We start from the raw sequence: 57,671 nt of genomic DNA, 5'->3' as shown, positions 1-57,671 counted from the left end.
GGCAAACGTTCCCATGAGCACCACTAACTTGAAGATGTGCACACGCAGCAGATGAAGGATTTCCATCAGAATGGTCGAGATGATGAAGGTATAGACAAGCAGCATGCCCGTGTTAGCCTGAATGTAGTCTCTTGTTGCCTCTGAAATATAGGGACTCTTGCCCAACCCCTTGAGGAAAATGAAATAAGCCAATGCCGTGAAGGCAATTCCGCCAAACACAGCAATGGTAAACTTAGCGTGCAACTTGTAGTTAAAGGTGAATATCACACGCGATATCCACATCACAATCACTCCAAAGAAGAAAGCTATACCGACGCTGACAAAAATGGCAATGATCGTTTTCAGCGCATGACTGCTGTTGAGCAGGTTGCCGTAGTCGAGGCTGTCGTCGCCAACCATCTTGATGGTCGCAAGAATAAACGTACCTCCCAGCAATTCAAAAACCAACGATACCGTGGTCGATGTGGGCATGCCAAGCGTGTTGAATACATCGAGTATCAGCACGTCGGTCACCATAACGGCCAGGAAAATGGTGATAACCTCCTCGAACGAATAGTTCACGGGCATCATAATACCATGCCGGGCCACATCCATCATACCCGAGGACAGCACAGCGCCGCAGGCAACCCCACACGATGCAATGATGAGTATGGTGCGGAACGTGGCCACGTTGGCTCCTACGGCCGACTGGAGAAAATTCACGGCGTCATTGCTCACGCCCACAAAGAGATCGAACACTGCCAAACACAGCAGGAATACGACAATACATAAATAAATGGTGCTCATAAATCAGAGATATCCGTAAAATTATGCGGCAAAGGTAAGTAGAACTTGTTACATAATTTTTACGCGCATGTTACAATGGTGTTACACGGGCGTAGGATTGGGCAGGTGCACAAAATGACTCAAGGCTCTCTTGCTCACTTGCTATAACTTTGATTGCTAAAAACTTTGTTTTATGAGATTTATCCGTAACTTTGCAACCGTATAACAAACCTACTGAAGCTTCACAAGTTCGGCTCTTCGCAGTCCAGCTTGAGACAGCAAGGTAAAGGTAAAAAGAAAAAGCCATGACGTCAGAGAACAAAAAAATCATCAACGAGATACGCGATTATGTCATGATTGGCATTGCCATGATTTCCTACAGCATTGGTTGGAACATCTTTCTGCTGCCCAACAGCATTGGAACGGGCGGGGTGGCCGGTATCGCATCTATTGTCTTTTGGGCTGCAGATGTTCCCGTGCAGTTCACCTATTTCCTTGTCAATGCCGTACTCCTGCTTATCGCACTCCGTATTTTGGGGTTCAAGTTTTGCATCAAGACCATGTTTGGTGTTGCCGTGCTCACCACGGTGACCGCACTGATGCAGGAATACTCAGCCAACACCCATTTGTTGAGCAACGAACCTTTCATGGCCAGCATCATCGGAGGTATATTCTGCGGCTCCGGAGTCGGCATCGGACTTGCCTTTCGCGGCTCCACGGGCGGCACCGATATTATTGCGGCCATTATCAACAAATACCGCGACATCAGCCTTGGGCGCATCATCATGCTTATCGACATTGTCATCATTACGTCTACTTATTTCGTATTCCACGACTGGGAGAAGGTGATCTATGGTTATGTGGTGCTGCTGGTCATCGGTTTCTGTATCGACCAAGTGATACAGTCGATGCAGCGTAGCGTGCAATTTTTCATTATCTCGGACAAATACAAGGAGATTGCTTCGCGCATAGCCAAATATCCACACCGTGGTGCAACCGTCATCGAGGCTCAGGGATTCTACACCGGGCACAACGTGAAGATGCTGTTTGTCATGGCCAAGCGACGCGAGAGCAGCATCATATTCTCTATCATCAACGAGATAGACCCCAAGGCTTTCGTCACCCAGACCAACGTAATCGGTGTGTATGGTGAGGGATTCGACAAGTTTAAGGTGAGACAGCCACGCCAGAGTCGCATCAGAAAACTCACTCCCAAACAACAGGTTGAACTTAACAGCTAACGCTATGAAAACTCAGAAACGAAAAGAAAAGTTGATTCATGCCATCGCAGCACTCGTCATGGCCATAACACTGTCTTCTTGTGTCACCATGGGAATGAGTAGCAGCCGTGTCCAAATGACCGGAAGAATCCATCAGGGACAAACCTACCAGGAAGTTACATCCATCATGAAAAAAGAGCCCAACTACCGCCGATTTACCGAAGACGGATTGGAACAGTGGGAATATCATAAAAACTTCGACCTTGCGGGCAACTACGATGTCATTCTCATCGGATTCAGGGACGGGCGGGTTGTCAGTATGGATTCTTTCCGATACACACCGCCAACAATCGAAGTGAATAAACAGTAAGTATTACATCACAACAGCCGGAGACATCGCCCCGGTCAAACTGCACTTGTCTTTGCAAGGGCGACTCAAGGCGATGAAAAATTCCAACAAAGCGATGCTGCTGAGCGGCGTATTTCAAAATTCCAAATCTCTTTTCCGAAATACGCCCAAAGTTTGGGTTTTCTGCAAAGACTTAATAATCAAAATCTTGCTAAAAAAGCAAAGTTTCGCCGAAAAAACAGTTTTCCAAACACCCTGCCATTAGATACTAACGGCAGTGCGATCGAAGCTTGATCGCCACGCGTCCAAAGTCAAAACGGGTTGCGATTCCAGCCTTGTCGCACCACCATAAGACCTTTATCGCGTCAGCCCGTGGTTTTTTCGAACATTTCTCTACGTACCCACGGCTATTTCTGCCCACTTTTTTCTCCAGAACAGCGAGTGGACATGTCCCTGTTTTTATGATAAAATATTGACGCCTCCCCTGCGCAACCCGTTCAAGGATGCACAAGGGAGGCGACAAAAATCGGGACGAATCCCTGCTCTATTTATTCTCTTCGGGAGCCTCGTCGATGAGGTCCATAAACTGGTCGAGCTTCGGTGTGATGATAATCTGGGTACGGCGGTTGCGCTGCTTGCCTAATGCCGTATCATTGGAAGCAATGGGATTGAACTCGCCACGACCTCCGGCGGTCAGTCTGCCCGGCGCAACACCAAAGTGGTCGATGAGATACTGCACCACAGAAGAAGCGCGCAGAGCCGAGAGATCCCAGTTGTTGCGGATATTCTTCATCAGCTCCGACGAGGTGTTGATAGGCACATTGTCGGTATTTCCTTCGATGAGCACATCATAATCCTTGTAGTCCATGATGATCTTTGCAATCTTACCCAGTGTCTCTTCCGCACGGTCGTTAATCTCATAGCTACCGCTCTTATAGAGCATGTTGTCGGCCAAAGAGATATAGACCACGCCTTTGAGCACCTGAACATCCACTTCCTTCATTTCCTCCCTGCTCAGCGAGCGGGTCAGATTGTTGGTCAGCACCATGTTCAGCGAGTCGCTCTTGCTCTTCACATCCACCAAATGACGGATGTATTGGTTCGATTCGTTAATCTGGTCAACCAGTTTGGATATATTGATGTTGTTGTCCGATGTGTTCGCCAAACTCTTGTCAAGGCTATTTTGCAGCGAAGCATAGTCTCGCTTCTGCTGGCTCAACTGGTCCTCGAGTGAGGAAACGCGTGCTTGCGAGGCAGCCAGCTGTTCCTTGGCAGACTGATAGTTTGATGTCAACTCACGATTTTCGTTCTGGCAGTTCACCAATTCCTTCTTGCTTGCGCAGCTCGAAACGAGCAACACGCCAGCCGTTACCGCCATGATAAAAACGTTCTTCTTCATATTTGTTCGTATTTTTAGTTAATATCTTCCACGTATATACTATATGGTAAAGACGCAACACGACGTGTAATGTTGCGTTTGATTAGAATATTTTAACCACATTTCCCTCGGTTTTAACTATTCTGATGTCTTTGCAAAACCCTTTTTACATCCAAGATAAGCTTTTGCAAAAGTCCTTTTCCTCTACTTAGTTTGTAGAATTGCAGCATAAGGTCAGGACGATTCAGGCTGGGAAATAGGGCTGTAACGCCTGAATAGAGAGCAACATGACAGTCCGCTAAACTTTTGTTACGAATACCAAAAGTTTAGCGGACTGTAAAAATAATTATAACAATCTGTTTTCCTCACATCTGCCTGGGGGTGTCACTGTGTTGTGAACGCCCCGTTTTGCAGTTGTGATCGTTGTTGTGTGGCGTGGCTTACCGTGCAATCAACTCAGCATAGGGGGCACGATCGGTGTTCTCCATGTGGAGAATAATGTCGAAGGTTCCCGACTGGACAACGGGAATGTTGTCGTTGCTTCCCTGAATGAGCTTGTCGAGCGAGCCGCCGAGGTTCACACCTTTCCAGCTGCCGTCTTCATCCTTGAACTTGATGGTCTTGCCGGCCTCGAGCTTCACGCCCTTGGCTTCCCAAGTCTTGTTGGTGGCATTCCATGTCATGGTGACGCCTGCACCCCATTGGTCAGCGTTGCCAACGAGGGCATCGCCCACCACGTGCATCTCCTCAAAGGGTTTCAGCTCGTAGGACATGGATGTGAGGTCTACGGTTACGAAGTAGAAGCCCGTCTCGGGGGCAGGGATGTTCTTGCTGCCGTCTGCCGTGAGCTTACCCTCGCCGTTGTATTCCCAGTCGCCGCTCCAGTCGTCGCCACCGTTGGGCTTGAACTTGAATTCGCCGTCGAGATAGAACGCACCGTAATACTTGCCGTCAAAATTGGGACCGTACATAGCGTAGGGATGCTCACCCCATTTGCTGTTGTTGCCCACTTCGTAGATAAATTCAGAGAAGTTGATGCCCTTCACAGTGTAGGTGTATTCCATCATGTTGATAGTCACAGACACATAGCGGGAACCTGCGGGAACCATGAATGAACCGTCGTCGGAGAGTTTGGCTCGACGCTCCATAGCTCCGGTTTCGCCGTTCTTGCCATTGCCGCTGGTGGTACCCAGGAGCATTGACCAGTCGTTCTGGTTGGTGATACCGTCGCAGGCCTTGTCGTCGGCAATAGCAAACCAAGTGTCCTTGGTTGCATCTACAGGGAAAGAGATGGTAAAGACGGGATCGTCATACACGTTGGTTTCGCTGTGGCTGAACTTCAAAGGCTTCGTTGCTGCCGATTCTGCCCAGTCGTTGGGGCCGCCAATGATATAATAAGCCTCTGCGATGTCGGGCTTGACCGTGGTCACGGTGTAAACAATCTTACCGGCGTCGATGAGTGCAGCCTGCCCGTTTTTCACTGCATTGAGATACACCTGCGCATCAAACTTGCGAGCGACAGGGTTTTTGCCGAAGGCCTGCTCGATGAGCGCTTGGAGATCGGCCTTGGAGGCATGTCCGTCGAGGGTTGTGTTCACAACGGTAGCCTTGGTGTTGCCTGCGTCCTGAGGGGTAAGTTCCACGCGAGCCTTGCCCAGCGCATATCCCTCGGGCAGGGTGGCCGTGGTCAGGGTAAACACCGGAACGGCGTCTACTCCTTCGGCAAGTGTCTGCGGCTCTACGGCCGATGCCTTGACCCCAGGAAGGGTGATGGCGGCTTCCTGCGGATTGGTCTGCGGTGCAGCCCAGTCGGTGTAGTCGTCACTGCAGGAACTCGTGAAGAGTCCTGCAAGAGCGAGTATCAGATATAATGATATTTTTTTCATATCTCTTGTTTTCTTTAGTCAACTTGGATTATTGTTACTTGATCTCACCGGTTTCCGATGTAAAGTTCATATAGATCTTCTGGCCTTGTGAGCCCTGGACGCGATCTTGGTCGCCGCCCTTGCCACGATACTTGATGACCTTGTCGAATACCATAAACTCAGACTTCCACCAGTCACAGTCAGGAATCTTTACATACACACGCAGACCGCCATCACCTGTGGTGTTGTTGGCAAATGCGGGTGACACAAAGTTTCCATCAGCCGTTGTAGGTACTGTGAACATCGTACCTTCTTCCAGCTCTTTCCAATCGGCTCCGGCCGTTGCAGTTCCCATGAGCCATACCTCGGGTTTGTTGAATCTCACATCGTAGACAATGTCTCGACCGGATACAGAGGTGGTGACGATCATTAAATACCAGCCCGGCTTGGACGAGGCGATGTTGCCATCAGCTTCGATAATCTCGCTGCCGAGTTCGCTCGAGGCATTCACAACGATCTTGGAGAAGCCTACTTCGTTGCCGTCCCATGCTTTGGAGGTGTTGAACTTGATACCTTTTCCATCGATATAGACCAGATGCCAGAACATGTTGTCGGTGTCATAAACAGGAGTCATGACCAAGGAAGTCTCCCAGCTCCAGTTGTTGAAGTTACCCGTGATATAGATGTTCTCAGGCAGAGATACAGGGGGCAAGGAGTAACGTAGGTTGACTTTGTTCAGCGTTACAACGTTGGATGTGATGGACGTACCCGACACGCTACCACCTGTCTTGCTGGCCATGACAGCCTTGGCGCGGACATAAACGGGGATGGTCATCGGGAAGTCGGAATCCTTTTTCCCGGCGTTCAATTCCAAGGTGGTCAGCGTACTGGCCAGTTCGGCAGCGTCAAGGTTCATTCTGGCAGAGGTGAACGTCTGGGCGAGAGGCGTTGCATCGCTCATGTCGCTCTTGGTAGCCACCTCTACAGTGTAGGACGTTACGGCCGGAAAACCATAGTCTGGCTGTGAGCAGGTGAGCTCCAAGGTGTTGGAGTTGGCCAGGTCAATAACATTGTTTGCCGCAATACTTGGGGTATTCAGCACGAATGTCGTGGGTGTTGTCAGCACAGGATTGCTGCCATTGTCGTCCTCACAGGAAGCGAGGAGAACAAAACCGAAAAGCAGCAGTAATAACTTAAATATATTTTTCATTTTCGAACTTTTTTAGATAATTAGTAATCCTTGTTCTGCACCAAGTTATCGTTGACAGTCATATCCTGTGTAGGAATGGCAAAGACGTTCTTGCTGGATGAGAACTGGGTTCCCTCAAAAGCTCCGCCCTTCCACTGCCAAGTATAATTGTTGTTGCCGCCAAAGTAGCCGAAGCGAATCAAGGTGGGACGACGGATTCCCTCGAAGTAGAACTCGCGGCTCCACTCGTCGCAGAGATCCTTCATGGTCCAGGTGGTCTTTTTCTCTGCATTGGCACGTATACGCAGTGCGTTGAGTGCGTTCATGCCTTCGGTTGTCACCTTATTGCCGTTGAGGCGAGCATCTGCCTCAGCAAAGATGAGATAAGCCTCGGCTGTTCGGAAGAAGAAAAAGTCAGCATCGGGGAACTGACTGCTGTGACCGGAAGAGCCGTCAGTCTTGAAGTTATTGAACTTCAGGGTAGCAAAGCCATTCTTGAACGTGCCTACCTCGGTGTTGTCGAGGGTACGACCCTCGCCGTCGAAGATGGCACGGTCGTCGCCTGCAGCCTCGGGCATCATGTATGCATTGACATTGGGTGCGTCGTTGCGCGGGAAGAACTTGCGGATGAGGTCGGGACGACAACGGTTACCGCTCCAGGACTCTTTGGTGTTGTTTCCCTTAGTCCCATCAATCCTTACGCAAGCCTCTTTGTCTATAGGACCGGCCATAAGGAATAGGGATGTACCCCAAGAAGTGGTGGTGATACCATCCTGCACGATTGGGAAGATACCTTCTACAGATGCTCCATTGGTGCCATTGTCACCCATAAACAACTGCTGATAGGCAGACCACGTCTGGCCGGAAGGATCCTTCTTGGCTGTGGTGTACAGCTTATAGGGAGAGTTCATCACCTTCTGGGCATACTCCTTGGCCTTAGACCAGTTGGGCGTTCCGGTGTAAACCTCTGCATTCAGATACAGACGGGCCAGCAATATCCAGCAGGCAGCCTGATCCACGCGGCCGTAGCCGGCCTCTCCTTCCTTCTTGGGCTGAGCCTTAGACAGCTTGCCTTCAATGTCGAGCAGTTCGCTCTCGATCCATTTGTAAAGGTCGGCGCGCTGAATTTGCTTGGGTTTTTCTGATGAAATGGCTGTTGTAAAAGGCACATTACCAAAGCAGTCCATCAACATAAAGTAGTTGAGTGCACGCAGGAAACGAACTTCTGCGGTCATCGTCGCGTCCTCTTCGGCGAACTGAATGAGATACTGGTTGCAAACGGTTACACCAAAATACAGGCGATAATAGAGACCGCGAAGCATTGGGTGAGAGGCATCGTAGCTGTTGAAATTGAATGCCGCAACCCCCTCGTCTCCCCATCCGCAGATGGCTTCGTCTGTCGTAAGCTCGTTAGCATTGAACATCTGGCGCACATATCCGGTTGTACCGCCATCAAGACCATCGATGTCGCAGTCACCATTGGCACCGCCCTGACCGGCCATGGCAATGTTTGCATAGCACTTGTTCATCAGCTGGCTTGCCGTAACCTGGGTCACAATATCCGGATCTTTGGGAGAAATCTCCAGCACATCAGAGCATGAAGACATGCCAAATGTCAGTGCAAGAGCTGCTGCCGGAAGTATATTTTTTATATAGGTTTTCATAATTGATCTATCCTTTAAATTTTAGAAATTAAGACTTAATCCAACAGTTGCCGAGAAAGGACGCGGATAAAGGTTGTTGTCGATGCCGCCAAACACCTCCGGGTCAATGCCTTCATACTTGGTGATGATGAATGCATTGTTCACGGCTCCATACAAACGGCCGCTGATTCCCTGCCAGCTCGTGCCTTTGAGAAGGTTGTTGAAACTATAGCCCAAGGTGATATTGTCACACTTCAGGAACGAACCATTCTGTACCCAACGGTCGGAAAGTGTGGCGGTTGTCTCGTAGGTTTGCCATTTGTAGGGCAAAACATATTTCGGACGGTTAGAAAGGAAGCTGTGGCTGCTGTAGATTTCGCTGACATTCATGTTTGACTTGCCAGCCATTCCATCGTTGTAGACATAGTTACCAATGCTTGCCCGGAGAGAGAAGCCAAAGTCCCAGTTCTTATATTCTAAACGAGAGGCGAAGCCCATCGTCACAGGAGCAGCCGGACTCTTGTAGAAATACTTGTCGGCATCGGTAATCTGGCCATCGGCATTACGGTCTACCACGACCCCCTCAAGAGGCATGCCATTCTTGTCATACACCTGCTGGAACACATAGAACGAACTTGCAGGATGTCCAACGGCGTGTGCCTGGGCATTTACACCAACACCAGACGAAATCCCACCCGTAGGTACAAAGTAATCGTCGTCCTTGCCACCGGTCAGTTTGGTGATGGAGTTCTGGTTGTAAGTGAAGTTGTAATCGAGTGTCCAGTTCCAGTCCTTGGTGTTCAATGCGAGCCAATGGAAGCTGGCTTCCACACCGGTATTCTTCATGTCACCGATGTTTGAGCGCAATGTATTCTTGAAGTTAGCACCGGCAGGAACATACACCGTATTGAGCAAGTCGGTCGTTTTGCGATAATACCAGTCCACCGTACCGGTCAGTCTCTGCTTGAAGATTCCCCAGTCCAGACCTATATTATAGGTGGTGGTGGTCTCCCATGTCAGCGAATGGTTTACTGCGGCAGGGCGAGCCATCGTACCGTCTCCCGAGATGGGATAGTAAGAGTCCGGTCCGGCGTTCATTGTGTATGAGGTATAGTAACTGAAATCATCAATGCCTTCCTGCTGACCGGTCTGTCCATAACCCAGACGGAGCTTCAGGTTAGACAGCCATTCAATTTCCTTGAACTCCTTTTCGTCCTTGATACGCCATGCAAAGGCAAAAGAGGGGAAGTATCCCCACTGCTGATTGGGATAAGGCTCGAGCCAGTTGAAACGTGTGGATCCATCTGCACGGAATGTTGCTGTAAGCATGTAACGACTATCCATGAGCGACCAGTTGGCACGTCCGAAGAACGAGAGCAGGCGGTTTTCCGTCGGGTCGTAGTATGGATCGATGGTACCGTCGCCATCATAGTCTTTGCCTTTGGGCTTGTAAATGGTCCCGGCAAGCTTCTTGTCGTTGTTGGTTTCGGGATAATAGCCATAGTAAAAGTTATGCGTGCTTTTTGTAAAGCGCTGGTATTCCGATCCAAGCATGATGTCAAAGTGATTCATGGCCTTGTCGTTGAAGTCATGATAGTACTGTGTATACCCACTCATCGTATAGCTCTGCTTGTCGATTTTCTCCCAACCGTGGTTGCCATAGTACACTCCTTCGCTGCTTGGATAGGCCGGACTCTCATCGAGCACTTGCTTACCAGTTGCGATGTCGGCACCAGCCGTAGCGTGGAAACGCAGGTCTTCGAAGCCATGTACCTTATAGTCAAGGTCAATATTACCCACGAAGTCCTTGGAATTGGCACTTTCATTGTGCAGATGGAGCATGGCTACAGGGTTGGCGGTAGCCTGATCGTTGTAGGTTAAAGGCCATGTCGGGTCGTTGAGCGACGTGCCTGGCATTGTCCACTCATAGTAACCGCCAAAGTTTTTGTACTTATCCTCTGTGCTGTAAACTGGTTTTGTGGGGTCCATCATCACGGCAGCGCCGATAGCATCAGTTTTGGCATACTTGGTGTCGGCATACATGCCCTTGAGGTTCAGGTTTATGTTCAGATGATTGTCGAACAGACTGGGGCTCAGGTTCACCGCAGCGGTATAGCGCTTAAAGTCTGATGTCTTCAAAATACCTTCCTGTCCGGTGTAGCCCAACGACACGCGGTAAGGCAGTGTGGCACCGGCAGAACCCGTCAAGGTGACACCATGATCCTGCGAGAAGGCCGTCTGGTAGATTTCGTTCTGCCAGTCAGTGTTGGCCGTACCCAGTGCACCCACAGCCTCGTCATAGCGACTGTTGCCCTCATAGAGTTTCTTAACAAATTCGCGATACTCATCTCCGTTCATCACATCGATGGTTTTGCGCTTCATGCTCACCGTTGCACTACCATTATAACTAATGCTGAGCTTCTGTCCTTTGCGTCCTTTCTTGGTGGTAATGATGATCACACCATTCGAACCACGGCTACCATATATGGCAGTAGCAGATGCGTCCTTCAGGACATTGAAGCTTTCGATGTCCTGCGGATTGACCAACGACAGTGGATTGGACAGACCTTTCACACCATTGTTATCCATCGGAACGCCATCGATAACAATCAGCGGGTCGTTGGAAGCGTTGAGCGAAGAACCACCACGCACGCGGATGGTTGCACCTGCTCCAGGAGAACCACTGTTGCTCGTCACATTCACACCGGCAATCTTACCGCCGATCATGTCCTGTGCATTCACCACCAGACCCTTGTTCTTGGAATCCGGCTTCAAAGCTGTCACCGAACCGGTGAGGTCCGACTTCTTCACGGCACCGTAACCGATAACCACCACTTCATTCAGAGTCTTCTCCCCACCCTCGTGGAGCGTGATGCTCATGTTGGCTGTGGCCGACCCCTTGTAACCTTCATATCCGATGTAGTCCACAGTTACCGTGGCACCAGAGTTTGCATTTAGCGTGAAGTTACCGTCTATGTCCGTCACCGTACCACCCTGCTGTCCGTCTACACGAACTGTGGCGCCAATGACCGGCTCGCCGGTAGCATCCACTACATGTCCTTTGACAACCACCTGTTGTCCAAAGACGGTAGTTGCAAGAGCAAGCCCACAAACTAATGTGAAGGCTCTGCGAGGCATTGTCAATCTTACCTGCTTCATTTTTTTTGGTTTTTAAGTTATATCAATTAAGTTGTTGTATTGTTCTATTTAGGCTTGTATGTCGTCGGTACACATTGACTGTCCCATTGGTTTTTAGTGGCTTTTGAGGTAGATAATGCACCATTTGACAATGCAAAAATAGGGTTATTTTATATACTTCCATGATTTTTAACAGTAAATCACGCTATGCGGAAATGCAAACGATTGCGCAATCAAATAACAAAGTTTGTTTTTCGCATGCGCCATATTATACTGCAATTGACTATTTTTGCATCGACGGGGTTCGTCCCGTACAGCAAATCACGACCTAAAAACTGTTGAACAATCTCTGTTTCAACACCTAATGACGAGACATGGAACAACCTATACCGATAACAATGAAGGATATCGCCGAGGCTCTTGGCGTGTCTGTGGCTACGGTTTCGCGCGCCCTGAAAGACAGTCCCCGCATCAGCAAGCCTCAGCGCGATAGGATAAAGGCTTACGCGCGGGAGCATAATTATTATCCTAACGTTCTGGCGGAGAGTTTGCGCAGTGGGCGCAAGAAGCCTCTGAAAATCATTGGCGTCATTATTCCCCAGCTCACGCATTTCTATTTTTCCTCCGTCCTGAGTGGCATTGAGCAAGAAGCCGCCTCCCGAGGATATATTGTGATGGTAGGGCAAAGTGCCGAGCAGTTCAACCGTGAGGTGTTGCTTTGCGAGCGGTTCTACGAACACAAGGTTTGCGGAGTGATTGTTTCACAAGCCAAGAACACCCAGAGCTACGACCATTTCCAAAAACTCATCGACCATGGCATGCCCCTTGTGTTCTACGATCGCATCTGCACCGGTGTCGACTGCAGCCGCGTGGTGGTGGATGACTATCAGGGAGCCTTCAATGCTGTGACTTATCTGATCGAAACCGGCTGCCGTCGCATTGCATTCTATAGTTCGCCGATGACTCTCGAAATTTCTAAAAACCGCTACAACGGCTACCGTGATGCCATGCTCCGAAAGGGACTCAAGCCCAACGATAACTTTTTCCGCATCTGCGACAACCGTGCCGATGCCGAGGCAATCACTCCCGAGCTCCTTCAGCAGGAAGAGATTCCCGACAGCTTCTTTGCCGTGAACGACGATACAGCCATTGGCATTCTCTATACCGCCAAGCGCATGGGCTATCGTGTTCCGGAGGACATTTCTATCTGCGGCTTCACCAACGGGCAGCGCGCTGTGGCCTGCGACCCCATGCTCACCACTGTGGAGCAGCGGGGCGTCCGCGTCGGGGAAGAGGCTGCCAATATCCTAATTAACAAGGTGGAAGGCATAACTCCAATGGACAAGGTGGAGAAGAAAATTGTGAGAACGAGACTTGTGATACGGGGAACAACGAGGTAATTCACAATTCACAATTTTCAATTCACAATTAATGCAATACCTAATTCATAATGAAGAATTTTAAAATCGCAATTAATGCACTACCTAATTCATAATAAAGAATTTTTAATCCGCAATTATTCAGTAGGATATGAAGGAAATATGTGATAATGTTATCATAATGAAAAGTATGGCTTTCGCTGTTCGTAGTGTGAAATTGGCTCGGTTTTTACGTGAAAAATACTGTGAATTTGATTTGGCAAGCCAGATATTAAAATGTGGCACGAGCATAGGAGCTAATGCCCGGGAAGCACTAAGGGCACAAAGCCGACCGGATTTTCATGCAAAAATGAGTATTGCTTTGCGCGAAGCAGAAGAGTCCAACTATTGGCTTGAATTATTGTTCCAAGTTTCATACATTTCTGAACAAGAATACATGAGCATGAATAATGACTGTGTAGAAATTTGTAAATTGCTGATGTCTATTGTAAAATCAACATCGAAAGAAAATAAAATGAAATAAACTCCACATAGCAAACCCCACGTGTGATGCTTTAAATGTAAATAGCATGAAAGTAAAACCACATAAAAACCACATAGCAAACCTAACGGTATGCTTTAATTGTGAATTGTAAATTATGAATTGTGAATTAAAAAAGCCCGACCAGTCTTTCTGGGGTTTATGGAACCTCAGTTTCGGTTTCTTCGGCGTGCAGATTGCGTATGCCCTGCAGAGTGCCAACATTTCGAGGATTTTCGCCACCTTGGGCGCCGATCCTCACAGTTTGAGTTATTTCTGGATTCTACCACCCTTGATGGGCATCATCGTACAGCCCATCGTCGGTTCGTGCTCCGATAAAACATGGACGCGCTGGGGGCGCCGCATCCCCTATCTCTTCATCGGAGCCGCAGCAGCCGTCCTGGTGATGTGCCTACTGCCCAACGCCGGCTCGTTTGGCATGGCTGTGTCTACGGCCATGATATTTGGACTTGTCGCCCTGATGTTTCTTGACACTTCGATTAATATGGCCATGCAACCCTTTAAGATGCTCGTGGGCGATATGGTCAACGAGAAACAGAAAGCCAAAGCCTACTCCATTCAAAGTTTCCTGTGCAACGCAGGCTCGTTGGTAGGTTTTGTCTTCCCGTTCTTCTTTGCTTTTATTGGCATCGCCAACACCGCGCCCAAGGGGATTGTCCCCGACTCCGTGATCTACAGTTTCTACGTAGGTGCCGCCATCCTTATCCTCTGTGTCCTCTATACGGTAAGCAAGGTAAAGGAATGGGAGCCTGTGGAGTTTGAGACATACAATGGTGCGAAAGAAGAAAAAAAGGATTTCAAATATAAAGATGAACTAAAAGGGATGCATTTGGTAGGTGCTTATATGTTTTATTTGATATTCTTCCTTTGCCTATCAGGATTGTTCATTATAGTAAATTTTATATACTTAATTATTAACATTAGGAAGAAATCTGAGGGCAACCTAATTTGGCAAATCTTCTTCGGAAAATTGTTTAAGACATTTGCATGGGTGTACAATATGCTCCGGAACGCCCCCTCTACGTTCTGGAAGGTCGGCCTTGTACAATTCTTCTGCTGGTTTGCGTTCATGTATATGTGGACCTACACCAACGGAACGGTAGCCGCCAACTGCTGGGGCACCACCGACGTAACCAGTGCCGGCTACCAGTCGGCCGGAAACTGGGTAGGCATACTCTTCGCCGTGCAAGCCATCGGCTCCGTGATATGGGCTCCGATCCTGCCCAAGTTCAGCAACCGCAAGATGGCCTACGCCGCAAGCCTGCTGCTGGGCGGTGTGGGCTTTGTGTGGTGCGCCTTTGTCCACGACCCCTACCTGCTGTTCATTCCCTTCCTGCTAATTGGTTGTGCATGGGCTGCCATGCTGGCCATGCCCTTCACCTTCGTCACCAATGCCCTGCAAGGCTACGGTCACATGGGAGCCTATCTCGGCCTGTTCAATGGCACGATTTGCATCCCGCAGATTGTGGCCGCATCTGTCGGAGGAATCATTCTCGGTATGGTGGGCAGCGTGCAGAGCCACATGATGATTGTGGCCGGCGTCAGTTTGGCGTTAGGAGCCTTGGCGGTGCCCCTTATTAAAGATGTCAAGGCATGAGTATTAAAACATTGCTCGTGACCGGCTTTTGCGCTGCGACCATTTCGGCCCATGCGCAAAAGCCCTATCATGGCGACGGCGCAGACGACTGGTTGCGCTTTGTTCCCGTAGCCTCAGCTTTCACGCTGAAAGCGTGTGGCGTGGAGAGTGCCAGTTCGTGGAAGCGCTTCGTGGTGAATAGCGGAGCTTCCCTGGCCTTCACAGCCACTGCCACTTGGGCAATAAAGCTTGCCGTCCGCGAGCGTCGACCCGACCACACCGACCGCCGCTCGTTTCCCTCCGGCCACACCTCCATAGCTTTTGCCGGTGCCACGATACTCGACAAGGAGTTCCGGCAGGTTTCTCCATGGATTAGTGTGGCAGGCTATGCCGTGGCCACAGGCGTTGCCGTCGACCGCGTGGCGCGCAACCGCCACCATTGGCACGACGTGGCTGCGGGAGCCGCCATCGGTGTTGGGGGAACGATTTTGGGCTATTGGATAGGCGACAAGATTACCGGCGAGCACAGCCAATACAGCGTCGGCGTGGGGCCAGGGGGCGTCACCGTAGCTATCAATCTATAAACCAACAACAGGAAATTCCTTTGATTTAATTTGACATCACCTTCCCAAAAAGGCTGTTGTTGAAAAATTAAGGCGCATGGACGGAATTTTTCAATTTTTGCAGCACTTTTTAGAAAACACTGACAACCAGTATTTTACACTTCACCCTTCCTTTTTGCAAGAAAGAGACTTGCTTTTTCATGCTGTCATTAGGCCGTATTGACATCGCGGTTGATGCTTCGTGGCACCGCGATCCAAGCTTATCCGCGTTGCGGATGAGGCTTATTGGCAACGGCGTTAGGCTTCAACGGCGCATGTGTTCGGCATTCTCGCTCCGTCCGATATGTGTTTTTCACAGCCTCTCATGCCATTTTTCGGCAACCGCACACTTTTTAGCGCATTTAATTTTTCGGAATTTTACATACAATTCAAAATCCTTTGCAATTCACAATCCTTTGCAATTCACAATCCTTTGCAATTCACAATTCACAATTTTCAATTCACAATTGGCTGCGCGTTGATTCTTCGTTCTTCACTCTTCACTCATAATTTGGACTGCGCGGTAGAGGTAGGGCAGATATTCTAAGATTGTTTGCGAAGCAAACGGGAGGATATTCTACGATGAGCCATTCATTCAAGAAAAGATATTCTCCGGATATTCTAAGATTCGGCGAAGACGAGCGGAGGAATATTCAACTCACAATTATTCGCAAGCTCATGAACTCGTCAAAATTCAAAATTTACAATTAGGCTAACGCGTTTGCAATTCATAATTATTCGCAAGCTCATCAACTCATCAAAATTCAAAATTCACAATTAGGCTAACGCGTTGATTCTTCTCTCTTCCCTCTTCATTCTTCACTTTTCCCTCTTCCCTCTTCATTCTTCATTCTTCCCTCTTCACTTACTTATATTCTTCTTTCTTCACTCTTAATTGTCGGCAATACAAAAGCTCTGCAAATTCCTGCCCACGTACGAAAGCCATTATTGGCAGCAATAAGTTATAGGTATAACCTAACGCTTTGGGTGGAATTTGCAGAGGTTTCCTTAAATAATCAGTATTTGTTTTCTTGATTCATCAATGCATGATAGCAAATACAATATCATTAATACATGTTATTTCTGAACATGGGAATGTCACCATATTTTCCCCAGAAACCTAATGAGGTAATTTTGTTCTCGTTTTCAAATCTCCAGGCACATGTGGAAAAGATCTCCATCGGTCCCCAGTACGAGCCATAATATCTTACCTGTCTCTCTGGTTTGTAAAGATGAGTACCTTCACCGCCAAGGCCCTGCTCGCCCATATAGATATAACAATAAGGTATGCGATAGTAGGTACGGTTGCAGAACTGGAAGTTATAGATTCTGCCACAGGCGTCACGTCCGAAATTGTCTACAATGTCGTTCGGCTTCGACAACGAGATATCGGTACCATTGTAGGTCAGGAAATAAGCATTGCAGAAGTGGCAGTTCGACTCTCTACCATAGTAGTCACGATTCCCCTCTGGAACAAACTGTTGCAACAGGTTTTCATCTTCTCCGAAGAGTGCTATCTGATAAACTTCGTCTTTGCAACGATCAAATGTACCTTGAGCAACTCTTCTGTTAAAGCCGGTAATCAAGAGCGAGCCACCACTTGGCAGTACTTTTTTCTTGCGGTCGTTGTATAAGAACTGTGCGTTGTTTTCTTCCAGTTTACCCAAGTCAATCACGCCAGAAGGCGTTTCAGCACTACCAAATACAGAGCGAACGAGGTAATAACCCTCTAAGCTGATGTCATGATCACTAATATTGGTAATCTGAAGAAGATTGCGATTGCAATATCTGCTCTTTCGTGTTGACCAGAACTGTGTAATCACCAAGCCTTTGTCACAAACTTTTTCAGTAATGTCAACATAGTAAACCTTGTTATTCTTTAATTGTTCATTTTTGCCAATGACCTCTTTAGAATATTGGCGCACATTGCTTGAGTAAGTGGTCTGTTTCTTGATACTCACCGTTGTGGGCTGTTGTGATTCCTTGTTAAGAATAGGCATAAACCACACCGTTAATGGCTTACTCTCTTGCTTTGCCTTCACCTGAAAGTTTTTCACATCAAACCTAATGTTCTGCTGCGTCGTAGCTTCCGGTTGCCATGCAGGCATTCCACTCTCAGAAGAGAATAGGTCAAGTGAGCCATTGGTGGACACCACATCAGAGCTTACATTCATGAAATCAGGGTCGATATCTTTCAGCACATTTAACCTTACAACAATCCAACTGCCGAGTGCTTTGAAACGAAGAGAGATATCGCCATGCGTGCTGACTTTCGTCAGAGGAGCATAGAAGGGCAGGTTAAACTGGTCTGATGTTGCATCTGCTGTATGTGAAGTCTCTATCTTGAGCTTGCCGTCAGCCGTCATGCCGCTTGCCCAGGCACCGTTGTTCACGCCTTGCTGCTTGCCCATGACAGCTCCCATATAGAGATCACCTTTCCTCCGGTCGAAGCCAGCAGGTATATTTATAGTGAACTTTATGTTGTATCCATTCACCGCATATACCTCATCTTCTACCACTTTCTGCTTGTTGCCTTGCTTGTAGCACATGAACACAGGTATTCTCTCACCCTCTTTCCATCTGTAGCTCAACTTCTTTTGGCTATTGTAGTGAAATGTTGCTCTTGTCTCTGGAGTCGCGTTGAACATGGCATCCACCGCATCGGTGTCAAACGATGCCGTTCCAGAAATGACACTCGAAGCCTGGTCGGCTGCGGCACCTTGTACGTCGTTCAGCACATCGTTCTCCGAACAACCTGTCAAGAAACCCAGCAAACTAATGGCTATGAACGTAAAAATGCTTTTTTTCATTTCAGTTTTCATATTTAATCGTTATTAATTGATTGTTATCAGTTGTTTCCATCTGTTTCATCACCCCACAAGGATTCATCTGTGAAGTCATCGAAATCACCGCTGTAGGGTTTAGATCCACCACCACCAATCGGTGGTGTAGTAGCATCACCATCACCAGATCCTGCCAGCAGCGCATTCTCTACATTTGTGTAAATAATATCCGCTCTTGGACGTACATAGTTCTTTTTCATATTCTTTTCCATTAATTAGTCCTCGTTAATGTATTTAACTCTCCTTTTTTATAACTTTCTTTTAAGGGTATGATGTCCCTGTAATTCTATGTTTGCAAAGTTAGGCATCTTTATATTCAAGCGGCGTAACAAAGTGTATCATTGAGTTATCGTTTTGTATCAATCTATTTGTTATCATCTGTTGAAACTTAAAAATTGAAATATAATCTTTTTGAAGCACCATGAGTCGCAGCATCAAACAGCAATAAGGAATATGAAATGATTATAAGTTGTAGTAATATAGTTAATAATTTTTAATTTAAGATACAATGCGTTAATGTAATGTAAAATTAATTTTATTTTCTGTAATATATCTTTAAATTTACACGGTCATATCTATCAAAAAGAGTCCTATGCAAGTGTATTATTTAAACAAGCACTTGATGTGCGAGCACTATCAGTGCAATAGTCCGACGGGGTTCAGAGTAGTAACAGAAAAGCAAGGCGCGACAAGGCATACCGACCCGTCGCGAACGGCCATGATCTTTTTGTTAAAAGGAAAGTTGAGCGTTGCGGGCAAGCGTTTTCCTCAATTCACGGTACGTCGAAACCAAATGTTTCCCATGCCCGCAGGCACAGACAACTCAATCACCTTTGTTCAGGACAGCATGCTGTTGGTGCTCTATTTTATAGACAGCAAGTTCAGGTTTTGTCACAGCATTCTAACTGACGAGATGATCAAGAATGCGCCTCAGCGCGACGATTGGCTGTTTGCTATGGACATGGTCAAGCCCCTAAAAGTGTTGTCGCGGCAGATAGCCGACTACGTGATGGACGGACTGCTCTGCTGCGACATCCAACTGATCAAGCAGCGCGAGTTCACGGCCATCTTGCAAGCGTATTATCCCAAGGAAGAACTCCTCCCGTTTTTAAGTCCGCTGCTTCGGGTCAACCTGTCTTTTCAAGAAACCATTATGCGCATGGCAAAAACCTATCCGTCTATCGATGAGATGGCCGACAAGGTTTGCATGAGTCGCCCGACGTTTATCCGCCACTTTAAAAAATGTTTTGGCGAGACGCCCAAGGCTTGGGTCAACAAGGTGAAGGGCGAGGCACTGTTCAAGGCTCTGCACAGCACCAACGACCAGATGGAGGAGATAGCAAGGCAGTTTAAGTTCTCCTCGGTGCAGCGTATGTCAACGTTTTGCAAGGAGACACTCGGTGGAACACCAAGCGAAATAAGGAATGGAGAGGTGAATCCGGAGCACGCCATGTGATGCAACGGCAGGAGTAAGGATGACATCACACGACATATGATAATGAAAAGCTGTGCGAACGATTGCACAGTTTTTTTATTACCTTTTATACGGGTACACCGGTGTAAAAGAATTAATTTGCTAACTTTGGACATAAAATAAGCCTAAAGACTATGAACTTAATATTTAACGTGGATTATCAGACCCGATTCGGCGAAGACATTGTGCTGAATCTGAGTCATGGCGGTTCTGTGAAAAAATACAGAATGAGCACGGTGGATGGCACGCGCTGGTCACACCAGTGTCTGATGCCTGACAACTGTGGCGTTGTGGACTATTATTACAGTGTGGAATACACGGGCAGCTTAGAGCGACACGAATGGACAACGGTGACGCACCGCCTGGAACTCTCGGCCGAACGAGCCAAGAACTACACCATATACGACCACTGGGTCGACATTCCCGAGGATGCCTATCTCTACAGCTCGGCGTTTACCGACTGCGTGAATCGTCGCAACCGAACAGGGCTGCAGCCGTCGACATTCGGCAAAACCGTGAGATTAGTGGTTCGTGCTCCACAACTGCGTGCCGGTGAACGTCTGCTGCTCGTAGGACAGGGCGATGCGCTGGGCAACTGGAGTCCGACACGAGCCAAGAATATGGTGGAACACAATTTCAACGAATGGATCATCGACCTTGATGCAGCCTCACTCGGAACCCGCGGCTTTGACTTCAAGTTTTTGGCTCTGAACGAGAAGGACGACGAGGAGCCCATGTGGGAGACAGGACTGAACCGCACCATCGAACTACCGCTGATGCAAGAAGGGGAAGCCGTGGTGTATCATTTAGACCAAGCCTTCTTTTCCATCTGCAACACCAAGCTGGCCGGAACGCTCGTCCCTGTGTTCTCACTGCGGTCGAAGACCAGCTTCGGCGTGGGCGACTTTGGCGATTTGCGCAAGATGGTGGACTATGTGGAGAAGAGCGGGCAGCGCGTCCTGCAGATTCTCCCCATCAACGACACGACCATCACCCACACCTGGACCGACTGCTATCCCTACAGTTGCATCAGTGTGTTTGCGCTGCATCCGCAATATGCCGACCTCAACCAGTTGCCACAACTCAAAGACGGCAAACAGCGAAACGACTATGCTGCCCTGCGCGAACAGCTCAACCAGCTGCCGCAGATAGACTATGAGCGCGTGAACAAGGCCAAGACCAACTACCTGCAACTGTTGTTTGAACAGGAGGGCAAGGCCATGATGAGTACTCAGGCATTTAAGGATTTCTTTGCCGAGAACGAGCAGTGGTTAGTGCCCTACGCACAGTATTCGATGCTTCGCGACAGTTACGGCACGGCAAACTTCTCGCAGTGGCCCGACCACAACACATGGAACGAGGCCGACCGCAAGGCACTCTCCAACCCCCGTACCAAGGTATATAAAGAGGTAGCATTCTGGTATTTCGTACAATATATATTAAGTTCGCAGCTCAAAGAGGTTCACGACTATGCACGCCGTCGGCACGTCATCCTCAAGGGAGATATCCCCATTGGGGTCAATCGCTACGGATGCGACGTGTGGATGGAGCCGAAATATTTCAACCTGAACGGACAGGCGGGGGCTCCGCCCGATGATTTCTCGGTGAACGGACAGAACTGGGGGTTCCCCACCTATAATTGGGAAGAGATGCTTAAGGACGGATGTCTGTGGTGGGTGCGCCGCTTTCAAAACATGGCCAAGTTCTTCGATGCCTACCGCATTGACCATGTGTTGGGCTTTTTCCGCATCTGGCAGATTCCCAGTCATGCCGTCCATGGCCTGCTGGGGCATTTCCAGCCGGCACTGGGCATGACACGCGAGGAGATTGAAGGGTACGGACTGCCATTCAACGAGCAACATTTCTGCGAGCCATTCATCACCGACTGGATTCTCGACCGTATGTTCGGCGAGCGGGCCGGCGAGGTGAAAGAGAAATATCTGAACCATGCTCACGATGACGTTTGGGTGATGAAGCCGGAGTTTGACACGCAGAAGAAGGTGGAGAAGGCTTTTGAAAAGGAGACCGTGCAAGACGAGCTTAACCTGCGCGATGGGCTCTATGCCTTGATCTCGAATGTGCTCTTCGTGCGCGATGCCGACAAGGATGGCGAATTCCATCCACGCATCTCGGCACAGTTCAACTTCACTTACGAGGCACTTTACGACAAGGACAAGGCGGCGTTCAACCGACTCTATAACGACTATTTCTATCGACGCAACAACCAGTTCTGGTACCGGGAGGCCATGAAGAAACTGCCGAGGCTTGTTGAGGCCACACGGATGCTGGTATGTGCGGAGGATTTGGGAATGGTGCCCGACTGTGTGCCATGGGTGATGCATGAGCTTAAAATCCTTTCTTTGGAAATTCAGTCGATGCCCAAGGATCCGCACGTGCGCTTCGGCCATCTGTCGGCCAATCCCTACCGATCTGTCTGCACGTTCTCCACACACGATATGGCCACTCTGCGGCAGTGGTGGGACGAGAACTACGAGCGCACTCAGGACTACTACAACTCGATGCTGTATCATGGCGGTCCTGCTCCTCATCCATTACCCGGATGGTTGGCCCAAGACGTGGTTTCACGCCAGCTCACCTCTCCGAGCATGCTCTGCGTGCTGAGCCTTCAGGACTGGTTGGCCATGAGCGAGCGCCTGCGTCTCGATAATGCCGATGCCGAGCGCATCAACATTCCCGCTAATCCTCGTCACTACTGGCGCTATCGCATGCACCTCAACATCGAAGACCTGATGGCCGATGAGGAGTGGATGAACAGCGTGAAGGAACTTGTTGCGCAAAGCGGAAGAGGTTTTTAATTCAAAATTCATAATTCATAATTCACAATTAGGCTGCGCGGTGTGATTCAAAATTCGTTATCACATGTAGGGTGTGGAGATATTCTAAGATTAATCTTGCGAAGCAAGAATGTGAGATTTTCTGCGATTAGCTTTGCACTCACGAACAGATATTCTCCGGATATTCTTAGATTCGGCGAAGCCGAGCGGAGGACTTTTTAATTCACAATTCATAATTCAAAATTAATTGGACGGGAGTTAAGGCCGAGGTTAAAGAATTAAGGTTCAAAAATTAACTTCCCGTCATTTAGAAACAACGACTATGCGACTCAACTTTTTCCTGTTATCTATTCTGTTTTCCCTCCCCACCCTTGCTCAGCAAGTGAGTTCACCCAATGGGCAGGTGGCCGTGAGGTTTGCACTGACCGACAACGGCACACCTACCTACGAAATGAGTTACAAGGGCAAACCGGTGGTGAAAACCTCAAGACTTGGTCTTGAACTGGCCAAGGACAAGCATGCCTCAAAAGGCCTGAGGGAAACGAGTCTGATGGATGGATTCGTGAAAACAGACGCCCGTACCAGCTCTTTCGACGAGACGTGGAAACCTGTGTGGGGTGAGACGTCGACGATTCGCAACCATTATAATGAGATGGCCGTTTATCTGTCACAGCCTTCGTCCAAGCGCAATATCATTATCCGATTCCGTGTTTACGACGAGGGCATGGGACTGCGCTATGAGTTTCCACAACAAGACTCATTGGTCTATTTCACGATCAAAGACGAGCACACGCAATTTGCCATGACCGGAGACCATACGGCATGGTGGCTGCCGGGCGACTACGACACGCAGGAACAGGAGACGCAGGAATCCAAACTCTCGGAGATTCGCGGTCGACTCCACGACGCGGTGAACTGGAGCAACTCGTCGGTGGCTGTGTTCTCTCCCACCGGTGTGCAGACTTCGCTGCAGATGAAGAGCCAAGACGGGCTCTACATCAACATTCACGAGGCCGCCTGTGTGGACTATTCCACCATGCACCTCAACCTTGACGACAAAACCATGACCTTCGAAAGCTGGCTCACGCCCGATGCCACGGGCATGAAAGGCTATATGCAGACTCCCTGTCAAACTCCGTGGCGCACGGTGATGGTGAGCGACGATGCTCGCGATATGCTTGCGAGCAACCTGATTCTGAACCTCAATGAGCCTTGCAAGATAGAGGATACGAGCTGGATTCACCCCACGAAATATTGCGGAGTGTGGTGGGAAATGATTGTGGGCAAGAGTTCGTGGAACTATACCGATGAGTTCCCCTCCATCAAACTTGACCAAATAGACTGGTCGAAAGCAAAACCCAACGGCCGACATGGAGCCAACACGGAAAAGGTGAAGCGATATATTGACTTCGCCGCCAAAAACGGGCTCGACCAAGTGTTAGTGGAAGGTTGGAACGTAGGATGGGAAGACTGGGCTAACCGGTGGAAACAAAACGTGTTCGATTTTGTTACACCCTATCCGGATTTTGACCTCGAGGGACTGAACGAGTATGCCCGTTCCAAAGGTGTGAAGCTGATGATGCACCACGAGACATCATCGAGTACCGTAAACTATGAGCGACATCTGGGCAAGGCTTTCAACCTGATGAACAAGTATGGATACGATGCCGTGAAGACGGGCTATGTCGGAGACATCATCCCCCGCGGCGACCATCACTTCTCCCAAGCTATGAACGACCACTACATGTACGTGGTGAAAGAAGCTGCCAAACACCGCATTATGGTCAATGCCCATGAAGCCACGCGCCCCACAGGACTGTGTCGCACATGGCCCAACATGGTGGGCAACGAGAGTGCGCGCGGTGGAGAGTATGAGGCTTTTGGCGGAAACAATCCTAACCACACCGTCATCCTGCCCTTTACACGCTTGCAGGGCGGTCCGATGGATTACACACCGGGCATATTCGTCACCAAGCTCTCTGAATGGAGCGACAATCCAAGCTACGTGCGTTCGACCCTTGTCGGTCAGCTGGCATTGTATCTCACGATGTACAGTCCGTTGCAGATGGCTGCTGATCTGCCAGAGAACTATGAGCGTTTCGACGATGCCTTCCAGTTCATTCGCGACGTGGCATGCGACTGGGACGACTCCAAATATCTCGAGGCAGAGCCGGCCCGCTATGTCACTGTGGCTCGCAAGGCCAAGGGAACGGACAACTGGTTTGTGGGCGGCAAGTGTAACGAGGACGGGCACCTCAGTGTGGTGAAACTCGATTTCCTCGACAAAGGTCGCAAATACAACTGTACCATCTATGCCGACGGCAAGAATGCCGACTACAAGAACAACCCGCAGGCCTACACCATCACACGCAAGACGGTGAAGCGTGGCGATGTGCTGAAGATCAAGCAGGCCAGTGGCGGCGGTTTTGCCGTGTCGCTCCTGGCTCAATAACCAATACTTAACACCCGAAGAAATGAAATTGAAAGTACTGTTTCTAACATCCTTCCTTATAATTATGTGCGCATGGATGCGCGCGCAGTCACTTGATACAACGGCCATAGATTACACCAGTCACGTTGACTACACGTCATCAGAGACTACCTTTTTCCTATGTGCCCCCAACAATGCACGGCATCGGCCTCTCATCAGACTCTATCGTGAGGGATTGGGCGGTAAGCCAGTGAAGACCATCAAGATGAAGCGGGAAGAGAATTTCGGGTGGATAGCCGATGTGAAGGGTGATTTGAAAGGCATGTTCTATACCTTCGACGTAGTGGGAACAAAGAAGCAACCCGTGGAAATGCCGGGAATGTTTGCCCGTGCCGTAGGCGTGAACGGCAAACGGGGAGCTATCATAGACATGAAGACTACCAATCCCGTGGGATGGGAACATGATATCAGGCCGGCATTGGCATCGCCTGCAGACCTTGTCATCTATGAAATGCACCACAGGGACTTTTCCATTGATGCATCATCCGGACTAAAATACAAAGGAAAATACCTGGCACTCACCGAGCCTAAAGCCATCGAACACTTGGTGTCGCTGGGTGTCAATGCCGTACATATCCTCCCCTCCTACGATTATGCATCGGTGGATGAGACAAAACTCGACCAGCCTCAGTACAACTGGGGCTACGACCCACTGAACTACAATGTGCCCGAGGGGTCGTATGCCACGGATCCCTACAAACCCGAAGTGCGCATCAGGGAGTTCAAGCAGATGGTGCATGCACTGCACAAGGCGGGCATCCGTGTCATTCTCGACGTAGTGTATAACCACACTTTCGACATCGTCGGCAGCAATTTCCAACGTACTTTTCCCGATTATTTCTATCGCAAGAATGCCGACGGCACCTATTCTGACGGTTCTGGCTGCGGCAACGAGACTGCCTCGGAGAAGCCGTTGATGCGCGAATTCATGATTGAGAGCATGAAATATTGGGCTACGGAATATCACATCGATGGGTTCCGCGTGGATTTGATGGGTGTGCACGATATAGAGACGATGAACCTCATACGCGAGGAAATGGACAAGATAGACCCATCAATATATATCTATGGTGAGGGATGGAGCGCAGGAACGTGTGCCTATCCTACGGAAAAACTGGCACTCAAGGCCAATGTTAAACAGATGCCACGCATCGGTGCTTTCAGCGACGAACTGCGCGATGCGCTCCGTGGCCCGTTCTCGGACGACAACAAGGGGGCGTTTCTCGCTGGCATCGCGGGGCAGGAAGAGAGCATCAAGTTTGGCATTGCAGGTGCGATAGCACATCCACAGGTAGACATGAGCAAGGTAAACTACGCCAAAGAGGCGTGGGCCGCGGAGCCGACACAGATGATCAGCTATGTGAGCTGCCACGACGACATGTGCCTGAACGACCGCCTGAAAGCCAGCATACCCAACCTCACGATGGAGGAGCAGATACGACTGAACCTCTTGGCACAGACTGCGGTCTTTACATCGCAGGGCGTGCCTTTCATGCTCAGCGGCGAGGAGATGTTCAGAGACAAGAAAGGTGTGCACAACAGCTACAAGTCACCCGACAGCATCAACCGTCTCGATTGGGCAAATTTGCAACGCTATCCGCAGGTTTTTGCATACTACAAGAAACTAATTGAGTTGCGAAAGCGGTATAGCGCCTTCCGTATGGGCACCGCAGAGGCTGTCCGCCGCAACCTGACGTTCTTGCCAACTCAGCCATGTGTGGTAGGCTACCGACTGTTTGACGAGCCTACACAGAGCTATATCTACGTGTTGCTCAATGCCAACAAGACCGAACGTGAGGTGCAGTTGCCATACGGCGTGTACGACGTGCTATGCTATGACGGCATGATTGATGTGAACGGAATAGAGAAACTGTTTGTTGACGAGGATGCTGGTATGGCGATAGTACCAGCCCAATCAGCCATGATATTGAAAATAAGAACGGCCAATTAATACGACATGAAAAAAGTAATATTTATCTTTTGTCTTTTAATGCTAGCGTTTTGTATGAACGCTAAGGTCAAAATCACTCGCATTGATCCCACCGACTGGTATGTGGGCATGCAGGATGCGAGTCTGCAACTCATGTTCTACGGCAACGATCTGCAGGGCGCTGACGTTACCACCGATTATGCGGGGGTAAGCGTAGATAGTGTGGTCTCGTTGCCCAACACACATTATCTGCTGGCCTATCTCAACTTGCGGGATGTCAAGCCGGGCACGATGACCCTTAAGCTAACCAAGGGGAAGAACACTACAAAAGTACAATACATGCTCAAGGAGCGCGAGATGAGCGGCGATAAACGCATGGGATTCACCAATGCCGACGTGCTCTACATGCTCATGCCCGACCGCTTTGCCAACGGTAATGGCAAGAACGACCAAATCAAAGGCATGAACACGTACGTCTGCGACCGCACGAAACCATCGCTGCGTCATGGCGGCGACCTTGAGGGAATACGTCGGCACTTGGATTATTTCAATCAACTGGGAGTCACGGCGCTGTGGTTCACTCCCGTGTTGGAGAATAATTCTCCTGACGACCATGGCTTCAGCACCTATCATGGCTATGCAACAACCGACTATTATCGGGTGGATCCACGCTTCGGCACTAACGAGGAATACCGCCGGCTCATCGACGAAGCCCACCAAAAGGGGCTGAAAGTGGTGATGGATATGATTTTCAACCACTGCGGTTTGGAGCATCCCTGGATAGACGAGATACCCTCGCCCGACTGGTTTAACTATCCCGACTGGCTCGGAGAAAGGAGCAACACCGGTCGCAACATGCAGACCGGACTGCCCGATGGAACGGAAGCAAAATCCAAATACCTGCAGACAAGCTACAAGCTCACACCGGTACTCGACTCCTACGCCTCGAAAGTAGATATGAAAGAGACTGTCGACGGATGGTTTGTACCCTCCATGCCCGACCTCAACCAGCGCAATCCGCACGTGATAAAATATCTCATCCAAAACTCGATTTGGTGGATTGAAACCGTGGGCATTGACGGCATACGCATGGATACCTACCCTTACGCCGACCGTCAGGCAATGGCAGAATGGATGAAAACACTCGACACAGAATACCCTAACTTCAATGTGGTGGGCGAAACTTGGGTTACCGAGCCGCCCTATACTGCTGCATGGCAAAAAGATTCGAAATTGTCGGAGGTGAACAGTTACTTGAAATCGGTGATGGATTTCAGTTTCTTTGAGAAAATAAACAAAGCCAAAAACGAGGAAACAGACGATTGGTGGGAAGGATTCAACCGTATCTACAATAGTTTGGTGTATGATTATCTTTACCCCAACCCCTCGTCGGTAATGGCTTTTATCGAAAACCACGACACCGACCGATTCCTTGGCAACGGACAAGATGTGCCCGCACTGAAGCAGGCTCTCGCACTGTTACTCACCATCAACCGCACCCCACAACTTTACTATGGTACAGAAGTGCTGATGAATGGCACCAAAGAGGTGACCGACGGCAACGTGCGCAAGGATTTCCCCGGCGGATTCCCGGGTGACGCACGCAACTGCTTCACAGCGGAGGGACGCACAAAAGCCGAGAACGAGATGTTCAACTGGTTAAGTAACGTGCTCCACTGGCGCAAAGACAACAGTGTGATTACCCAAGGCAGTCAGACTCAGTTTATCCCATACGGAGGAATCTATGTCATTGCCCGCCAACATAATGACAAAACGGTACTTACCGTATTGAACGGCAAGTCAAGCGAAGCCACCATGACTGTGAAGAGATATGCAGAGGTGATTGGCAAGCATACATCGGCAAAAGACATTCTGACCGGACAAGCAGTAGACCTGACAAAGGACATCCCAATGAAAGGTTGTGGGGTGATGATATTGGAGTTCTGATTCAAACCCCATCCCTTACTTTTTATTCCAGCACCGGCCAACCATCAATCCACTTGATATTGCGCTGGACAAGGATGGATTGTCCATTATGCTTCACGGAATAGCCGTGGCTGATAAAGATATCGCCATCGGGGAAACTATAGGCTGCATTGTGTCCGATGGCTTCAAAATCTATTTTGTCTCCTTCAATAACCGGCAAGCCACCACCAGCATACATGGGTACGCCTTCCTTATCTATATAGGGGCCACTCACCGTTTTGCTCCGCCCTACGACAACACGATAATTGCTCTCCATGCCTCGGCAGCAGTAATCCCAGCTCACAAAGAGATAATAATAACCTCCATGCTTCATCATGAAAGGAGCCTCAATGGCATTGGAACCAGCGTATTTTGAAGTGGGATTAACGAGGCCTTGGGGAGTGTTTTTATAGTATCGGCGGGCTATGGTACGCGGATAATCTGAGAGACGGAGCGATTGTCCCCCTCCCTCTGTGCGCTTCATGGCAAGTGGTGCGAGTTGAATACCTTCCCAGAAAGATCCCCATGTGAGCCAAAGGTTTCCTTGCTCGTCTTCTATAAAATTAGGATCGATAGCATTCCAGTTGTCTCTTTTACCTTGACTCGATACCAGACAACCCTCATCTTTCCAATCTCCTTTCTCGAGTGATGTAGCCGAAAGCAATCCGATGGCTGAGGTGTTCTTGCCAAAAATAGAGCAGCTATAGGCCAACCACCAGCGTCCATTCCATTGTATAATATCCGGTGCCCAAATATGACGTTTGAATCCCGGTACGCTGTCATGAGTCCATTCCGGAATATTTCGCAACACACCATCTCGGTGAACAGTCCATGTCTTGCGATTTTTCGAAGTCATATATCCAATGTTCTGTCCCGTATAAAACGCATAATAAGTGCCATTCTCGAAAGCCATGACTGGGTCGTGGACAAATGGAGTGTCCGTGTCGAACACGATGGGGCAGGGTGTCCGCTGAAAAGTTTGGGCATGAGATATAACGATTGTCATCTGAATGACAACGAGTAAGGCTGTTAGTCTTTTCATATTACTGTGTTGGTTTTGTTAGGGTTTATCAGGATTTCATGGGCTAATACCGGCTCCTTCCTCATGACTCACCGCCCCTTCGTTATGCTTAATACAACAGCACGAGACCGGCAAAAGCCGCAAAGCAAATCATGCGGATGGGATTAATTTTTAACCACATCGTGCCAACAAACGTGGCTAAGAACAATGCAATACTGATATAGAAATGCCAAGGATTGACTATGGGCGAGTTGAAATTCTCCGTGTTACAAAGTAGAAGCGTCGCCGCGGCAAGTAGTCCTACCACAGCTGGGCGAAGCCCAATGAAGACACTCTGCACAGCAGCGGTCTTCATATATTTCATGAACATCTTGCTGATGAGAATCATGAGAATAAAGGTGGGTAACACCAGCGCAAAGGTTGCCGTCAGAGAACCAAGCATGGCCATGGATGCTCCATATCCCGCATTGTGAATGGCCGTATAGCCGCAATAGGTGGCCGAGTTAATCCCGATTGGTCCCGGGGTCATCTGCGAAACAGCCACAATATTGGTGAACTCTGCCGATGACAACCAGTTATGGTTCACCACGGTTTCTGTTTGAATCAGGGAGAGCATACCATACCCCCCTCCGAAACCGAAGAGACCAATCTGAAAGAATGTTATAAAAAGCTGTAAAAAAATCATATATACTACTTTAACACCTTGCCGTACGCATATCCGCCCACTCCAGCCGCAATGATAATCCAGATGGGGTTAACATGTAAGCCCCAGATGAGCAGGGCAGAAGCTATGGGAATCCAGCAGTTGGACAGGTTTATATGGGCACTCTTGGCCATATTGAAGGTAGGAACGGCAATAAGTGCCACAACAGCAGGTCTGATGCCCCGAAACATGGCTGCAATCCATCCCACTTGCATGAATTGATGGAAAAACATGGCAATGCCCAAAATAATCAGAAAGGAGGGCAGAGCCGTGCCAAGCGTGGTGCAGAGCGCACCCCATCGTCCTTTCAACTTATAGCCGACAAACGTGGAAATGTTGATGGCGAACACCCCTGGACAACTCTGGGCAATGGCAATGAGGTCAAGAAACTCATCTTTGTCAATCCATTTGTTTTTGTCCACCACCTCACTTTCTATAATGGGAATCATCGCGTATCCACCGCCAAGGGTGAAAGCACCAATCTTAAAGAAGGTTCGGAAAAGGGTTCTATACATGTTCTGTTGTTTATAAAGCCAAAAGGTTGAGAAGCTGAAAGGTGAAGACTAAACGCATGCTGCATCAGGATTAGCAAACAACGTCTGTCTACACTCTCCAGCTCCCGTACCTCCTATGTGATCTTATGAAAGACGTTCCTCCACCCACTTGCGAGCGTTGACAAAGGCTTCCATCCATGGAGTCACCTCGTCTGCTCGCCGTTTAGCAGGGTAATAGGCGTTCTGCCAAGGCAGCACGGCACGTTCCGGATGGGGCATCATGGCCAAGTGGCGACCATCGGCCGAGCAAATACCGGCCACATTGTAGTCGCTTCCGTTGGGGTTGCCCGGATACTCGGCATAGCTGTACTTCGCCACGACGTTATATTTGTCTTCGGATTCTGGCAGCGAGAACTGACCTTCTCCATGGGCCACCCAGATACCGAGTTTGTCCCCACTGAGGCTTCCCAACATCACGCTATTGTTCTGCGGAATGGTCAGACCGAGGAACTGACTCTCGAACTTTTGGCTCTTGTTGTGCAACATCTGAGCACGATGCTCATGTTCTGGATTGATCAGGTTGAGTTCTACCATCAGCTGACATCCATTACAGATACCAAGGCTTAACGTATCCTTGCGTGCATAGAACTTATCGAGGGCCTCCTTGGCCTTGGGATTGAAGAGGAAAGCACCTGCCCACCCCTTTGCCGAACCAAGCACGTCGGAATTAGAGAAACCTCCACAGAACACGATCATATTGACATCCTCCAAGGTTTCGCGCCCACTGATGAGGTCGGTCATCATCACGTCCTTCACCTCGAAGCCTGCCAGCCAAAGGGTATAGGCCATCTCGCGTTCTCCATTGGTACCTTTCTCACGAATAATAGCCGCCCTCGGAGTTTTCAATTGTGAATTGTGAATTGTGAATTGTGAATTGCTCTTCCATCTGTCCGGATTGATGCCCAGCGATTCAAAAGTGCCCTTAAACGCCTCGTGGAACTTCAGTTTCAGTGGTTGGTGTTTGTAATTAGCAAACCGCTTGTCAGCCATGCCGTTCATGCTTTGGTTCCGGTCAAGCAGATAGGAAGTCATGTACCAAGTATCACGCAAGGCATCAATATCAAATTCGTGTTCAAAGTCACCCTTTTTGACTACAATCTTGCGCTCCGATGGCGTGGGATAAGCTATCTTGGCATATCCTATACCATTGTCTTCGAAAAATTCGCGGAGGTCTTTCTTATGATTGTCAGACACCTGGATAACCACACCCGGATTCTCTGCGAAGAGCATCTTGACAACATCTTGCTCTTCAGCGTCCAGGTCATAAAGGTTCACACGCATACCGCCTTCAACATTGGCGAACGTCATTTCGAGCAACGTGGTAATCAGTCCACCGGCCGAAATGTCGTGCCCGGCCATAATCCAACCTTTCTTGATCAGCTCTTGAACAGCGTTAAAGCAGTCGGCAAAGTATTCCGCATTCCTCACGGTTGGCACGTCACTGCCTATCTTGCCAAGTGTCTGGGCAAAGGCGGATCCACCCAGTCGCATCTTATCAAAGGAGAAGTCAATATAGTAGAGCGATGAATTCTTGTCGTTGACCATCACCGGACTGACTACTTTTCTCACATCACTCACCTCGCCGCCACTGGTAACAATAACCGTTCCCGGTGCTATAATCTTTGTACCATCGGGATATTGCTGGGTCAACGACAAAGAATCCTTACCCGTTGGCACATTCAGGCCGAGGTCACAACAGAAGTCTGACAAAGCCTGAACGGCCTCATAGAGACGCGCATCCTCGCCTTTCTGACTGCGGCAAGGCCACATCCAGTTGGCCGATAGACTCAGGTTTCTCACAGGAGAGGGGTGAACGTTATCGGTTGCGATGGGAGCCCACACAATGTTGGTGAGACTCTCGGCCACGCTCATCACGCTACCGGCCGCCGGGTCTGCCATCGCCACTTGCGGAGCATGCCCCAATGCGGTGGCAATGCCTTTGTCGCCGCGGTAGTCGAGGGCCACGACACCACAGTCAGAGAGCGGAAGTTGGATCTGTCCCTGAGTCTGCTGGCGGGCTACCTTCCCCGTTACCGAACGGTCCACCTTGTTGGTGAGCCAGTCCTTGCAGGCCACGGCTTCCAACTGCAGCACATTGCTGAGGTATTCGTCTATCTTGTCTGCCGAATAGCTTGCGTCTTCATAGCGACGTACCACCGTGTCATCTTTCATCACCGTCTTGGGCGAATGTCCGAACATCTGGGCCACGTCAAGGTCGAAAGGTTTCACGCCATCGCCTTGAATAAAGCTGAAGTGGGCATCGCCCGTGGTCTCGCCAACAACATACATCGGTGCCCGCTCGCGCTCGGCAATCTTCTGCACGTGATCCAGGTGCTTCTCATCGATCAGTAGCCCCATGCGCTCTTGCGACTCGTTGGCAATGATCTCCTTGGCACTGAGCGTCTTATCACCAATGGGAAGCTGTGTCATATCAATTTCTCCACCGCACTCTTCCACCAACTCCGAAAGGCAGTTCAGGTGCCCGGCAGAGCCGTGGTCGTGAACAGAAACAACAGGATTGGACTCTTCCTCCACCAAGGCACGTATCAAATTATAGGCGCGCTTCTGCATCTCTGGATTAGCACGCTGCACGGCATTCAACTCGATACCGTTGCTGTAACGCCCCGTGTCGACTGAAGAGACAGAGCCACCGCCCAGGCCAATGCGATAGTTGTCACCACCAACAACGACAACCTTGTTACCCTTTCGTGGTTCTTTCTTCAGACAGTCACGCTTTTTACCATAGCCCACGCCGCTGGCCAACATGATGACCTTGTCATAACCGTAGATCTGTGGGGTTGCCGTCTCCTGTCCCTCTGGCTGAATGGGGGAACCATTTGGACAGGTTACGCTGTCGGCCGAACTTGTTTCATATTCAAACGTCAATACGGAGCCCGTGATAAGGGGTTGCCCGAACTTATTGCCAAAGTCGCTGGCACCGTTGGAGGCCTTGATCAGAATTTGCTCCGGTGTCTGGTACAGCCACTTCCTTGGTTCAATATTCTTTTCCCAACCACGACTGGTGTTGGCCTTTTCAATACGCGGGTAACTGGTCATGTAGACAGCTGTTCCCGCAATCGGCCAGCTTCCCACGCCACCACCCATGCGGTCGCGAATCTCTCCACCCGTTCCCGTAGCAGCACCATTGAATGGCTCCACAGTCGTAGGGAAGTTATGGGTTTCGGCCTTCAGCGAGATGACGCTCTCAATGGGTTTTACCTGGAACCAGTCACTTGTGCTTTGATCAGCCGGAGCAAACTGCTCCACGGTCGGACCCTGTGCAAAAGCTACGTTGTCCTTATAGGCTGAGAGAATCTTGCCCGGGTTCTCTTTGGTGGTCTTCTTGATGAGGGCAAAAAGGCTTGACTCGCGCTCCTCGCCGTCTATAATAAATGTTCCACCAAAAATTTTATGACGGCAGTGCTCAGAGTTGATCTGTGCAAAGCCAAATATTTCAGAGTCGGTCAGTGGCCGCCCGTTTTGCTTCTCAATTTTATGAAGGTATTGTATTTCCTCCGGACTCAAAGCCAAACCCTCCTGCTCGTTGAACTGCTCAAGGCTATCCACTTGTTTGATGGGTTCTGGCTCATGGTTCACCGTGAATACCGTCTGATCCAATCCTTTGTACATCCGCTGCAGCATCGGGTCGTGGTCAGCGTCCTCACTCTGCACGGGGAAATATTCCTCTATACGCAAAATGCCATCGAGACTCATATTTTGAGTTATCTCAACGGCATTCGTGCTCCATGGGGTTATCATTTCGCGGCGCGGACCAACGAAGCAGCCCTCAAGCTTTTCCGACTTCAAAAGCGTGGCACCACCAAAAAGCCAGCAAAGTGCTTGTGTTTCCTGCTCACTGGGTTGATGGTCAATCTCTGTAGCAATGATATTCTCTTGGGGAGTCTTAAAGAAAAGAATCATAATCTTTCTGTTTTAATAAGGTGTATGTTTACGATGCAAAGATACAAAAATAGTATGATATATGCGTCTTTTAACGGAAAACATCATGTACCATGAAATTTTATAGCTGTATGGGGACCGAGACGACAAGTTCTGTATAGTCAGCCTTGGTCCTATGTGCCTTCACGTCGATACCAATAGTGAGCTGTTGCAGAGAAGGGAAACTGTAGTGCAACCCAATGTGTTCATAATAAGGTGCTTCCACCTGCTTGGCATTGTCGCCCATTCGCCTGAAAAGATAGAATCCCAGCGAGGTGTGCAGGGCCAGGTTATGATAGTACACCCGATGTTTGGCCGACAGTCCCAACGACCACGGGCTGTACTTGGTGTTGATACCTTTTTTCATTTCCAAGTCCCTCACGTGTGAGGCATAGGAGCCATAGAAGACGTCCAATCCTACACCCGACGCCCATCGCCGGGCATATCTCCTCATGATGGAGGTCTGCATCGAATAGGTAGGATAGCGTTTAAATTTCGATGTGCGATAGTCTGGGTCTCCCGGCGGCGTTCCAAACTGGGTGTGCTGCCAGTCCTCGTTGAGTGTCTTGGCTCCTATGCCCAGAGCAAAGTCGACGAACGTGAAAGGCTTGAAAGGAGTAGACTTGCGGTGCCTGCCACGCAATGCCAGCTCCTCATCATAAGGCTCGTACACCACCCCCAGAGACGGTGCAACGACATTCGCCCCCTTGTTCGGGCGGTTCAGTGCTCCGTTGCTGTGATGATAAAATTCCACGCCGGCTCGCAATCCGAGTTCTCGGGTTATGCGATAGGTAGCGTGTAGTCCTGTCCCGAAATAGATAAGCCATCGCGAACCGATGAGTTCGTTGTCGATGGCATCGTGGGTGTTATATTTTGACCTGCTGTACCCCACTCCGAACGACAGCGTGTAGTCGGCCTGCCACCTGCGGTTTCGGAAGAAAGGACGCTCGAACGAGCCATACAGCGTCACCGTGTTACCCATGCGCGAGATGTAGTCCACAGGCTCGAGCAGCCCCCACGCTGGATCTTCTTCGCGGTGCATCGTCACGCCATGGTTCATGCCGTATTTGATGCCTACGGCCAAAACGGGATAGCCGAAGTCACGGGCGTAGGCATCGCTGTCGCAGGGCAATGCCGAATAGCGTATGCCGGCATTAACGGCCATGGCAAAGTTTCCTTTCAGCCATTTCTTCTCGTAAGAATCAGCGGCAATCACCCATCCAGGTTGTGCACCAAATTCCAGTCCGTAGCGACATTGGGATGTGGTATCCCGACCTGCAGCATGAGCCGACCACGTTGCGAGAACTCCTATGATGATTGCTATCACCCTTCTCATGTTGTGAGTGGATTGAAATCTCTCATGCGGTTGGCTTGGAGAAAAATAGAAGACTGGTTGTTGTGATAAAGATGATCCATACCATGTAGTTAATAGATCATACCATAGGTATGTAGAATATTATTTATTTGGGTATGATGATGTTTATTTCGAATATTGGAAAAACGATAGCACAATCTTAATCTTGTAGATCTTTGCTCCTTCTTTTACCATGCAAATATACGCTTTTCCAGTGTAACCTGCAAATGGAACCATGCAAATAAACCCGCGTGTCCCTATTGCGCACATCATGAGTGCGGTCAACTGTTGACGTGCATAGAGCTTTTTGTTGACGTCTATCGGCCGACAGACGGTCGTCTTGCGGCCGACGGACACGCGTCTCGCGTCCGACGCACGCTTGTCTGTCGAACGTGAGACGCTATTCGCAAGGTCGAATCGCAGGAAAGAACAGGTTGAACGTCAGTAAAATGACATGGCGCAATCGTTTGCATTAAACAACACTGAAGATTCCAGTTCGACGCACTCATTTGTATTTAGAAATATCGTAACTTAGCCAACGATAAACCTAAGACACAAAATTATGAAACAATTATCTACGCTTTTCCTCTTTCTCATCTCATTGCCCATCACCATCATGGCACAAGGTTGGCCTTCGGCCTACGACGGGGTGATGTTACAGGGATTTTATTGGGATAGTTTCTCGCAGTCGGCATGGACCAAACTCGAGAAGCAGACCGGTGATTTCAAGGGGTATTTCGACCTCGTTTGGGTGCCGCAAAGCGGCAAATGCCTCAACTCCCGCTCGATGGGCTACGACCCCTACTACTACTTCGACCAAAACTCCTCGTTCGGAACGCAACAGGAGTTGAAGTCGATGATCGGCACGTTTAAGGCCAATGGCATAGGCACAATAGCCGACGTGGTGATTAACCACCACAACACAGAAGGCTGGTGGGGATTTCCCGCCGAAATCTATAACGGCGTGACCTATCAGCTGAAAACCACAGACATCGTGGCCAATGACTGCAACGGCAAAACGAAAACGCAAGCCGATAAAGACGGTGTTTCCCTCAGCTCAAACCGCGACGAGGGCGAAGGCTGGGACGGCATGCGCGACTTGGACCACAAGAGTGCCAACGTGCAGAATATCGTCAAGGCTTATCAGCAGTTTCTCGTAGACGACATGGGGTATACCGGCTTCCGATACGACATGGTGAAAGGTTTTGCCGGCTCGCATGTGGGCGACTACAACGATGCCGCCGGAGTGAAGTTTTCGGTGGGAGAATGTTGGGACAGCAACCCCACGATTCAGAATTGGATCAACGCCACGGGCAAGCGAAGTGCGGCCTTCGACTTCCAATTCAGGTATAATGTGCGCGACGCCATCAATCAAAACAATTGGAGCAAGCTCAACAGCACCAACAACCTCGTGCACGATGCGGGTTACCGGCAATATGCCGTGACGTTTGTGGAAAACCACGACACCGAGTACCGCTCTGCCACAGATTCACAAGACCCCATCCGCAGAGATACGCTGGCAGCCAATGCCTACCTATTGGCTATGCCGGGCACGCCCTGCGTGTTCTACAAGCACTACCTGGCCTATCCCAACGAGATAAAAGCCATGATCGATGCCCGCAAGGCTGCCGGCATCACCAACACCAGTTCCTACTCCAACTTTCGCAGCGCAGCAAGCTATTTCGGCAATACTGTAACCGGCAGCAAAGGAAAACTGCTTGTCATGGTTGGCGCAAACTACAGCGAGCCAGCCGCAAACCGCTATGTCAAGATTCTCAGTGGTCATCACTATGCCTACTACCTCTCGTCGGATACAGAGGTGGCTTTCGCTGACAAGCCGTCGGGAACATACACCGAGACCATCAAAACCAAACTGACAGCGGTGTCTGCCAAGAGCAATGCCAAACTGGTGTACACCACCGATGGCTCCGTCCCCTCTGCCACCAACGGCAATGTTGTTCCCGGCGGAACGAGCATCACCATTTCTGACAACTGCACCCTGAAAGTGGGCCTGCTGGTGAATGGAAGTGTGACCTCGACCACCACCCGCAATTACACGTTTGCCAAGCCGGAAGACGAAACCTTTGAAACTCCGCCCGCAGGCTACACTTTCTCTGCCAATTTTATTGCCCCGGCAACTTGGTCGGCCGACATTGAGGTTCATGCCTGGGCATGGATTGAGGGTGGCGACAACTACACGCCCGACAACAATGCCCATTGGCCCGGCGACAAGAACCACGTTTATCGCGTAGGCAAATCAAAGGATGGCGGCTACATCTGGAAGTGGTGCTACTACGGCACGAAGACCGTTCCACCGAGCCAAATCATTTTCAACAACGGAAGTGGCGGAACCGGAAACCAAACCGCAGACATGGTGTTCAGTGACAAAGGATGGTACAACATGAGCACCACACAATCCGACCCGACGCTCGACATCAAGGGCCTGACACAAACATCGGTTGCCGACAACGCGTGGTACACGCTCACTGGCGTAAAAGTGTCTCGACCCACACAGAAAGGTATCTACATACACCATGGAAAAAAAGTGATCGTTAAGTAAACATAATCTATTAGTTTCCGGGGCGCGGATTAAGCGGGGCAGCAGTCGAAAGTTTTTCGATGACTTCCTGTTTTAATCCGCGCCTCTTTTTTATTTGTATTTGCAGTTTTGTTCGTATATTTGCAGCAACCTATTTATAAACTAACATGCATAAGATTATCAAATTTGTTATTGGAGTTTGCTTGTTTCCCTTTATGGCGCAGGCACAACAGAAATATGTTGGAGGTGACATCTCGTTGCTGCCAACATACGAGGAGCATGGGGTGCATTATCTTGACCAAGACGGTGTGCAGGTGGAACCGCTGAAATATTTCGGTGAAAAGGCTGGCTGGAATGCCATGCGCGTCCGCGTGTTCGTAGACCCGTCGAAAGCACCCGACGAGCATAAATCATGGGGAGCGAGGCAAGACCTCGGCTATGCAACGGCATTGTGCAAACGCATCAAGGACGAGGGGTACGCGCTGATGTTGGATTTCCATTATTCCGACACGTGGACCGACCCGGGACAACACTCCACACCTTCGGCCTGGGACAGCAACGACCCCAACGTGTTGGCCGACAGCGTTTACCGGTACACGGTCAGAAGTTTGAAGTATATGAAAGAAAACGGGGTGGTGCCCGACTTTATTCAGCCGGGAAACGAAATCACCAATGGCATGATGTGGCCCACAGGCCACTGCCTACCTGATGGTAGAGACTATAAGGGCGGCACCTTCGCCAACCTCGTGAAATATCTGAATGCAGGCGTGAAGGGTTGCAAGGAGGTGTGTCCGGAGGCAAAAATCGTTATCCATACAGAGCTGAGCAATCCGTGGAACGTTACGAACTTCTATAACACGTTAGGCAATCAGGTGGATTATGACATCATCGGACTGAGCTATTATCCCGATTATCACGGAACACTCGGCACGCTTTCCTCAGCACTCAATACGTTGGAAAGCAAGCATGGCGATAAAGACATCATGATTGTGGAGACCGGATATGGTGCGAGATGGGCATTGGGCAGCAAATATTCATCTATCGTGCAAAAGACTTGGCCGCTCACTGAGGCCGGGCAGAAGAAGTTTACCAGCGATTTGATCAACGAGCTCAACAAACATCCGAAGGTTACCGGTCTTTTCTGGTGGATGCCGGAGGACAATGAGTATTGGGCCAATGCCAATCCTGTCCGCAGCTCTTGGTGGAATGCTTCGCTCTATACGCAGGACACCGGCAAGCCACTCGCCGCCATGTTTGAGTTGCAGCGATTTATCGGCAAAGACCCAACAGGCATCTCGAAGATCTTTATCGATGGGGTGCCCAACAACAACCGTTCCTCCAAGTCCGCTACCGCTTCTCCCGCAGAAGCCCCCATCTACAATCTCCAAGGCCAGCGTGTTTCTGCCTCAGGCAACCTTCCGCAAGGCCTCTATATCGCAGGGGGCAAGAAATATCTGCATATTCACCGATAATACGATAGGCTCCCATACGTTCTTATCCATTTCTACAAGAACGTATGAGAGCCTATAATCGTCTGTTATCAATGTGGTTGGCTACATGAGCCTACAACTGTCTACTCCTCTTTTGTTTCCTCTTGCTTCACTTTCTTGGGTCCGCGCACCTTCTCGTTCTTCTTCAGTCCGCTCTTGATTTGGATGTTAAGGCCATCGCTCAGCCCCGTCACAACCTTGCGGCGGGTGTATGTTTTATTATCGTCCGTGCCGCCAACAACGTACACATAGGTGTTAGTGCCCTCAAACTCAATGGCGCTCTCCGGCACGGTAAGCACCCCTTTCGCCTCTTTCAGCACTATCTCCGCATTGGCGCTGTAGCCCGAACGAATCTTCGTGCCACTCGTTCCTTGCACTGCTGCCTTGATCTCGAACTGGTTGGCACCATTGTTTTCCACGGCCTTAGGCGAGATATACTCCAGCGAAGCGGTGAGTTTCTCGCCCTCCATGGCGCCAATGGTAATTTTCATGGGCATACCCACAACAATCTGTCCCACTTCGGTCTCGTCTACATTGCCCCTGAAAATCAGGTCGCCCATATTGGCCACCGAGGCGATGGTGGTACCGTCGTTGAACGTGTTGGACAGGATGACGGTGTTTCCCACCTTGACAGGCACATCGAGGATGAGTCCGCTGATGGTGGACCGTATGAGTGTACTACTGGTTTTGGCGTTTTGCGCCGACACGCCGTCGCGCACCACCTGCAGGTTATCGTTAGCGGCCCGCACCTCTTCCTTGGCTTGCAGGTATGCCTTGCGCACCTGATCATAGTCGTTTCCGGCTATCAATCCCTTGTCGTAGAGCGTTTTTTGTCGGTCGTAGTCCACCTTGGCTTGGTTTAATACAATCTTCGCCGACCGCACTCTCGCTTGTGCCGAGCTGAGCATATTCATGTCGGGGATGACCTTTACCTTAGCAATCACCTCACCGGAGGTCACCATGTCGCCTGCCTCTTTATATATATTGGTGATGATGCCCGATATCTGTGGTTTGACGTTCACCTCGTTGCGGGGTTCTATTTTGCCCGTCACCACTGCGGTTTTGCGCAGATCCTTCATGGTCGGCACAAACTCCTCGTAGGTCACCGGGTGTGGCCTGCTCTTTTGCCAGAGGAATACGAATGTTCCGATAAAAATCAGCAGCACCAATGCCGCAATAATAAATTTGAAGTATTTTTTCATCACCAATTATGAATTATAGGTTTTATAATTACAAGTTACGTATGTAAAGCGCAAAATGCCGAGGCTCAATAATTATGAATTTTGAATTGTGAATTATGAATTACTCATCTCTCATGGCATCCACCGGCTTGATGCTCATGGCCCTGATGGCAGGCGCAAGGCCGGCCACCACACCCAACACACAAAGGAAAGCCAGCGCTCCGAGTGCGGCCCAGAATCCGATTTGGAAGTGAGCCGCCATGATGCCGTCGGTGGTATTGGCCACCTCGAGCATCTGCAAGACGAACACCGCGAGCAGTATGCCGCTCATGCCAGCCACCGTGGTGAGTGCGATGCTCTCCGAAACGATTTGCGACAGTATCATCTTGGGCGTGGCTCCGATGGCTCGCCTGATGCCAATCTCGGTGGTGCGCTCGCGTACCGTGACCATCATGATGTTTGAAACACCGATGCCCCCAGCCAGCAACGTACCTATTCCAACCAGCCAAATCAGGAAGTTGACACCCTTAAACAAGCTGTCTACCATGCCATACATCACCTCGGTATTGAAGACCGAGATAGCCTTCTCATCGGTCGGATCTACACGATGTGCCCTCCCGATGACTTCTCGCAGGGGTTGCGCCAGTTTGCCCATGGTCACACCGGGCTTGCCCGTGACACAAATGATGTGTACCACATCGCCCAAATTATAGACCCGCTGCATGATAGTGAGCGGAATCGTGACACTTTCCTGCACGTTGCCATTGATGTTCATGTTTCCCGGACTGTAATCCACACCCACCACGTTGAAATACAATGAGTCTACGCGCACCAGCTGTCCGCACGGGTCTCCACCGTTGGGGAAGAGTGTCTTGTAAACCTTCTTGCCTATCACGCAAACCTTACGGTCTTCCGCTATGTCCATATCATTGAGGTAACGGCCATATAAAATGGTCGGCTCCTCTACTTTGGCATATTCGGGATAAATGCCCTTGACATTGCCCACAAACTTTTTATCGCCGGCCACGAAGGTTTTACCCCACTCTGTCACCAACGGAGTGACGATGTCCAACTCGGGCACATGGGCACGCAATCTCTCCACATCCCTATACGTCATATTCCATTGACGCCCTTTGCGGAAGCCCTCATAAGGCTTGGTGGTGGGCTGAGCGAAAGTGAAAGCAGAGTTTGTGGCAAACCCCTGAAAGTTTTTGGACAACAACTCTTCCAGCCCATCGCCACCACCAATAAGTACGACCAACATGAACACTCCCCAGAAAACGCCGAACCCAGTGAGGAACGAACGCGTCTTGTTTCGGGTGAGCGTATCCAATATTTCACGATATGTGTCAATGTCAAACTTCATTGTTCATACTCTGTTGATATCATTATTGTGATGCCTTGTCTCATTCGGCTCTCAACGCGTCAATAGGTTTGATGTGCGCCGCACGCCTTGCCGGCACCAGTCCGGCAATGGTTCCAGCCACGATCATCACCAATGTGGCTTCCAAACAAACACCTAATCCCACCGTGGGATTTAGAAATATGGTGAGCTCAAACAACCCCGAATCCACCGTCTTTGACCCTGCGGTGGCATCCAAATAGGCATTGGCCCCAATGCCGAGAAGCATGCCTATGTATCCGAAAAAGGTGGTGATAATGACGCTCTCGACAATGATGAGCCGAAGAATGGACCAGGGCGTGGCCCCAATGGCCTTGCGCACGCCAAACTCGCGGGTACGCTCTTTGACGGTAATGAGCATGATATTGCTCACGCCGACAATACCTGAGAGCAACGTAAAAATGCCGATGACCCACAGAGCAGTGCGGATAATAGACATCCCCGTGTTCATTTGGAGATTTTGGGTAAACCTATTCCAAATCCAAACGGCATTATCATCATCGGGAGCGGCATGGTGGTTGGCGTTCAGATCGGTTGTGTAGAGCTTCTCAAAATCCTCGTTTTCCTGCACGCTGTTCAGTCCGTCAAAAGAAAAAATGATATTTTCCACCTCGTCACCACGGTTGTATATGGTGCGAACAGTGCTGAAAGGGCTGTAGAATTGGGTGTTCATCTGACTCAAATCGCTTTTGTAAATACCCACGATTTGGAACACGGAATTGTCCACCTTGACATCTTTTCCCACCAAGGTGGCTATGTCACCATCCACCAATTCCTTGGCTTGATTCTCACTAATGACCATTGCTTTGCGCCTCTGATCATTGTCCATATCGTTGACAAAGCGTCCGTACAACATCTCTATCTTGTTGATATGCATTAGGTTGGGATAAACACCACATATCGTTCCACTGACATAATTGGTGGCGTAAGACACTTGAACACCGCTCTGCGTGACCTGAGCGCCCAACTCCCTGACCACATTGGTGTGCTTATGCTTGGTGGTTTGCATATCCCGATCGTTGAGTGTGATTTCCCTTCCTTCGTTCATGCCCTCGTAAGCCTTGGACGTTCGACCTCCGCTCACCTGCATAGAGTTGGCCAAAAAATTAGATGTATTGTGTTCAACAGCGTTGATAAACCCGTTGCCGGCACCCAAAAGGAAGATAATCATGAATATTCCCCACGCCACAGCAAAGCCTGTCAACACCGTACGAAGCCTGTTGCGGCGCGCCGTTGCCCATATTTCTTCGAGAATATCAAACATACTGGTCTCCTATTTCATTAGCCCATTCACTCCGAATGGCGACGCTTTGTGATCAAGATTTTCCTCGATTTTGCCTATCGTACCATCCTTGATATGCACTATTTTGTTGGTTTCGTTGGCCACACCGCTCTCATGTGTCACCACCACAATGGTCTTGCCTTCCTCCGAATTGAGCCGCTTGAGCAGTTTCATCACCTCTACACTCGTCTTGGAATCGAGCGCACCGGTAGGCTCATCGGCCAAGATAATCTTGGGATTGGTGATGAGCGCGCGGGCGATGGCCACACGCTGCTTCTGCCCTCCGGACATTTCGTTGGGATAATGATCGGCCCAAGGCAGTAGCTCCAAGCGGTCGAGGTATTCCAACGCCATTTGATGGCGCTTGCGACGAGACACACCTTGGTAGAGCAGTGGCAGCTCCACATTCTCCACAGCCGTCTTGAAGCCAATGAGATTGAAACTCTGGAAGATGAAGCCTATGAACCGATTGCGGTACTCGGCGCTTCGTTTCTCGCTCAAATTCTTGATGAGTGTACCAGCCAGCACATACTCGCCACTGTCATAATTGTCGAGGATGCCGAGGATATTGAGCAGCGTCGACTTGCCCGATCCTGACGCTCCCATGATCGAAACGAACTCACCCTCCTCGATGTCGAGGTTGATTCCCTTGAGCACATGCAGCGGCTGGGCGCCGAAGTAGGTCTTGTTAATGTCTTTGAGATGTATCATCATAATCTTTGACGGGCTGCAACTGCAAAAAGTTGCAGCCACTGCAGCTATCTAAGATAATAGGTAATTGTCTGGTTGCACTTGGTCTTGACTGGCTTTCCGTTCAATGCTCCCGGTGTCCACGCAGGCATTTTCTTCATCACATGATAGGCTTCCTTGGCAAAAGCAAGTGAAATTGCCTTTTTCAAATCCTTCTGCTTGGCAGTCGTCAACTTATCAAATGCTGTTTTGTTATAGCTTGTTATGGTACATTCCTTGGCTTCGAAATTGCAACATTTGCCATTCTCGTCCACATCAAACACCATTTTCACCTTACCCTCAGCTTCATATTTCTGTGCCACTTCGGGATATTTCAAGTTCTTGGCCATGAATGTCTGCCGTGCCGACTCTCCTCCGGGAAACTCCGGAAGGCTGGGCATGCCCGAGGGATTATCAAGATCTATCGGCATCTGCGATATAAAACCCTCCTCGTTCAGCTTGCGTAGCGCATCCTCTACTTTATCCAACACCACCGTGCCAAGCAGCACTTTGCCGTCCGGGTCTATTATATAATAGGTGGGAATCCAATTGACATGATAGTCCTGGTCTATCTTACTCTCCTTCTTCCATTTCTTCAACTCGCTATAGTGCAGCCAGTTCATGTTGTTCTTTTGGATGCAACCAGCCCACGCATCGCGGTCGGTGTCGAACGAAACACCGATGAACTGCACACCCATCAGGCTGTATTCATCGTGCAACTCCTTCACCTTGGCTATGTCTTTTCGGCAGTCCGGGCACCACGATGCCCAAAAGTCGATCACCACATAACGCCCACGGAAACTGCTAATAGGGACATTTTGAGTAGTATCTTTGAAGTCAACAACAAACTCGGGAGCCACTGTGCCCGGGCGGAGCAGGTCGGCAGCATATTTCACGTCGGGATCTTCTTTCTCCCCTTGGGCATTTACCGTGAGGGCAGCAACCAACAACAGGATTGCCGAAAACAAATACTTCTTCATAGCTTATGATTTTGTGTTATATTTTTTCAATCGTCAGGGTCTGGTCACAATAGTCCACCACCGCCGGGCGGTGGGTGATGAAGATCACGGTTTTGTCGTGTGCGGCCAGTATGTTTTGGAGCAAATGCCGTTCGGTCTCAGGGTCGAGAGCCGACGTGGCCTCATCAAAGAGCATGATGCTGCGGTCGCGAAGCAACGCACGGGCTATAGCAATGCGCTGCGCCTGACCCTCGGACAGTCCCCCACCCGACTCTGAACACACGGTGTCGAGCCCCTCGGGCAACTCCATTACAAACTCCGCACAACTCTTTTTCAACGCTTCCTCCATCTCCTCATCGGTTGCATCGAGCTTGCCCAAGCGCAGATTTTCGCGTATGGTGCCACTCATCAGGGTATTGCCCTGCGGCACATACACAAAGTTGCAGCGCAGTCGAGGGCTCAACACCCTATGCTTTCTATCGTTGTAAATCTCTACCGTGCCATGCTGTGGAGTCACAAGTCCCAAAATCATTCTTACGATTGTGGTTTTACCCGCCCCCGTCTCGCCCAGCACTGCCGTGCACGACCCGGGACGGAAGTCGAAGTCGAGATCGCGGATCACGTCGCCATCCACATCGTCGTAACGATAGGACACCCGCTGCAATCTCACACCACAGGGAGCCGATAGTTCGATAGGCGTGCCCTGTTCCTCCAACGGATTTTCTTCCAACTCCATCAGTCGTTCAACAGCCGTGAACACGGAGACAAAGGCAGGGACAAGTTTGGTCAGGCTGCGCGCAGGACTTTGGATGCGGTTTACCAACTGCAAAAATGCCGTCATACCACCAAACGTCAGGGTATGGTCGGCTAATCGCACGGCTGCCCAAAGGAAAGCCACGAGATAGCCCGCCGCAAATCCAAAATTGAGAATGAAGTTGCTGAGCACCGAAAACGCCGTGCGCTTCACCACCCTATGGCGCAATATGCCCTGCGTCGTCTCCAAACGGTCCACCATCGGGCCTTCGCTCTCTAATGTCTTGATGAGCATACGGTTTTGTATGGTTTCCTGAAGCACGCTTTGTACGTCTGAATCCGAACTACGGACGGCACGGTTGAGCTTGCGCATCCTACTGACATACACCTTGCTGAGCAAGACAAACACAGGGATAATGGCCACTGTGATGAGGGCCAGCGTGGCATCCATCGAGAACAAATACCAAAAAGCGCCGATAAACAGTGCCAACACCGACAGCGTGTTAGGAATAACCTCGGTGAGAAAGCTCACCACATTGCCAACATCAACCTCTAATCGGTTGAGCACGTCACCCGAATGGAGCGCCTCCTTGCCGTGCCACTGCGAGCGCAGAATACGGTCGAGCATACGCTGCTGCATGCGGTTTTGGGCCCGAACACCCAGAATGTTGCGCACCCAAACACCCGATATGTTCAGCGCGAATCCACACAAAACGAGTCCGCCCATAAGTCCCACCGCAGCATACAGCGAGCCATCGGCCGACCCCGCAGCCACGTCGATGGCATGCTGAACGGCCCAAACCTGAGCCAGCGACACACCTACCGACCCCAACCCGATAAGCGCATTGAGCGCCGCCTGGAGTCTGTTGCCGCGCCAAGCGTCCCAGAGCCAATGCAGAAGCCTACCCAAGTCCATTCGGGAGAGAGCATCTAAGATGGTCTGCTTGATGCTTGTCGTATGTTGTTGTGGATTTGAAGTTTTCACCCGTTCATGTTTTAGACCATCCGAGAGCTATCTCTGATCCGCTCCCCACATCAGCTTATCGCGCAGCGTAGAGAAGTAGTGCGTGGCCTGTTGTTTCACAATTTGTATCTGGTATGGAGCCTTCATGATGCGAATTCTCGACCCCTGACGCAACTTTTCCGACCGTCCGTCTATGGCTGCGAGGAAGTTGTGATTGCGGCTTTCCACCTCAATGTCGATCACACAATCATCGTTGATGACTATCGGCCGCACGTTCAGGCTATGGGGTGCCACCGGAGTGATACACAGATTATGGGCCGACGGCACAATGATAGGCCCGCCGTTGGAGAGATTATAAGCCGTGCTACCTGTCGGTGTGGATATAATCAGTCCGTCGGCTTGATAGGTTACCAGAAACTGCCCGTTGATGCTGCAACGTATGGAAATCATCGAAGCGTTGTCGCGCTTGAGCAATGCGATGTCGTTCAGGGCATACGGACTGCCTGAAATCTCCTCACCATCCACCTCAATCTTGATCACCGAGTGTGCCTCCAAATGATAAGTGCCGTTATAGATCTCGTCGAGCGCAGACTCGATTTCCGTTGGCAGCACATCTGCAAGGAATCCCAATCGCCCCATATTCACGCCGAGAATGGGGATGCCGCGTCCCCCGACGCGGTCGGCAGCTTTCAGAAAAGTACCGTCGCCACCTAAGGAAACCACAAAATCGGCCTCAAAGTCACCATCGTCGAAAACACCGGAGCAGTCGATGTCCAAATGCTGCTCCTGCGTGAGGAAGTCAAAGTATTTTCGGTCGATTGTCACCTCTGCCCCGCGCATCTTCAGGTAGTCAAGAATTCGATGAATTGTCACAGACTTGCGCGCCTGATATTCATTACCAATAAGCGCAAAACGCAGTTTCCGGTTTGTCATATACTTCATGTTGATAATACATCTTCGGGATATCCGTCCACACAACCCGTGCCGTAGCCGGGGGAGCATGACGTCAGCCAATCCCGCCCACCACCTGTGTTACATGGTCGCACCTGTTGCAAATTTACATAGAATTGTTAACATAGCAAGTTTTCAAGCAGGCTAATTCCAAAGTTTTTACCCTAAATTAACAAGTTTGACGGCATCCGTACAACTTTTATTGCATTCTGTTGCCCAACGGTTTGGATATATCGTGAGAATAGTATATATTTGCTGTTTCCACTATTATTTCTTTTCAACAATGTACGAACTTATCATAGAAAACAGTCTCAAACTCGTCGCCGCCCTCCTTTTCGGCGGAATCATCGGACTCGAACGCGAGTACCGCTCCAAAGATGCGGGCTTCCGCACTCACTTCTTGGTTGCTCTCGGCGCTGCCCTGTTCACCATCATTTCGCAATACGGCTTTGGCGACGGCGTGAAGGACAGCTCGCGTGTGGCAGCCCAGGTGGTGTCGGGCATCGGCTTCATCGGTGCCGGCCTCATCGTGTTTCAGCGCAACACGGTGCGAGGTCTCACCACGGCAGCCGGCCTGTGGGTCACCGCCGCCATTGGCATGGCGTGCGGCGTGGGGATGTATGCGCTTGCGGCCATCGTCACCGTCCTTATCCTATTGGGGCTTGAAGTGCTCAACGAAATCATTCCGCAGATCACCACAACCACGTTGCAGGTGTCGTTTTCATCGCCCACCCGGGAAAGCGCCCAGCGCGTGATCGAACAGATAAAATCTCACAGCATGGAGGTGTATTCGTTCGAACTGCACAGCCGCCACACCTCGCAGGGAAGCCTGTACGAAGTGAAAATGGAAATCAAAGTGCAGTCGCGCAACCACAACCAGATCATCCTCGACGACATGGAGGAGTTCGACGACGTGACCATGGTAAGCATAGAATGAGACGACAAGAACAAATGCACATCGCAATGAAGCAGAAGAACCGGCGTCTTTCGTTCGGAGTACACCTGTTTGTCGGCCGCAAGACACCTGGATAACGGCCGGTGTGCGATTGTCTGTCGACCGTAATACGCCAACAAAGAATGACAATCCGCCAAGAAAATGGCATTTAAAACACCGATTCTCAGTTATTTTTTGTAAATTTGTAATGCCCTTGATGGGCTCCTGATCAGCAGGAAACAAACAAAATATCTCAATCATGGCTAAAGTTTATACATTTCTTGCCAACGGCTTCGAGGAGATTGAAGCCATGGCTCCTATCGACATCCTGCGCCGAGGCGGCGTGGAAGTAAAAACCGTGAGCATCACAGGCTCCGAATACGTAGAGTCGGCACATGGTGTAACCGTCAAGGCTGATCTAAAATTTGAAGACGCAGCCAACTTCGACGATGCCGACATCATGCTACTGCCCGGCGGCATGCCCGGGGCGAGCAACCTGAACAACCACGAGGGAGTGCGACAAGCGCTCATGGCGCAGCACAAGCGTGGCAAACGCATCGGCGCCATCTGTGCGGGTCCGATGGTGCTTGGCTCACTCGGCCTGCTCGAAGGCAAGCAAGCTACGTGTTATCCGGGCTTCGAAAAGCACCTCACCGGTGCCACCTACACGGCAAAGTTGGTTCAAGAAGATGGCAACATCATCACCGGCGAAGGCCCGGCAGCCGTCCTCCCCTACGCCTATCGCATCCTCAGTTATCTTGCCGGCGAAGAAAAATCGGCCACCATACAGGCGGATATGCTCTACCCCCAACTTATGGGTAAATAAACAAAATGGAGTCCGAATGCAGCTTGCCTAAACAAAGCAAAACGTTATGGCAAACTGTATTCGGGCATTAACAAGGAACCTACCTCATGAAAATCTGAGACAAAATCCCGGTTATTGACCGAGACAAGACAAAGCTATCATAAACCTAAGAGCAAATATGAAAATCGACAGAATCATTTTTTTCCTTGCCTGCCTATTGGCACCATGCTCCACAACACATGCAAAAGTTTTGAGATTTGCCACGCAGGAGGTGGTGAAGGGCAATACCGTATCGGTGGCTTTCTGTTCACCCTCCATCGTGAGGGTAAGGGTTAGCCCCGGCACAGCAACTCCTGCCGAAAGAAAAAGCTACTCCGTGATTCTCAAACCGGGTGAGAAACTCATCAACAGTATTGAGGTAAAAAAAGACAACGACAACTTGCACATATGGTCGTACAATATCAAGGTGACGCTCAACAAGGTTACCGGTGACATCGTTTTCAGCAACAAGGAGGGGGAGCAACTGCTCAAGGCCACGGCCAATAGTCTCACGCCTTGTGAAAAAGCCGTGGATTCGGGCAAGTTCAAGGTGTCGCAGACTTTCCTGCTCGACCACGATGAGGCAATCTTCGGACTCGGACAGCTGCGCGACACGGCCATGAACCAGCGCAACCGGCACGTTAAGATATGGAACAACAATACGTATATTTCTATCCCTTACTTTACCAGCGAAAAGGGATACGGCCTGTATTGGGACAACGCCGGACGGTCGAGCTTCGACGACAACGCCCAGGGCACTACTTTCACGAGTGAGGTTGCGCCCTATATCGACTATTATTTCATGTACAAGGACGGCACTCAGGATGGCGTTGTGTCGTGTATTCGCGATTTGACCGGACAAGCCACGATGTTTCCTCTTTGGACCATGGGATTCTGGCAGTGTCGTGAACGCTACAAGACCAGCGACGAACTGGCCTCTGTGCTCGACCGATACCGTGAGCTGCAGATACCGCTCGACGGCATCGTGCAGGACTGGCAGTACTGGGGGTGCGACTCGAACTGGAATGCGATGAAGTTCATGAACCCATACTATATCAACAAAGTGGGCGACAAGGCTTGGGCAAAATACTTGCCGAACGACTTGAAAGACCTACCCACGCAGCAGCAGCCAAGGTTGAAAAGCCCGGAGGAGATGGTGAGCTATGTGCACAATAACAATGCCCACCTGATGATAAGCATCTGGGCCAACTTCGGACCGTGGACCGAACAATACCGGGAACTCAAGGCCATCAATGCCCTATACCCCTTCGAGACGTGGCCGCGCAAACGGGGTGTGATGCCCTACGATGTGTTCAATCCCAAGGCACGCCAAATCTACTGGAACCACCTCACCAACCTCTACAACATGGGGATTGACGCATGGTGGACCGACTCGACCGAGCCTGACCACATGGAGAAGCCCGGCGACGACGACCACATGACAGCAGACGGCTCTTGGCGCAGTGTGAAGAATGCTTTTTCCATCGTCCACAACCGGGGAATCTATAATCACCAGCGCGCCATGAAGAGCAACAGAAGGCGCATTTTCCAGATGACAAGGAGCGGGGCTTTCGGCATACAACACTACGGCACGTTTTCGTGGAGCGGAGATGTGGTGGCCAGCTGGGCAGAGATGAAAAACCAAATACCTTCCGGACTGAACTATACGCTGTGCGGTATTCCGTTCTGGAACACCGACCTCGGTGGATTCTTCTACTGGGAATTTGAGCAAGACCCCAAGAATCCAGCGCTACAGGAGCTGCAAACCCGATGGATGCAATGGGGAACATTCATGCCTCTCATGCGCAACCACTGCTCCTCACCCATGGTGAGCGAACTCTATCGGTTTGGAAAAGAGGGCGACTGGGCATACGATGTGATGAAGAGTTTTATCAAGCTGCGCTACCGACTGTTGCCCTACACCTATAGCACCGCAGCCGACTGCGTGTTCAACAGCGGCAGTATGATGCGCGCGCTGGTGATGGACTTTGCCAACGACAAACACGCATCGCGACTCAACGACTCCTATATGTTTGGGCGTAGCTTGCTCGTTAAACCTGTCACCGATGCGATGTACACCTGGAAGGATAAAGACAAGCGCGGACACGAGATATATCCAGATACGCGCAAGGCGGCTGCACCCGTCAATGTTTACCTGCCCAAGGGCACCAAATGGTTTGACTTCTGGACAAACGACATCCATGAGGGCGGACAGGAAATTCAGCGTCTCTGCCCCATCGATATTATGCCCGTGTATGTCAAGGCCGGCACCGTGATGCCCTTTGGCCCCGATGTTCAATACAGCAACGAGAAGCCGTGGGACGAACTCGAAATCAGAGTCTATCCCGGAGCTGACGGTTCGTTCACGCTCTATGAAGACGAGGGGGACAACTACAACTACGAAAAGGGAAAGTATTCGTTGATCAAATTTACATACGATGACTCGCAACATCGGCTCGTCATTGCCTCACGCAAGGGTAAATTCAATGGTATGCTGCGAAACCGGAAGTTCAACATCGTGATGGTGGAAACTGGCAGCGGACGCGGAGACCGCCCTATGAAGGTCACCAAGAGTGTGGACTACAAGGGTAAGGAGATTGCCGTAGACTTGTAATTTCTCTTTTCATCTAACTCAAAATTGGCTCGGCATGCTCAGCGGGAATGCAATCTGCATCCCCGACGAACATGCCGAGCGAACATTTTGCCCTGTCCAACTTCAGCCCACATGCGTATTATAATGCTCTCAAGGCGTGTCTTTCTCGGATATTATCATTATATTTGCATATAGAATTTACAACATAAGCAATATATAAATGGACTATGTCATCATTGTTGCCGGAGGCAAAGGACTGCGCATGGGGGGCGAGATTCCCAAGCAGTTCCTGCCCATAGGCGGCAAACCGGTGCTGATGCGCACCATGGAGCGGTTTCACGAGTACGACCCAGCACTAAAGATAATCCTTGTACTACCCAAAGAACAGCAGGAATTCTGGCAGGAACTCTGCCAGAAACACGACTTCAAGATCATGCACCAAGTTGCTGACGGCGGCGAAACCCGTTTCCAATCGTCCAAAAACGGACTGGCACTTATACCCGACGAGGATGAGGGCGTGGTGGCCATACACGATGGCGTGCGTCCGTTTGTGTCGACAGACGTGATCGAGCGCTGCTTCGATGCCGCCCGAGACGACTTTGCCGCCATCCCCGTAGTACCGGTTACCGACACGCTGCGATACATAGACCGAGGCCATGGACACAACGTTTTGCGCGACCACTTTCGTTCGGTGCAAACCCCTCAATGCTTCGACCTATCACTGGCCAAGCAGGCTTTCGACCAGCCCTATCGAGAAACGTTTACCGACGACGCATCCGTGATAGAAAGCTTAGGATGCCAGGTGACGATGGTGGAGGGAAACAGGCAGAATCTGAAGCTCACCACCCCGTTTGACATGATGATAGCTGAGTTGTTAATACATAATTCGTAATGCACAATGACGAGCATCCTTGACCAAGACATCATGTATCTGCCCGGGGTGGGACCAAAGAAAAAAGAGATATTGAGCAAGGAACTCAACATCCATACATGGGGCGACCTGCTGGAATATTACCCTTACAAATATGTGGACCGCACTAAAATATACCGCATTATGGAACTGTCGGGCGAGATGCCCTTTGTGCAGGTCAAGGGAAAGATACTCAGTTTCGAGGAGTTTCCGATGAGTGCGCGCAAGAAACGCGTCGTGGCCCACTTTACAGACGGATTCGGAATCGTAGACCTGGTGTGGTTCCGCGGTGCACAATATGTCTACAAAAACTATAAGGTGGGCGAAGAATACATTGTCTTCGGCAAACCCTCCGTCTATCAAGGACGATACCAGTTCGCACACCCGGAGATTGACCGGGTGGCCGACTTGAAAACGGAGGAGATGAGAATGCAACCTTACTATAACACCACGGAGACGATGAAGAAACGCGGAATGCAGTCAAGGGCAGTGGAAAGACTGACTAAAACGCTCGTGTCGAGGATTCCAGAGGGTGCAATTCAAGAAGCGCTGCTACCATCAATGGTTAGCCGATTAAACCTGATATCACGCGAAGATGCCTATCGCAAAATACACTATCCAAAATCATTAGACGATGTACAACGTGCGCAGGTGCGTTTGAAACTCGAGGAACTGTTCTATGTGCAGCTCAGCATCCTGCGATATGCCTCGGAACATCGGCGCAAATACAAGGGATATGTCTTTGACAAGATAGGTGCGATTTTTAATCAATTCTTTCACGAGAACCTACCTTTCGACCTGACCCAAGCACAAAAACGGGTAATGCATGAGATACGCGATGACATGCGGTCGGGGCACCAGATGAACAGATTGTTGCAGGGTGACGTGGGCTCCGGGAAGACACTGGTTGCGCTGATGACCATGCTCATTGCCATTGATAATGGCTTTCAGGCGTGCATCATGGCTCCGACAGAGATACTTGCCGAGCAACATCTTGACACTATACGTACGTTTCTACGGAATATGCCCGTGAGGGTGGAGTTGTTGACGGGCATTGTGAAAGGGAAAAAGCGAAAGGAAATTCTGCAAAATCTGGCTGAAGGAAACATCGATATACTCGTGGGCACACATGCCATCATCGAGGATACCGTACAGTTCAAGAGGCTGGGAATGGCCGTGGTGGACGAGCAGCACCGCTTTGGCGTGGCACAACGCGCCAAACTTTGGGCCAAAAGCGAGAATCCGCCGCACATCCTCGTGATGACGGCAACACCTATTCCGCGCACCCTGGCCATGACTATCTACGGCGATCTGGACGTAAGCGTGATCGACGAACTACCACCTGGGCGCAAGCCCATTATGACCATCCACAAATACGACAACCAAACCGTCTCATTATATAATGGTATTCGGCAGCAAGTTCGTGAGGGCAGGCAGGTCTATATCGTTTTCCCATTGATTGAGGAAAGCGAGAAAAGTGACCTGAAAAACCTCGAAGACGGCTACAAGAAACTATGCGAGATATTCCCGGAGTTCCGACTAAGCAAAGTACACGGGCGGATGAAGTCGAGCGAAAAGGAAAGCGAGATGCAAAAGTTTGTAAGCGGGGAGACCCAAATCCTGGTAGCTACAACCGTTATCGAGGTAGGGGTAAACGTTCCCAATGCATCGGTCATGGTCATTCTCGATGCCCAGAGGTTCGGCCTTTCCCAACTCCACCAGTTACGAGGACGCGTAGGGCGAGGAGCCGACCAAAGCTATTGCCTGCTTGTGACAGGCTATGAGCTGAGCACCGAAACGCGTAAGCGCATCGACATCATGTGCGACACCAACGATGGATTCCGTATTGCCGAAGCCGACCTGAAACTTCGCGGCCCCGGTGATCTAGAGGGCACACAGCAAAGCGGGATTGCTTTCGACCTGAAAATCGCAGACATTGCGCGCGATGGTCAGCTTGTGCAGCTGGCGCGAAACGAAGCGCAGAAAATTATAGACGACGATCCACACTGTGAAAAAGCACAGTACTCCCTGTTATGGAACCACCTCAAGGAACTCAGAAACACACAGATCAATTGGTCTGCCATAAGCTGACCGCAGAAACGGCTCGCACAATTGATATGCATCAAGTAGATGAATGAAATCATTACAATTATGCTAATAAATTTGCTAAACTGTTAATATTGTGCTAAAAAACGAGCTTTGTGTTAAAGCTTCGCTGTTTTTCTTGTTGATTTAGAGAGAAAACACATTTTTTTATTATCTTTGCGAAGTCTTTTGAAAATTGACGAACAATCTATTGTGTTCTTCTTTTTTCTTTGGAAGGAACAATCTTACTTTCCATCCGCAACATACCTAAAATATAAATGACGAAGTAATGACATTTAGAAAGATAGCAAAGACATTAACTATATCTCTCCTTTTTGCTCTTACGGCTGAGCCGGTTGCCGGCCAGGATCTTTTGGCCAGACAAGCGCCGGTGGATCGTCGTGCCAAGAAGCTTGACTCTATTGAGATCCGTTCTATTGCTGCAAGAGAAAATCTCCAGTCTCCCGCAGCCATGCTTTACGGAGACGAATGGGATAACAGATACGCACACCGAGCCACCGAATTGCCCGATTCGTTTGTTGTCAATCTCCGGCACTTCTGCATGCCCACCCCAAGTCGCGTTGTAACCAGCAACTTTGGTAGTCGCTGGGGACGCCAGCACAAAGGACTTGACATCAAGGTTTATATCGGAGACACCATCCGGTCGGCTTTCAACGGAAAAGTTCGTGTGGTGAGATATGAGCGCAATGGATATGGAAACTACGTTGTCATTCGTCATCCCAATGGTTTGGAGACAATCTATGGACACCTTAGTAAGCATTTGGTAAAAGAAAATCAGATTGTGAGAGCCGGTGAACCTATCGGTCTTGGTGGCAACACCGGCAGAAGCACGGGTTCGCACCTGCACTTTGAGACGCGGCTCTGTGGGGTTGCTCTAAATCCAGGTTTGTTCTTCGACTTCCGCAATCAGGATGTGGTGGCCGACGAAGTGCTGTATAGCAAAGCCACCTATCAGCGCGAATCCAACATTGCTACACGTGAACGCGGAAAGGTTGGCAATGGCGGATACACTCGCGACCAGATCTACGGAACACCCGGACATAGCGAGGAAGCTGCTTCCCTGGCCGTCAGAAACGCCATGGATCAGCCCGAACGAGTATACTATAAAGTTGTGAAAGGAGACACCTTGGAGTCTATTGCCAACAAGTGTGGCGTGACGGTAGACAAACTCTGCCGACTGAACGGCTACAAAAGGAATCAGAAAGTTCGTCCCGGTCAAATTATCAGATACGTATAATTTGATGGACCATACACGTTGCTGACATCTGCTGCAGATCGGCAGACCCCATCAACAACAAACGCCGAATGATGCTTGACTTC

Annotated in this window: 39 protein-coding genes (1 of these 39 only partly in view); 19 read left to right on the top strand and 20 right to left on the bottom strand. The window is 50.0% G+C overall.

Annotated features, from left to right (window positions below; genetic code table 11):
* Positions 1-786, bottom strand: partial view of an inorganic phosphate transporter gene (locus tag HMPREF0645_RS10185; RefSeq protein ID WP_007174914.1) — the 5' end (the start) only. 1,461 nt of this gene lie to the left of the window's left edge; the window shows 786 of its 2,247 coding nt (coding positions 1-786); the start codon lies at positions 784-786; its stop codon lies beyond the left edge, outside the window.
* Positions 787-1,070: 284 nt separating this feature from the next.
* On the opposite strand from HMPREF0645_RS10185, the gene HMPREF0645_RS10180 reads away from it, so the two are divergent.
* Both HMPREF0645_RS10180 and HMPREF0645_RS10175 read left to right on the top strand, forming a co-directional pair.
* Positions 1,071-2,006, top strand: coding sequence for a YitT family protein (locus HMPREF0645_RS10180; RefSeq protein ID WP_007174913.1), 936 nt, complete (start codon positions 1,071-1,073; stop codon positions 2,004-2,006).
* 4 nt (positions 2,007-2,010) lie between these two features.
* Positions 2,011-2,355 (top strand): hypothetical protein, encoded by a 345-nt coding sequence (locus tag HMPREF0645_RS10175; RefSeq protein WP_007174912.1) that lies wholly within the window; start codon positions 2,011-2,013, stop codon positions 2,353-2,355.
* A 523-nt stretch (positions 2,356-2,878) separates the two neighbouring features.
* Here the strand turns inward: HMPREF0645_RS10175 and HMPREF0645_RS10170 are convergent.
* From HMPREF0645_RS10170 to HMPREF0645_RS10150, 5 genes are all read right to left on the bottom strand, one after another.
* Entirely contained in the window at positions 2,879-3,733 is an 855-nt protein-coding gene (locus tag HMPREF0645_RS10170) for an OmpA/MotB family protein (protein ID WP_007174910.1), read from the bottom strand.
* 419 nt (positions 3,734-4,152) lie between these two features.
* The gene (locus tag HMPREF0645_RS10165; RefSeq protein WP_007174909.1) at positions 4,153-5,598 is read right to left on the bottom strand and encodes an Outer membrane protein SusF domain-containing protein; all 1,446 of its coding nucleotides are present in this window, start codon (positions 5,596-5,598) and stop codon (positions 4,153-4,155) included.
* A 34-nt stretch (positions 5,599-5,632) separates the two neighbouring features.
* Complete coding sequence (locus HMPREF0645_RS10160; RefSeq protein ID WP_007174908.1) at positions 5,633-6,787, bottom strand: SusF/SusE family carbohydrate-binding protein; 1,155 nt, start codon at positions 6,785-6,787, stop codon at positions 5,633-5,635.
* Between the two features lie 20 nt (positions 6,788-6,807).
* Positions 6,808-8,430, bottom strand: a complete 1,623-nt coding sequence (locus tag HMPREF0645_RS10155; RefSeq protein ID WP_007174907.1) for a RagB/SusD family nutrient uptake outer membrane protein — start codon at positions 8,428-8,430, stop codon at positions 6,808-6,810.
* A gap of 21 nt (positions 8,431-8,451) precedes the next feature.
* Positions 8,452-11,568, bottom strand: a complete 3,117-nt coding sequence (locus tag HMPREF0645_RS10150; protein ID WP_007174906.1) for a SusC/RagA family TonB-linked outer membrane protein — start codon at positions 11,566-11,568, stop codon at positions 8,452-8,454.
* A 353-nt stretch (positions 11,569-11,921) separates the two neighbouring features.
* Between HMPREF0645_RS10150 and HMPREF0645_RS10145 the strand changes: the two genes are divergently transcribed.
* From HMPREF0645_RS10145 to HMPREF0645_RS10130, 4 genes are all read left to right on the top strand, one after another.
* Positions 11,922-12,947 carry a LacI family DNA-binding transcriptional regulator gene (locus HMPREF0645_RS10145; RefSeq protein WP_007174905.1) on the top strand — a complete coding sequence of 342 codons (1,026 nt, stop codon included), beginning with the start codon at positions 11,922-11,924 and terminating at the stop codon, positions 12,945-12,947.
* Positions 12,948-13,107: 160 nt separating this feature from the next.
* Positions 13,108-13,449, top strand: coding sequence for a four helix bundle protein (locus tag HMPREF0645_RS10140; protein ID WP_245544020.1), 342 nt, complete (start codon positions 13,108-13,110; stop codon positions 13,447-13,449).
* Positions 13,450-13,564: 115 nt separating this feature from the next.
* Entirely contained in the window at positions 13,565-15,064 is a 1,500-nt protein-coding gene (locus tag HMPREF0645_RS10135; protein WP_007174903.1) for an MFS transporter, read from the top strand.
* Entirely contained in the window at positions 15,061-15,627 is a 567-nt protein-coding gene (locus tag HMPREF0645_RS10130) for a phosphatase PAP2 family protein (RefSeq protein WP_007174902.1), read from the top strand. Before HMPREF0645_RS10135 ends, HMPREF0645_RS10130 begins: the two co-directional genes overlap by 4 nt.
* A 1,085-nt stretch (positions 15,628-16,712) precedes the next feature.
* On the opposite strand, the gene HMPREF0645_RS10125 is transcribed toward HMPREF0645_RS10130, so the two are convergent.
* Together HMPREF0645_RS10125 and HMPREF0645_RS10120 are read right to left on the bottom strand one after the other, a co-directional pair.
* Positions 16,713-18,455: a hypothetical protein gene (locus HMPREF0645_RS10125; protein WP_245544019.1), complete on the bottom strand. Its 1,743-nt coding sequence runs from the start codon at positions 18,453-18,455 to the stop codon at positions 16,713-16,715.
* A gap of 38 nt (positions 18,456-18,493) precedes the next feature.
* Entirely contained in the window at positions 18,494-18,688 is a 195-nt protein-coding gene (locus HMPREF0645_RS10120; RefSeq protein WP_156777901.1) for a hypothetical protein, read from the bottom strand.
* 392 nt (positions 18,689-19,080) lie between these two features.
* Here HMPREF0645_RS10120 and HMPREF0645_RS10115 point away from each other — a divergent pair, with 392 nt between their 5' ends.
* The 5 genes from HMPREF0645_RS10115 (at position 19,081) to HMPREF0645_RS10095 (ending at position 29,125) form a co-directional block, all read left to right on the top strand.
* The gene (locus HMPREF0645_RS10115) at positions 19,081-19,944 is read left to right on the top strand and encodes a helix-turn-helix domain-containing protein (RefSeq protein ID WP_007174897.1); all 864 of its coding nucleotides are present in this window, start codon (positions 19,081-19,083) and stop codon (positions 19,942-19,944) included.
* A gap of 152 nt (positions 19,945-20,096) precedes the next feature.
* Complete coding sequence (locus tag HMPREF0645_RS10110; RefSeq protein WP_007174896.1) at positions 20,097-22,778, top strand: 4-alpha-glucanotransferase; 2,682 nt, start codon at positions 20,097-20,099, stop codon at positions 22,776-22,778.
* 301 nt (positions 22,779-23,079) lie between these two features.
* Positions 23,080-25,209, top strand: coding sequence for a glycoside hydrolase family 97 protein (locus HMPREF0645_RS10105; protein WP_007174895.1), 2,130 nt, complete (start codon positions 23,080-23,082; stop codon positions 25,207-25,209).
* A gap of 22 nt (positions 25,210-25,231) precedes the next feature.
* Positions 25,232-27,199, top strand: coding sequence for a type I pullulanase (pulA, locus tag HMPREF0645_RS10100; protein ID WP_007174894.1), 1,968 nt, complete (start codon positions 25,232-25,234; stop codon positions 27,197-27,199).
* 6 nt (positions 27,200-27,205) lie between these two features.
* On the top strand, positions 27,206-29,125 hold the full coding sequence (locus HMPREF0645_RS10095; protein ID WP_007174893.1) for a glycoside hydrolase family 13 protein: 1,920 nt from the start codon (positions 27,206-27,208) through the stop codon (positions 29,123-29,125).
* 22 nt (positions 29,126-29,147) lie between these two features.
* Here the strand turns inward: HMPREF0645_RS10095 and HMPREF0645_RS10090 are convergent, their stop codons facing one another.
* The 5 genes from HMPREF0645_RS10090 to HMPREF0645_RS10070 all read right to left on the bottom strand — a co-directional run bounded on the left by HMPREF0645_RS10090 (position 29,148) and on the right by HMPREF0645_RS10070 (position 36,696).
* On the bottom strand, positions 29,148-30,185 hold the full coding sequence (locus HMPREF0645_RS10090; protein ID WP_007174892.1) for a family 43 glycosylhydrolase: 1,038 nt from the start codon (positions 30,183-30,185) through the stop codon (positions 29,148-29,150).
* Positions 30,186-30,273: 88 nt separating this feature from the next.
* Positions 30,274-30,849 carry a chromate transporter gene (locus HMPREF0645_RS10085; RefSeq protein WP_007174891.1) on the bottom strand — a complete coding sequence of 192 codons (576 nt, stop codon included), beginning with the start codon at positions 30,847-30,849 and terminating at the stop codon, positions 30,274-30,276.
* 5 nt (positions 30,850-30,854) lie between these two features.
* A complete protein-coding gene (locus HMPREF0645_RS10080; RefSeq protein WP_007174890.1) occupies positions 30,855-31,382 on the bottom strand; it encodes a chromate transporter in 528 nt (175 codons plus the stop codon).
* Positions 31,383-31,505: 123 nt separating this feature from the next.
* Positions 31,506-35,342 carry a phosphoribosylformylglycinamidine synthase gene (purL, locus tag HMPREF0645_RS10075; RefSeq protein WP_007174889.1) on the bottom strand — a complete coding sequence of 1,279 codons (3,837 nt, stop codon included), beginning with the start codon at positions 35,340-35,342 and terminating at the stop codon, positions 31,506-31,508.
* Between the two features lie 100 nt (positions 35,343-35,442).
* Complete coding sequence (locus HMPREF0645_RS10070) at positions 35,443-36,696, bottom strand: acyloxyacyl hydrolase (RefSeq protein ID WP_007174888.1); 1,254 nt, start codon at positions 36,694-36,696, stop codon at positions 35,443-35,445.
* A gap of 580 nt (positions 36,697-37,276) precedes the next feature.
* On the opposite strand from HMPREF0645_RS10070, the gene HMPREF0645_RS10065 reads away from it, so the two are divergent.
* Positions 37,277-39,274, top strand: coding sequence for an alpha-amylase family glycosyl hydrolase (locus HMPREF0645_RS10065; protein ID WP_007174886.1), 1,998 nt, complete (start codon positions 37,277-37,279; stop codon positions 39,272-39,274).
* A 146-nt stretch (positions 39,275-39,420) separates the two neighbouring features.
* Positions 39,421-40,725 (top strand): glycosyl hydrolase 53 family protein, encoded by a 1,305-nt coding sequence (locus HMPREF0645_RS10060; RefSeq protein WP_007174885.1) that lies wholly within the window; start codon positions 39,421-39,423, stop codon positions 40,723-40,725.
* A 101-nt stretch (positions 40,726-40,826) separates the two neighbouring features.
* Here HMPREF0645_RS10060 and HMPREF0645_RS10055 read toward each other — a convergent pair whose 3' ends face one another.
* The 7 genes from HMPREF0645_RS10055 to HMPREF0645_RS10025 form a co-directional block, all read right to left on the bottom strand.
* Positions 40,827-41,945, bottom strand: coding sequence for an efflux RND transporter periplasmic adaptor subunit (locus HMPREF0645_RS10055; protein WP_007174884.1), 1,119 nt, complete (start codon positions 41,943-41,945; stop codon positions 40,827-40,829).
* A 100-nt stretch (positions 41,946-42,045) separates the two neighbouring features.
* Positions 42,046-43,290: an ABC transporter permease gene (locus tag HMPREF0645_RS10050; RefSeq protein ID WP_007174883.1), complete on the bottom strand. Its 1,245-nt coding sequence runs from the start codon at positions 43,288-43,290 to the stop codon at positions 42,046-42,048.
* 40 nt (positions 43,291-43,330) lie between these two features.
* Complete coding sequence (locus tag HMPREF0645_RS10045; RefSeq protein ID WP_007174882.1) at positions 43,331-44,590, bottom strand: ABC transporter permease; 1,260 nt, start codon at positions 44,588-44,590, stop codon at positions 43,331-43,333.
* A 9-nt stretch (positions 44,591-44,599) separates the two neighbouring features.
* Positions 44,600-45,319: an ABC transporter ATP-binding protein gene (locus HMPREF0645_RS10040; protein WP_044123571.1), complete on the bottom strand. Its 720-nt coding sequence runs from the start codon at positions 45,317-45,319 to the stop codon at positions 44,600-44,602.
* Between the two features lie 47 nt (positions 45,320-45,366).
* Positions 45,367-46,317 (bottom strand): thioredoxin-like domain-containing protein, encoded by a 951-nt coding sequence (locus HMPREF0645_RS10035; RefSeq protein ID WP_007174880.1) that lies wholly within the window; start codon positions 46,315-46,317, stop codon positions 45,367-45,369.
* A 16-nt stretch (positions 46,318-46,333) separates the two neighbouring features.
* Positions 46,334-47,965: an ABC transporter ATP-binding protein gene (locus tag HMPREF0645_RS10030; protein ID WP_007174879.1), complete on the bottom strand. Its 1,632-nt coding sequence runs from the start codon at positions 47,963-47,965 to the stop codon at positions 46,334-46,336.
* Between the two features lie 96 nt (positions 47,966-48,061).
* On the bottom strand, positions 48,062-48,946 hold the full coding sequence (locus HMPREF0645_RS10025; RefSeq protein ID WP_044123570.1) for an NAD kinase: 885 nt from the start codon (positions 48,944-48,946) through the stop codon (positions 48,062-48,064).
* A gap of 301 nt (positions 48,947-49,247) precedes the next feature.
* Here HMPREF0645_RS10025 and HMPREF0645_RS10020 point away from each other — a divergent pair, with 301 nt between their 5' ends.
* The 6 genes from HMPREF0645_RS10020 (at position 49,248) to HMPREF0645_RS09995 (ending at position 57,588) form a co-directional block, all read left to right on the top strand.
* Positions 49,248-49,901, top strand: coding sequence for an MgtC/SapB family protein (locus tag HMPREF0645_RS10020; protein WP_007174877.1), 654 nt, complete (start codon positions 49,248-49,250; stop codon positions 49,899-49,901).
* A 256-nt stretch (positions 49,902-50,157) separates the two neighbouring features.
* Positions 50,158-50,724 (top strand): DJ-1 family glyoxalase III, encoded by a 567-nt coding sequence (locus HMPREF0645_RS10015; RefSeq protein WP_007174876.1) that lies wholly within the window; start codon positions 50,158-50,160, stop codon positions 50,722-50,724.
* A gap of 157 nt (positions 50,725-50,881) precedes the next feature.
* On the top strand, positions 50,882-53,356 hold the full coding sequence (locus tag HMPREF0645_RS10010; RefSeq protein ID WP_007174875.1) for a glycoside hydrolase family 31 protein: 2,475 nt from the start codon (positions 50,882-50,884) through the stop codon (positions 53,354-53,356).
* Between the two features lie 199 nt (positions 53,357-53,555).
* Complete coding sequence (locus HMPREF0645_RS10005) at positions 53,556-54,227, top strand: 2-C-methyl-D-erythritol 4-phosphate cytidylyltransferase (protein WP_007174874.1); 672 nt, start codon at positions 53,556-53,558, stop codon at positions 54,225-54,227.
* 6 nt (positions 54,228-54,233) lie between these two features.
* A complete protein-coding gene (recG, locus tag HMPREF0645_RS10000; RefSeq protein ID WP_007174873.1) occupies positions 54,234-56,336 on the top strand; it encodes an ATP-dependent DNA helicase RecG in 2,103 nt (700 codons plus the stop codon).
* 283 nt (positions 56,337-56,619) lie between these two features.
* On the top strand, positions 56,620-57,588 hold the full coding sequence (locus tag HMPREF0645_RS09995; protein ID WP_007174872.1) for a peptidoglycan DD-metalloendopeptidase family protein: 969 nt from the start codon (positions 56,620-56,622) through the stop codon (positions 57,586-57,588).
* The last annotated feature ends 83 nt before the right edge of the window (positions 57,589-57,671 follow it).

Origin of the sequence: Hallella bergensis DSM 17361 (assembly GCF_000160535.1) — a bacterium.
Taxonomy (GTDB): Bacteria; Bacteroidota; Bacteroidia; order Bacteroidales; family Bacteroidaceae; genus Prevotella; species Prevotella bergensis.
Note: the sequence above shows the minus strand (reverse complement) of the source record. Positions and strands in the feature narration are given on the sequence as shown.

Coding starts and splice junctions, on each gene's coding strand:
- HMPREF0645_RS10110 (WP_007174896.1), top strand. CDS start 20,097: ATGAACTTAATATTTAACGTGGATTATCAGACCCGATTCGGCGAAGAC.
- HMPREF0645_RS10015 (WP_007174876.1), top strand. CDS start 50,158: ATGGCTAAAGTTTATACATTTCTTGCCAACGGCTTCGAGGAGATTGAA.
- pulA (WP_007174894.1), top strand. CDS start 25,232: ATGAAATTGAAAGTACTGTTTCTAACATCCTTCCTTATAATTATGTGC.
- HMPREF0645_RS10130 (WP_007174902.1), top strand. CDS start 15,061: ATGAGTATTAAAACATTGCTCGTGACCGGCTTTTGCGCTGCGACCATT.
- HMPREF0645_RS10115 (WP_007174897.1), top strand. CDS start 19,081: ATGCAAGTGTATTATTTAAACAAGCACTTGATGTGCGAGCACTATCAG.
- HMPREF0645_RS10010 (WP_007174875.1), top strand. CDS start 50,882: ATGAAAATCGACAGAATCATTTTTTTCCTTGCCTGCCTATTGGCACCA.
- HMPREF0645_RS10125 (WP_245544019.1), bottom strand. CDS start 18,455: ATGAAAAAAAGCATTTTTACGTTCATAGCCATTAGTTTGCTGGGTTTC.
- HMPREF0645_RS10170 (WP_007174910.1), bottom strand. CDS start 3,733: ATGAAGAAGAACGTTTTTATCATGGCGGTAACGGCTGGCGTGTTGCTC.
- HMPREF0645_RS10180 (WP_007174913.1), top strand. CDS start 1,071: ATGACGTCAGAGAACAAAAAAATCATCAACGAGATACGCGATTATGTC.
- HMPREF0645_RS10175 (WP_007174912.1), top strand. CDS start 2,011: ATGAAAACTCAGAAACGAAAAGAAAAGTTGATTCATGCCATCGCAGCA.
- recG (WP_007174873.1), top strand. CDS start 54,234: ATGACGAGCATCCTTGACCAAGACATCATGTATCTGCCCGGGGTGGGA.
- HMPREF0645_RS10035 (WP_007174880.1), bottom strand. CDS start 46,317: ATGAAGAAGTATTTGTTTTCGGCAATCCTGTTGTTGGTTGCTGCCCTC.
- HMPREF0645_RS10090 (WP_007174892.1), bottom strand. CDS start 30,185: ATGAAAAGACTAACAGCCTTACTCGTTGTCATTCAGATGACAATCGTT.
- HMPREF0645_RS10055 (WP_007174884.1), bottom strand. CDS start 41,945: ATGAAAAAATACTTCAAATTTATTATTGCGGCATTGGTGCTGCTGATT.
- HMPREF0645_RS10155 (WP_007174907.1), bottom strand. CDS start 8,430: ATGAAAACCTATATAAAAAATATACTTCCGGCAGCAGCTCTTGCACTG.
- purL (WP_007174889.1), bottom strand. CDS start 35,342: ATGATTCTTTTCTTTAAGACTCCCCAAGAGAATATCATTGCTACAGAG.
- HMPREF0645_RS10045 (WP_007174882.1), bottom strand. CDS start 44,590: ATGTTTGATATTCTCGAAGAAATATGGGCAACGGCGCGCCGCAACAGG.
- HMPREF0645_RS10070 (WP_007174888.1), bottom strand. CDS start 36,696: ATGAGAAGGGTGATAGCAATCATCATAGGAGTTCTCGCAACGTGGTCG.
- HMPREF0645_RS10030 (WP_007174879.1), bottom strand. CDS start 47,965: ATGGACTTGGGTAGGCTTCTGCATTGGCTCTGGGACGCTTGGCGCGGC.
- HMPREF0645_RS10020 (WP_007174877.1), top strand. CDS start 49,248: ATGTACGAACTTATCATAGAAAACAGTCTCAAACTCGTCGCCGCCCTC.
- HMPREF0645_RS10050 (WP_007174883.1), bottom strand. CDS start 43,290: ATGAAGTTTGACATTGACACATATCGTGAAATATTGGATACGCTCACC.
- HMPREF0645_RS10060 (WP_007174885.1), top strand. CDS start 39,421: ATGCATAAGATTATCAAATTTGTTATTGGAGTTTGCTTGTTTCCCTTT.
- HMPREF0645_RS10095 (WP_007174893.1), top strand. CDS start 27,206: ATGAAAAAAGTAATATTTATCTTTTGTCTTTTAATGCTAGCGTTTTGT.
- HMPREF0645_RS10080 (WP_007174890.1), bottom strand. CDS start 31,382: ATGTATAGAACCCTTTTCCGAACCTTCTTTAAGATTGGTGCTTTCACC.
- HMPREF0645_RS10135 (WP_007174903.1), top strand. CDS start 13,565: ATGAATTGTGAATTAAAAAAGCCCGACCAGTCTTTCTGGGGTTTATGG.
- HMPREF0645_RS10145 (WP_007174905.1), top strand. CDS start 11,922: ATGGAACAACCTATACCGATAACAATGAAGGATATCGCCGAGGCTCTT.
- HMPREF0645_RS09995 (WP_007174872.1), top strand. CDS start 56,620: ATGACATTTAGAAAGATAGCAAAGACATTAACTATATCTCTCCTTTTT.
- HMPREF0645_RS10150 (WP_007174906.1), bottom strand. CDS start 11,568: ATGAAGCAGGTAAGATTGACAATGCCTCGCAGAGCCTTCACATTAGTT.
- HMPREF0645_RS10120 (WP_156777901.1), bottom strand. CDS start 18,688: ATGAAAAAGAACTATGTACGTCCAAGAGCGGATATTATTTACACAAAT.
- HMPREF0645_RS10140 (WP_245544020.1), top strand. CDS start 13,108: ATGAAAAGTATGGCTTTCGCTGTTCGTAGTGTGAAATTGGCTCGGTTT.
- HMPREF0645_RS10025 (WP_044123570.1), bottom strand. CDS start 48,946: ATGACAAACCGGAAACTGCGTTTTGCGCTTATTGGTAATGAATATCAG.
- HMPREF0645_RS10105 (WP_007174895.1), top strand. CDS start 23,080: ATGCGACTCAACTTTTTCCTGTTATCTATTCTGTTTTCCCTCCCCACC.
- HMPREF0645_RS10040 (WP_044123571.1), bottom strand. CDS start 45,319: ATGATACATCTCAAAGACATTAACAAGACCTACTTCGGCGCCCAGCCG.
- HMPREF0645_RS10165 (WP_007174909.1), bottom strand. CDS start 5,598: ATGAAAAAAATATCATTATATCTGATACTCGCTCTTGCAGGACTCTTC.
- HMPREF0645_RS10065 (WP_007174886.1), top strand. CDS start 37,277: ATGAAACAATTATCTACGCTTTTCCTCTTTCTCATCTCATTGCCCATC.
- HMPREF0645_RS10160 (WP_007174908.1), bottom strand. CDS start 6,787: ATGAAAAATATATTTAAGTTATTACTGCTGCTTTTCGGTTTTGTTCTC.
- HMPREF0645_RS10005 (WP_007174874.1), top strand. CDS start 53,556: ATGGACTATGTCATCATTGTTGCCGGAGGCAAAGGACTGCGCATGGGG.
- HMPREF0645_RS10085 (WP_007174891.1), bottom strand. CDS start 30,849: ATGATTTTTTTACAGCTTTTTATAACATTCTTTCAGATTGGTCTCTTC.